The organism is Sporocytophaga myxococcoides (genome assembly GCF_000775915.1).
In the GTDB taxonomy this organism is placed as follows: Bacteria; Bacteroidota; Bacteroidia; order Cytophagales; family Cytophagaceae; genus Sporocytophaga; species Sporocytophaga myxococcoides_A.
Map to the genome: position 1 here is coordinate 57,672 of NZ_BBLT01000006.1, position 57,671 is coordinate 115,342.

The 57,671-nt window shown below is 35.5% G+C and carries 45 protein-coding genes (2 of these 45 cut by a window edge); 30 read left to right on the forward strand and 15 right to left on the reverse strand.

All coding sequences use genetic code 11. The annotated features are described in order from the left end of the window. Both MYP_RS14715 and MYP_RS14720 read right to left on the reverse strand, forming a co-directional pair. Positions 1–1,013, reverse strand: the 5' portion of a protein-coding gene (locus MYP_RS14715) for an Hsp70 family protein (protein ID WP_045464846.1). The gene continues 229 nt to the left of window position 1, outside the view; 1,013 of the gene's 1,242 nt are visible here — the first part of the coding sequence; it begins with the start codon at positions 1,011–1,013; its stop codon lies beyond the left edge, outside the window. A 394-nt stretch (positions 1,014–1,407) separates the two neighbouring features. Continuing rightward, positions 1,408–1,746, reverse strand: a complete 339-nt coding sequence (locus MYP_RS14720) for a DUF2185 domain-containing protein (protein ID WP_045464848.1) — start codon at positions 1,744–1,746, stop codon at positions 1,408–1,410. A 157-nt stretch (positions 1,747–1,903) separates the two neighbouring features. On the opposite strand from MYP_RS14720, the gene MYP_RS26125 reads away from it, so the two are divergent. The 4 genes from MYP_RS26125 to MYP_RS14745 all read left to right on the forward strand — a co-directional run bounded on the left by MYP_RS26125 (position 1,904) and on the right by MYP_RS14745 (position 5,397). Next, positions 1,904–3,601 carry an NlpC/P60 family protein gene (locus tag MYP_RS26125; RefSeq protein WP_156140650.1) on the forward strand — a complete coding sequence of 566 codons (1,698 nt, stop codon included), beginning with the start codon at positions 1,904–1,906 and terminating at the stop codon, positions 3,599–3,601. Between the two features lie 190 nt (positions 3,602–3,791). Next, positions 3,792–4,070, forward strand: coding sequence for an RNA recognition motif domain-containing protein (locus MYP_RS14735; protein ID WP_045464849.1), 279 nt, complete (start codon positions 3,792–3,794; stop codon positions 4,068–4,070). Positions 4,071–4,257: 187 nt separating this feature from the next. Continuing rightward, positions 4,258–4,452, forward strand: coding sequence for a cold-shock protein (locus tag MYP_RS14740; protein ID WP_028980522.1), 195 nt, complete (start codon positions 4,258–4,260; stop codon positions 4,450–4,452). Between the two features lie 102 nt (positions 4,453–4,554). Beyond that, complete coding sequence (locus tag MYP_RS14745) at positions 4,555–5,397, forward strand: C45 family autoproteolytic acyltransferase/hydolase (RefSeq protein WP_045464852.1); 843 nt, start codon at positions 4,555–4,557, stop codon at positions 5,395–5,397. Between the two features lie 132 nt (positions 5,398–5,529). On the opposite strand, the gene MYP_RS14750 is transcribed toward MYP_RS14745, so the two are convergent. Continuing rightward, a complete protein-coding gene (locus MYP_RS14750; protein WP_045464854.1) occupies positions 5,530–6,108 on the reverse strand; it encodes a hypothetical protein in 579 nt (192 codons plus the stop codon). A 491-nt stretch (positions 6,109–6,599) separates the two neighbouring features. Here MYP_RS14750 and MYP_RS25165 point away from each other — a divergent pair, with 491 nt between their 5' ends. After that, a complete protein-coding gene (locus MYP_RS25165) occupies positions 6,600–8,684 on the forward strand; it encodes a sensor histidine kinase (RefSeq protein WP_052430230.1) in 2,085 nt (694 codons plus the stop codon). Positions 8,685–8,784: 100 nt separating this feature from the next. On the opposite strand, the gene MYP_RS14760 is transcribed toward MYP_RS25165, so the two are convergent. Then, positions 8,785–10,362: a Na+/H+ antiporter gene (locus MYP_RS14760; RefSeq protein WP_045464856.1), complete on the reverse strand. Its 1,578-nt coding sequence runs from the start codon at positions 10,360–10,362 to the stop codon at positions 8,785–8,787. Between the two features lie 284 nt (positions 10,363–10,646). Between MYP_RS14760 and MYP_RS14765 the strand changes: the two genes are divergently transcribed. The 7 genes from MYP_RS14765 to MYP_RS14795 all read left to right on the forward strand — a co-directional run bounded on the left by MYP_RS14765 (position 10,647) and on the right by MYP_RS14795 (position 16,240). Further along, positions 10,647–10,970: an ArsR/SmtB family transcription factor gene (locus tag MYP_RS14765; protein ID WP_045464859.1), complete on the forward strand. Its 324-nt coding sequence runs from the start codon at positions 10,647–10,649 to the stop codon at positions 10,968–10,970. A gap of 9 nt (positions 10,971–10,979) precedes the next feature. Beyond that, on the forward strand, positions 10,980–11,444 hold the full coding sequence (locus MYP_RS14770) for an SRPBCC domain-containing protein (protein ID WP_045464861.1): 465 nt from the start codon (positions 10,980–10,982) through the stop codon (positions 11,442–11,444). A gap of 12 nt (positions 11,445–11,456) precedes the next feature. Continuing rightward, positions 11,457–11,840, forward strand: a complete 384-nt coding sequence (locus tag MYP_RS14775; RefSeq protein ID WP_045464863.1) for a DoxX family protein — start codon at positions 11,457–11,459, stop codon at positions 11,838–11,840. Between the two features lie 7 nt (positions 11,841–11,847). After that, positions 11,848–12,426: a YdeI/OmpD-associated family protein gene (locus tag MYP_RS14780; RefSeq protein ID WP_045464864.1), complete on the forward strand. Its 579-nt coding sequence runs from the start codon at positions 11,848–11,850 to the stop codon at positions 12,424–12,426. Between the two features lie 55 nt (positions 12,427–12,481). Then, on the forward strand, positions 12,482–13,051 hold the full coding sequence (locus tag MYP_RS14785; protein ID WP_045464866.1) for a DUF4256 domain-containing protein: 570 nt from the start codon (positions 12,482–12,484) through the stop codon (positions 13,049–13,051). Between the two features lie 234 nt (positions 13,052–13,285). Continuing rightward, on the forward strand, positions 13,286–15,649 hold the full coding sequence (locus MYP_RS14790) for a glycoside hydrolase family 3 N-terminal domain-containing protein (protein WP_197060089.1): 2,364 nt from the start codon (positions 13,286–13,288) through the stop codon (positions 15,647–15,649). A 177-nt stretch (positions 15,650–15,826) separates the two neighbouring features. Further along, positions 15,827–16,240, forward strand: coding sequence for a hypothetical protein (locus MYP_RS14795; protein WP_045464868.1), 414 nt, complete (start codon positions 15,827–15,829; stop codon positions 16,238–16,240). 468 nt (positions 16,241–16,708) lie between these two features. Here MYP_RS14795 and MYP_RS14800 read toward each other — a convergent pair whose 3' ends face one another. From MYP_RS14800 to MYP_RS14815, 4 genes are all read right to left on the reverse strand, one after another. After that, a complete protein-coding gene (locus tag MYP_RS14800) occupies positions 16,709–17,443 on the reverse strand; it encodes an acyl-CoA desaturase (protein ID WP_045464870.1) in 735 nt (244 codons plus the stop codon). A gap of 242 nt (positions 17,444–17,685) precedes the next feature. Then, positions 17,686–18,696 carry an NADP-dependent oxidoreductase gene (locus MYP_RS14805; RefSeq protein WP_197060090.1) on the reverse strand — a complete coding sequence of 337 codons (1,011 nt, stop codon included), beginning with the start codon at positions 18,694–18,696 and terminating at the stop codon, positions 17,686–17,688. 673 nt (positions 18,697–19,369) lie between these two features. After that, positions 19,370–19,978 (reverse strand): class I SAM-dependent methyltransferase, encoded by a 609-nt coding sequence (locus MYP_RS14810; protein WP_045464872.1) that lies wholly within the window; start codon positions 19,976–19,978, stop codon positions 19,370–19,372. Between the two features lie 140 nt (positions 19,979–20,118). Beyond that, entirely contained in the window at positions 20,119–20,469 is a 351-nt protein-coding gene (locus MYP_RS14815) for a hypothetical protein (RefSeq protein WP_045464874.1), read from the reverse strand. Between the two features lie 110 nt (positions 20,470–20,579). On the opposite strand from MYP_RS14815, the gene MYP_RS14820 reads away from it, so the two are divergent. The 3 genes from MYP_RS14820 (at position 20,580) to MYP_RS14830 (ending at position 23,270) form a co-directional block, all read left to right on the forward strand. After that, a complete protein-coding gene (locus MYP_RS14820; protein ID WP_045464876.1) occupies positions 20,580–21,467 on the forward strand; it encodes an AraC family transcriptional regulator in 888 nt (295 codons plus the stop codon). A 134-nt stretch (positions 21,468–21,601) separates the two neighbouring features. Beyond that, positions 21,602–22,321, forward strand: a complete 720-nt coding sequence (locus tag MYP_RS25170) for a head GIN domain-containing protein (protein WP_052430231.1) — start codon at positions 21,602–21,604, stop codon at positions 22,319–22,321. A 109-nt stretch (positions 22,322–22,430) separates the two neighbouring features. Further along, a complete protein-coding gene (locus MYP_RS14830) occupies positions 22,431–23,270 on the forward strand; it encodes a DUF2911 domain-containing protein (RefSeq protein WP_045464877.1) in 840 nt (279 codons plus the stop codon). Positions 23,271–23,336: 66 nt separating this feature from the next. On the opposite strand, the gene MYP_RS14835 is transcribed toward MYP_RS14830, so the two are convergent. The 3 genes from MYP_RS14835 to MYP_RS14845 all read right to left on the reverse strand — a co-directional run bounded on the left by MYP_RS14835 (position 23,337) and on the right by MYP_RS14845 (position 28,967). Further along, positions 23,337–25,034, reverse strand: coding sequence for a sodium:solute symporter (locus tag MYP_RS14835; protein WP_045464879.1), 1,698 nt, complete (start codon positions 25,032–25,034; stop codon positions 23,337–23,339). A 105-nt stretch (positions 25,035–25,139) separates the two neighbouring features. After that, positions 25,140–27,704, reverse strand: coding sequence for a PIG-L family deacetylase (locus tag MYP_RS14840; protein WP_231570053.1), 2,565 nt, complete (start codon positions 27,702–27,704; stop codon positions 25,140–25,142). A gap of 96 nt (positions 27,705–27,800) precedes the next feature. Further along, the gene (locus MYP_RS14845; RefSeq protein ID WP_045464881.1) at positions 27,801–28,967 is read right to left on the reverse strand and encodes a hypothetical protein; all 1,167 of its coding nucleotides are present in this window, start codon (positions 28,965–28,967) and stop codon (positions 27,801–27,803) included. 252 nt (positions 28,968–29,219) lie between these two features. Here MYP_RS14845 and MYP_RS14850 point away from each other — a divergent pair, with 252 nt between their 5' ends. From MYP_RS14850 to MYP_RS26130, 10 genes are all read left to right on the forward strand, one after another. Beyond that, the gene (locus tag MYP_RS14850) at positions 29,220–29,612 is read left to right on the forward strand and encodes an HYC_CC_PP family protein (protein ID WP_045464883.1); all 393 of its coding nucleotides are present in this window, start codon (positions 29,220–29,222) and stop codon (positions 29,610–29,612) included. Between the two features lie 259 nt (positions 29,613–29,871). Next, positions 29,872–30,228: a heavy-metal-associated domain-containing protein gene (locus MYP_RS14855; RefSeq protein WP_045464885.1), complete on the forward strand. Its 357-nt coding sequence runs from the start codon at positions 29,872–29,874 to the stop codon at positions 30,226–30,228. A gap of 53 nt (positions 30,229–30,281) precedes the next feature. Continuing rightward, a complete protein-coding gene (locus MYP_RS26770) occupies positions 30,282–31,553 on the forward strand; it encodes an efflux RND transporter permease subunit (protein ID WP_045464887.1) in 1,272 nt (423 codons plus the stop codon). Positions 31,554–31,606: 53 nt separating this feature from the next. Further along, a complete protein-coding gene (locus MYP_RS26775; RefSeq protein ID WP_045464889.1) occupies positions 31,607–33,544 on the forward strand; it encodes an efflux RND transporter permease subunit in 1,938 nt (645 codons plus the stop codon). Between the two features lie 25 nt (positions 33,545–33,569). Next, a complete protein-coding gene (locus MYP_RS14870; RefSeq protein ID WP_231570054.1) occupies positions 33,570–34,808 on the forward strand; it encodes a TolC family protein in 1,239 nt (412 codons plus the stop codon). Beyond that, entirely contained in the window at positions 34,783–36,078 is a 1,296-nt protein-coding gene (locus tag MYP_RS25175; protein ID WP_052430232.1) for an HlyD family efflux transporter periplasmic adaptor subunit, read from the forward strand. Before MYP_RS14870 ends, MYP_RS25175 begins: the two co-directional genes overlap by 26 nt. Further along, a complete protein-coding gene (locus MYP_RS14880) occupies positions 36,075–37,274 on the forward strand; it encodes an efflux RND transporter periplasmic adaptor subunit (protein ID WP_045464893.1) in 1,200 nt (399 codons plus the stop codon). Before MYP_RS25175 ends, MYP_RS14880 begins: the two co-directional genes overlap by 4 nt. A gap of 104 nt (positions 37,275–37,378) precedes the next feature. After that, a complete protein-coding gene (locus tag MYP_RS14885; protein ID WP_045464895.1) occupies positions 37,379–37,750 on the forward strand; it encodes a DUF3703 domain-containing protein in 372 nt (123 codons plus the stop codon). Positions 37,751–38,210: 460 nt separating this feature from the next. After that, positions 38,211–38,921, forward strand: a complete 711-nt coding sequence (locus MYP_RS14890) for an OmpA family protein (RefSeq protein WP_052430233.1) — start codon at positions 38,211–38,213, stop codon at positions 38,919–38,921. A 380-nt stretch (positions 38,922–39,301) separates the two neighbouring features. Beyond that, entirely contained in the window at positions 39,302–45,958 is a 6,657-nt protein-coding gene (locus tag MYP_RS26130) for an OmpA family protein (protein ID WP_045464897.1), read from the forward strand. Positions 45,959–46,101: 143 nt separating this feature from the next. Here MYP_RS26130 and MYP_RS14900 read toward each other — a convergent pair whose 3' ends face one another. After that, positions 46,102–47,781, reverse strand: coding sequence for a DUF1501 domain-containing protein (locus MYP_RS14900; RefSeq protein WP_052430234.1), 1,680 nt, complete (start codon positions 47,779–47,781; stop codon positions 46,102–46,104). Between the two features lie 26 nt (positions 47,782–47,807). Further along, on the reverse strand, positions 47,808–49,730 hold the full coding sequence (locus MYP_RS14905) for a DUF1800 family protein (RefSeq protein WP_045464899.1): 1,923 nt from the start codon (positions 49,728–49,730) through the stop codon (positions 47,808–47,810). A 271-nt stretch (positions 49,731–50,001) separates the two neighbouring features. Between MYP_RS14905 and MYP_RS14910 the strand changes: the two genes are divergently transcribed. Continuing rightward, positions 50,002–51,402, forward strand: coding sequence for a hypothetical protein (locus MYP_RS14910; RefSeq protein WP_045464901.1), 1,401 nt, complete (start codon positions 50,002–50,004; stop codon positions 51,400–51,402). Positions 51,403–51,492: 90 nt separating this feature from the next. Here the strand turns inward: MYP_RS14910 and MYP_RS14915 are convergent, their stop codons facing one another. Then, the gene (locus tag MYP_RS14915) at positions 51,493–52,665 is read right to left on the reverse strand and encodes a vWA domain-containing protein (RefSeq protein WP_197060091.1); all 1,173 of its coding nucleotides are present in this window, start codon (positions 52,663–52,665) and stop codon (positions 51,493–51,495) included. Between the two features lie 194 nt (positions 52,666–52,859). On the opposite strand from MYP_RS14915, the gene MYP_RS14920 reads away from it, so the two are divergent. From MYP_RS14920 to msrA, 4 genes are all read left to right on the forward strand, one after another. Next, positions 52,860–54,788 (forward strand): tetratricopeptide repeat-containing sensor histidine kinase, encoded by a 1,929-nt coding sequence (locus MYP_RS14920; protein ID WP_045464903.1) that lies wholly within the window; start codon positions 52,860–52,862, stop codon positions 54,786–54,788. Between the two features lie 11 nt (positions 54,789–54,799). After that, positions 54,800–55,549 (forward strand): LytR/AlgR family response regulator transcription factor, encoded by a 750-nt coding sequence (locus tag MYP_RS14925; protein ID WP_045464904.1) that lies wholly within the window; start codon positions 54,800–54,802, stop codon positions 55,547–55,549. A gap of 117 nt (positions 55,550–55,666) precedes the next feature. After that, complete coding sequence (locus MYP_RS14930) at positions 55,667–56,371, forward strand: TIGR04283 family arsenosugar biosynthesis glycosyltransferase (RefSeq protein ID WP_045464905.1); 705 nt, start codon at positions 55,667–55,669, stop codon at positions 56,369–56,371. A gap of 194 nt (positions 56,372–56,565) precedes the next feature. After that, the gene (msrA, locus tag MYP_RS14935; protein WP_045465488.1) at positions 56,566–57,105 is read left to right on the forward strand and encodes a peptide-methionine (S)-S-oxide reductase MsrA; all 540 of its coding nucleotides are present in this window, start codon (positions 56,566–56,568) and stop codon (positions 57,103–57,105) included. On the opposite strand, the gene MYP_RS14940 is transcribed toward msrA, so the two are convergent. Then, a protein-coding gene (locus MYP_RS14940) for a J domain-containing protein (protein ID WP_231570055.1) crosses the window boundary here: on the reverse strand, positions 57,106–57,671 show its 3' portion. Its footprint extends 235 nt past the window's final position; the window shows 566 of its 801 coding nt (coding positions 236–801); its start codon lies off the right edge, out of view — the gene reads right to left on this strand; the stop codon is at positions 57,106–57,108. It lies immediately after the preceding gene.

The window sequence follows — 57,671 nt, forward strand, 5'->3', positions numbered from 1 at the left end:
AATTCATTAAATTCATTCAGCTCCAGGTGCTCCTGAATTTCTATTCCAGCTTCACTGAATTGAATATCGGCAAAAGATTTTTCAGACAGCTCAATTTTAGCCTTTTCAATCTTACGGAACAGGGAGAAGCCCAGGTTCTGATCGATAAAAGTCATCAGCCTCTGTATTGCCGGATTTCTCTGGGTATAGAGATAGTAGCTGTCCAGAGATTTTCTCAGCTTACCCTCTTTTAAAAATGCCATTTGCTCCCATTCGCAAAGACTTCGGTAGATATGTACCGGCAAATCCAGCATTTTTCCGAATGATTCGTATTTAAGTCCGTATCCAAAGTAAGAGACCATTTTATGCCACATAATTAAGGCATCAAAATCATCGCCTCCTATATGTATACCGCCGGTATTGATGATTTGCGATTTTCTGTCAGCGAGATTAAGATTATTGCGATCAAGTCGCATAAGTGTAAAGTCTGAGGTACCTCCACCAAAGTCCCCAATTAGGACAACTTCAGGTTTCTCAATACTTTGTTCATATAAAAATCCTGCACCTATCGGTTCGTACTGGAACCATATATTTTCAAACCCTGCTTTTTTAGCTGCAGCAAGCAGTCTTTTTTCCGCGAGTTTATCTTTTTCAGGATCTTCTGAAAAAACTACAGGTCTTCCCATGATGACTTCAGTTACCTCTTCGCCCAGGTATTCATCAGCTTCTTTTTTTAGAGATTTCAAAAGGAGGCAAACAAGATCTTCAGCAGTATATTTTTTGCCATAGATATATGTGAATGTAAATGATGCCTGAGGGAGTAGAGTTTTCACAGATTTAAGCAGACGTCCTTTCAGGTTATTCTGGATATAATGTTCAACGGCTTTTTTCCCTATTGAAATCTGAGATGATTCTGTAAAATGTATTACGGACTGCTCGCTTATTACATGTTTTATTTCCTTAGAATCCTTGTTGGCTATTGCTAAAACTGAATTACTGGTACCAAAGTCAATTCCGTAAATATGATTTGCCATGTTTAATCTACTTGTTACTTTTCAATTAAGAATATCAAACAGAATGAAGACCTCATTGATTGATAATTTCATTTTTAATTTTTTGAAAAAGCTTCAAATATACTTGAAATAAACAGGCTGGAGGAAATCTTAAGCAGGTAATTTTCTAAAAGTGGATAAATAAAATGGTCATCGGAGGGGAATAAAAAAGTAGCAACGGTCTGAGTAACAGTAATAAGGTGCTAATATTCTTGCTCTTGCTCATACTCTTGCTGTATTTAAGCAGGTCAAAGGGAATCTTAAGGATGGAATTTTCTAAAAGTGGAAAAAAAAGTACCTTCAAAAAGGTTGCAACAGAGTGAGCAACAGCAACAAGTGTCGCTAATTCTTGCTGTTGCTCGAGCTCTTGCTGTATTTATTCTTCCGGAGGTAACGGCTGAAAATCATCAGTACCTTCAATTCTTTCCAATTCCGTTCCATTTGGGAGATTCAAATGGGGAATAATAGCACGGTCATAGTTTGCAATAGTATTCACATCATATATTCCTGAGTTCTCCGAATCATCTATATAGTCTTCAGTTTCAGTTCCTGACAAGAATCTCCAGCCGCTGTCCCAGCCTTCTTCAGGTTCTTCACGATACATAAATCCAACCGGAAGACCTTCCACAGTAATTTTATCGGAAGCAATACAACCGCCCATTGAGGGGATAAGCTGGACAATATCTACCGAATCGATTTTTAGGCTTTTTTTCATTTTGTAAAATATAGATTTAAATGTAATTAGTTTAAAGTGTGGCGGTTATTTGGTTTTTTATAAAAAAAAGTCCTTCTAACCTTAAAGTGTTTATAAATATAGGAAAGTTGTCTTTATCTTTGAAAACTATCACAATCTATTGAAGAAAAATTACTGAATGAATTTCTCTTTCCTGTCTGATAAACGAACTCCTGCTTTAATAATAATACTTTGCTTATGCTGTTCCTTTTCATTTTCTGATGGCGGTAAAGTTGAGCAGTTAATAAACAGTTTTAATAATCCAGGGATTAGAAACGGGCTTAAAACCTTTTTCAGGGGAGGAGCCGAGAAACAAGTATCATTAGGAGATTATTCAGTTGAAGAATTAATAAAGGAAGCAAACAGTTTTCTGGGAACTCCACATAGAATGGGAGGGACAAGCAAGAAAGGTATAGATTGTTCGGGTTTAGTCCGTGTAACCCATAAAAAGTTTGGAATTTTACTCCCTCATTCTTCACATGAACAGGCAAGATATGGCGATATTGTGCCATCAAAAGATAGTCTTGAAAGTGGAGATCTGGTTTTTTTCTACAATTCTTACAATTCAAGGAATTTTATTACTCATGCCGGGATCTATCTGGGTGAAGAAAAATTCATTCATGCTTCACATTCTCAAGGGGTAATTATTTCATCCATCAATGATGGTTATTGGGGGAAGAGATTTTTATTCGGAACAAGACTAGGAGGTGTAAAAGTTGACGAAGCTTCTTTTTATAAGTCGGTTGCTGCTGATAGTTTTGTAATAAAAGTCAGCGCAGATCATCCCTATATTCAATATTCAGGCAGAATTGATTTATCAGATAAGAAAAAACCTGGTTTTACTTTTCCGGGAGTCACTGTTTCAGCAAAATTCATAGGAAATTCGATTGGTTTCGAACTCAACGATTTTGGTGGAAATGATGATAAAACTGCTAATTATTATACCGTTCTGATTAATGGCCAGATTTCTGAAATAGTGAAATGTATACCAGGTGTACATATTTATCAAATAAAGAAAAATTTAAAGGACACAATTCACGAAATTACCATATTTAAGAGGACAGAAAGTTCTGTAGGTAAATCTGAGTTTATTGGATTTGTACTTGGTAGAAATGGCAAGTTGGTAAGGCCGGCAAACAAGCCTTTAAGGAAAATAGAATTTATAGGTGACTCTTATACTTGTGGTTACGGAAATTCATTAATAATTCCTGCACCTCCTGAAGGAAATCCGAATACAGGCTTCAGCAGTGCAAATGAAGATAATTATTCTGCCTGGGGAAACCTGGTCTCACAAAGACTTAATGCTCAGTACATGTGTACGGCCTATTCAGGAAAGGGAATGTACAGAAACTTTCAAGGTGATACCACTGGAACTTTGCCTAAGATTTATGACAGAGTGTTTCCTGATCAGGAGCTTCCCAAATGGAATTTTGAAAGATATATTCCTGATTTGATAGTTATTCATTTAGGAACCAATGATTTTTATCAGGAAGTTTCCGGTAATTCCAAATTGGATTCTTCCGGATTTGTGAATCAATATACCGCATTTGTGAAAAATGTACGTGAATTATTTCCTGCAGCAAAAATTGTTTGTGTTCCCTCCAATGGTCTTAATGATAGTTGGCCGCCCAATGCATTCCTTTATGCTAAATCGAAGAGGTATGTAGAATCTGTAGTTACTTCTATTAAAGAGGCTGGCGACAAAAATATCTATTCCTTTGTTATGGTACCACAATCAGCCCCTTTTGGTGAAGATTGGCATCCTAGCTTGCATACGCATGAAAGTATGGCACAACAAATTGTACCTTATTTAAAAAAAATTACCGGGTGGGAGTAATCTTTCCGTTTAAAAATCCGTTAAAGGTAAATAACTATACCAGCAGGTGTTTTAAACCTTTACAATTTTTGGGAGTTGAAATTTTATAACCGTCTGGTAAATACTCACCTGAATTCCGCAAACAAACTTTGGTGTTGAACAGATTAACGGTGATTGGATAAGTTTTTATTTAAATCTATTTTACTTATAAATGAATATTTACGTGGGAAACCTCAATATTGAGGTGAACGAAGAACAACTCAGAGATCTTTTTCAAAGATTCGGCCAGGTACAAAAAGTGAGACTAATGAAAGACAAATATTCAGGAGTTTCTATGGGAACGGCATTTATTGAAATGTTAAATGACCGGGATTCAATGAAGGCTATCAATGGATTAAATAATTTCAATCTGCAGGGAAGAAAGATAGTCGTTAATAAAGCACGCCCTAAAGCCCCCTTAAAAAAGAACAGCGGCAATAGTAACTGGTAAGTAAATAAATTTTATGGAATTTAATAATTGAAAATTAGCAATATCTCAATTATCTTTTTATATTTACCAAAATATTAAAGCGAATTAGTATTTTTAGCACTTTATGTATTATTAAATCCACAGTCCTAAAAGTAAAATTCCACTTTAAAAACACAATCAGTTTAATAATTTATTTAACAATTTAATAATGCAAAAAGGCGTAGTAAAATTTTTTAATAACTCGAAAGGATTTGGGTTTATTAAAACAGAAGGAACTGGAGAAGAAATCTTTGTTCACGTAAGTGGCTTAGCTGATCAAGTTCGTGAGAATGATAAAGTAACATTTGAGGTTCGTCAAGGAAAAAAAGGTCCAAACGCGGTTAACGTGAAGATCGAAAAATAGATATTTGTACCTGTTATTTTGAAAAGGCTGTATGAATCATACAGCCTTTTTTTATGTTTTTTCATTTAAAATTCACTTTTTTTGATATTCTATCAGGTTTTTATGAATCGTCTATTTCAAGAACATACTGTTCATCTGGATTTGCTGCCTGATCAGCGGTGGGCTTTCTTGATTGATTATAAAGAAGCTATAAATGATCTGCTTCAATGCTACTTAAACGATTTTGAGGGGGCTGACTTTATTTTTGATAATATTGAGCTATTTAAAAATGCTATTATTTCAGAAGAGTATCTGAAGGAAATTGATTTTATCGCTTCTATTTCAAATTTTTCCCCAAGCGAGGTTCTGATAGCCAACTTATATTATGATATTTTGAAATTTTACTTTGGATGCACTGCTTTTGCAGTAAGTAATGGTCAAACAGTAATGCATGGAAGAAATCTGGATTGGCATACAGAAAATAATCTACTAGGAAAACATTCTCTGATTTTAAACTTTAAACGGGAGGGGAAAACCCTTTTTAAAACCATTGGGTGGCCAGGATTTATCGGGACTTTGTCAGGTATACGTCCTGGTAAGTTTTCTCTTACATTGAATGCCGTTTTAAGTGGAGAATCTCCTGAAATTGCAGTTCCGATTTCTTTCTTATTAAGAGATATTTTAACCTCTTCCAGTACTTTTCAGGAAGCGAAACAAAAACTTGAAAATACTAAAATTGCCAGTGACTGTCTGATTTTGCTTTCAGGTATTTTAGCAGATGAAAAAGTTGTTATTGAACGGACGCCCAATAGGTCTGCAACCAGGGCATCAGACTCTGGCTATATAATTGTCACCAATGACTACAAGAAAATTCAGAATAATACATCCGCAATCAGTGTCCTTCAGGCGACCTCATGTGGACGATATGAAAGAACAGAATTCTTTTTAAAAGACGCAATACCTTAGAATTTGGAAAGATGTATGGACATCTTGATGGATGATGGTGTCAGGATGAATATAACTGTTCAGCAAATGGTTTTCGATAATATTACGGGCGATATATTATGTTATACCAATTGCTAATGGATAAAACTTTTATCACGCAGCTCCGGCACCAGGTCTTTTAACCGATTCTATATTTACAAGTACTTTTCTGTTTTGCTTTTTGGATTTTGACTGATTTTTATTTTGCTGAACTTCTGCAAAATTTGGTTTAGGAAGATTTTCTATTTTTACATTCTCTGAAGGACTGAAAACTACTTTTTTATTTTCAGTATTTTTTTCAAAGTAACTGTTAATATGATTGTTTAAGGTTTCAAGGCAAATGCTGGAGCTTATAAAGTAATTTACTCCATATCTTCTGACTTTATCCTGTGTGTCTTTATCTATATTGTCCTGCATTACTACAATCAGAACATTGTCTTTGTGAATGTCATGTGAAAATTTATAGCCTTCAAGAAAGTCAAAACCATCTGCAATAGGAGTATTCATGTTTAAGACCACAACTGTTTTTGAGTCTACTGTTCTATGGCTGATTTGATTAAGATAAAGTAGGGCATGACCTCCGTTTAAGGTCACTTTTAATTGATCTACTAAGCCAGAATCAACAATCTTTTTTTCGTTAAGGCAGTTTGTTTTTGCATCACAATCAACAAGAAGTAATCTATTAATTTTCATAAGCCTTTAGATTTTATAGTTTTTTGTACGATTCGGTAACAAACATTGTTGCATAATTCAGGAATTTGCGGGATTTCCCTGAGTTATATCTCCCGAATTTCTCTGCGACCGGCTTAATATGAAATTTATATTTCGGGAGAAATTATAAAGTGTTGAATTATAGGTAAACAAATAAAATATTCTTCAAATAAGCAAATTTTTTATTAAATGTTTACTATTATTCAAAATTGGTGACTTGTTAGTATTAATTTAAAATACCTCACAACGTTTTAGAGTGTTGTAGTTTTTTAACAGAATGGTAATAAAAACTTAATATAACTTTTTGGTTGGCCATTCTCCTTCTTTCGTACTTGCCTCGAAATATTTGGAGTAACATGTTTAGTAGAATTAAGCTCAGGCTTTTCATTGTGTATAGCATTTTTGTCGGGATAATAATATCGATGGGTTGTTGTTTTATATACTTTCTGAACCAGCGTGAGCTGAGTTTTAGGATGATTCACAGAATACATAATGTTTCATACAAAGTGTTTTCTCTGAATGCTGTAGAGCAGGATTTCGTCCATTATGATTCAAAAAAGCCGACCTACCATTTTACTCATACTAGTGCATATATAAGAAAGCATAGGCAACTTATTGAAGAAATACACTTCACAATAGAAAGTCTATTAAACGAATTTCTTCTTAAAGAAAATGAATCAATGAAACTTCAGTTAAAAGAAGTAGTGCGTGAGATCGAAGATTATCAAAGAACATTTGGAGTTCTGGTAAAAATGATTGAAAAAAGAGGGACCCACATCTACGGGCTGGAAGGAGAGTTGAGGAAAAGAAAGGAAACTTTGCAAAAATACAGATCTTTCATTGGTGCAGAAATATTTGAAAGCCTCATGCAAAATGAAAAAGATTATTTTATTTCTAAAGATTCATTATATGTATTTAATAATGAATACCTGATCAGTGAATCGAAAAAGGGTGTAATGAAGATTAAAGAAATTCCCCTGGGCATTGAGGAAAATGTCAGTCTTGCATTGGATGATTACTTGAAGACATTTAAAGATGTAGTGTTAGTCGAACGTTCAATAGGTTATAGCAATGAAGCGGGGTTGTTGGGTAGGCTTATAGTGCATAATCAAAAAATAAGAGAGCTCATGACTGGCATAGAGAATGAGACTGTTGTGTTCAACGAAAGTCTGAAAGATGATTTAAAGAAAATGTTGTTTGGGATACTATTCATCTGCATCCTGATTTCACTGGGCTTAAGTTTTTTCTTTTCTTCAATGCTCACTAGGCCAATCAGAACTTTAACAACAGAGCTTGAGCGTGTGGTTAAAAGCAATTTTACTGATGGTTTCAGGGATATTAAATTTTCAGATAAAGATGAAGTAGGAATTTTAAGCAGGAGATTTATTTCTATGGTTACAACTATACAGGATGGTATGAAGGAGATTAAGGAATATTCCAAGAAAATAGAAAGACAAAATGTCGCCTTACTGAAAAGTGAACTTGATTTCAGATCTACTTTTGAACAAGCTGCTGTGGGTATTGCGCATATAGATTTTAACGGGACAATATTAAGAGTAAACAAAAAGCTTTGCGAAATATTAGATTTTAGTTCAGAGGAACTACTCCATCTTAATGCTTCCAGAAAATTCATAAGAGATACTATAGAGATGAATGGAGAGCAGTATGGCAAGCTGTTGCTCAATGCTGCGGAGTACATAACGCTTGAGCAACAGATTAAGCATCGTTCTGGTAAGATGATCTGGGTATATTTAACTTGTTCTATGAAGTTTGATAAATATGGAATACCTGAATATCAGATCTGGGTAGTTCAGGATATCTCTGAGAGAAAGAAGGCAGAGTCAGAGTTATTGTATAAAAATCAGGAATTAGATACGTTCTGTTATAAGGTATCACACGATCTCAAAGGTCCTGTTGCTTCACTTAAAGGCTTATGTTCTACAGCCAGATTGGAGATTAAAGATCCGCTTGCAGTTGAATATTTCTCTCAGATAGATTCAACGCTTATCAGGCTTAATGAAATTATATATAATCTTATTGAACTTACTAAAATAAAAGAAGGACAGGTTGATCTTACTCTTATCGAGCCTGAAATTCTTATAAAGAATGCATTGGTAATACTTCAGAAAACTGATTACATGCAGAAGATAGATATTGCCATTGATACTTATGCTGTTAATGAATTATTCAGCGATTACAGATATCTTAATACGATATTTCTAAATCTTCTTGAAAATGCTTTAAAATATTCAAAGAATCAGGAGGATTCATTTATAAGAATCACTATTGCAGATCATAAAAAAGGAATATTAATTACTTTTGAAGATAATGGAATTGGTATAGAACGAGAGTTTCAGGCAAAAGTATTTGACATGTTTTTCAGAGCTACAGACTATTCTAAAGGGAGTGGTCTTGGACTTTACCTTGTAAAAAATGCAGTTGAGAAGGTGAACGGAACCATTGATCTTAAGAGTGAAGCAGGTAAAGGGACAACTTTTTTTGTTTATTTGCCTAACCTTATAAAAAATGAATTAAAGGCTACTGCAAAATTGAATTAAGGATTTTTCCGGTAATCAGGTATGATGAATGATATGAATTTAACTGGGCATAATCAGATTTTCAAAAAAGTCATACATGGTAGATATATAATCATAAAACTTATTCAAGCTTTAGTCTTTCTTCTTCCAGATCTATCTGATGCAGAAATTTTCTAATGATATCTTCATCGATATGCTTTTCCTTTTTATTCAAGTGTAAAAGTAACCGGCGCTGTTTTTCAAGAATATTACCATATATAGTTTTATTTCTTAAAGACATTTCAGAATTTTCATCCGAGTTTAATTGATTTTCCCATTTGCTGAATAGCTTTTGCAGGTGTAAACTATGTTCTAATTCTGCCTTATAATTTTCTGTAAGGTATTTCAAAGATTCTTTTGCCAATGCTTCCCGAATTATCCTTTGGGTTTCTTCTTCGGGAAGATGATCCTTGAAGACAGGTAATTTTATTTTTTTAATGAGAATAGGAAGTGTTAATCCTTGTAACATCAAGGTTACAAGAATCACGATAAACGTGATGTACAATATCAGATTACGATGAGGGAAAGGCACTCCATTTGCAAGGGTTACCGGAATAGAAAGAGCAGCTGCCAGAGAAACCACTCCACGCATTCCTGTCCAACCCAGTAAAAGAGGAGCTTTTAAGCCTGGATTACTTTCAGCAACTTTAATAAAATGACTTGCAATCAAAGTCACAACTAAAGCTCCATATGCAGCAAGTATTCTTCCAATGATGAGTGCCAAAGTAATGAACAATCCATATGAAGTTGCACTATAAAAGCTAAAACCCTCTTTTTGTAATCCTGAAATAATTTCAGGAAGGTCCAGACCAATCAACAAAAAGACCAATCCATTCAATAAGAATATAAGACTTTGCCATACATTCTCCCCACTCAGTCGAGATGATCCTGTCAGAAATTGATGTCTGAAATTAGATAAATACAATCCTCCGCTGACTACTGCCAGTACCCCGGATGCATGGACACCTTCAGCTAAGATGTACATTGCATAAGGTGTTACGAGCGTAAGAATGATATCCATGTTAACGTCAGTAGGAAGCCATTTGTGGGCTTTCAAAAATAGTATACCAACGATTAAACCGATAACGATTCCTCCAATGACCATCCAGAAAAAATTCAGTGCAGCTTGATACCAGACAAATTGCCCGGTTGCAACTACTACCATTGCGAAACGAAATATAATAAGTGAGGATGCATCATTTAACAAACTTTCACCTTCCAGGATAGTAGACATTCTTTTAGGTGCTTTTACAAATTTTAAAATTGCACTTGCGCTTACAGCATCCGGAGGAGACACGATGCCGCCCAACAAAAAACCTAATGCAAGTGAAAATCCGGGAATGATAGCATTTGCAAAGAAAGCTATAGCAATGGCAGTGAGGAAGACAACAATAAAAGCAAAACTTCCTATAATTCTTCTCCAATGCCAAAGTTCCTTCCAGGAATTTGTCCAAGCTGCTTCATATATTAGTGGAGGTAAGAAAATTATGAAAATCAATTCAGGGTCTATTTTCATAGCGGGAATAAATGGAATAAAACTAATCGTCAATCCACCTAGAACTAATAATACAGGGTATGCAACTTTAATTTTATTGCTCAGCATTATCAACAGGACTATAAAAACGATAAGGGCTAAATAAAACGGAAAAAGGTTCAGCATATCTACTTTATTTGGGGAATAGTTTCGTTTTTTTAGATGGTTTGTAGTTTAAATTTCACTGGTATGAAAATAAGTCTTATCCTATACTTGTTAAGTTTTTGGATCATGTTGTCTTAGTGTCCTCATATAAGTAAATTATTATTCATTAAGATTAAAAGGAATATATATACAACTTGGTAATTATTAAATAGATAGAAAGACCAGGAGATTTTATATAAAAATTTTAAAGAAATATTTGCGTAGTCAAGTAGCTACATATATATTTGTAGTCAAATAGCTACATAATGAATTTAAGACGAGATGTGTTTCAGGCTATAGCCGACCCAACAAGACGAGCAATACTTCTGTTGGTTGCTTCCCAATCCATGACCGCAGGAGCAATAGCAGCCAACTTTGACACTGCCAGACCAACTGTTTCGAAACATCTGCAAATACTTACTGAATGCGAATTGCTTAAGCAGGAGCAAAATGGCCGTGAGATGCACTATCATTTAAACCCTACCAAAATGAAAGAGATTGCAGACTTCATTGAACCATTCCGTAAGATGTGGGATGACAGGTTTAATAAATTGGAAGCTATTATGAAAAAATACAAGTCAAAAGAATAATAAAGCCGTATGGAGTTAAAAACAAAGATCAATGCCATGGATGGCAAACAAGAGATTGAGATTACAAGGGAGTTTGAATTGCCATTGGAATTACTTTTCAGAGCATACGTTGAACCTGAAATAGTAGAGCAATGGATGGGAACGAAGGTATTAAAACTGGAGAATAAAAAGCACGGAAGTTGGCAATTTGAAACGCTCGATCCCAAAGGGAATAAATACGGATTTAATGGAGTCATTCATGAATTTATTCCGAATGAGAAAATTACAAGAACATTCGAAATGGAGAGTGCACCTTTTGGCCCGCAGCTTGAGTTCTTAGAATTTGAGAAGCTTGGTGACGATAGGAGCAAACTTACCATGCACGTAATATACAGGTCCGTAACCATAAGAGATCAGATACTTCAGTTACCATTTGCTCAAGGAATCAATATGGCACATAACAGATTACAAGAAATTGGAAATAAATTAAAGTAACATAAACATCTTATGACAAAGAGAAATAAAATTATTTATTGGGTTGCTACCCTTTGGATGTCCCTTGGAATGCTTTCTGGCGGAATTGCACAATTATTTCAGGTGAAAGACGCAGTAGACGGTGTCGTGCGTTTAGGTTATCCATCCTATTTCCCAGCTATTATTGGTTTTTGGAAAATTTTAGGCGTGATTGCAGTGCTGATTCCAAGGTTTCCATTGCTAAAAGAATGGGCATATGCAGGCTTTTTCTTTTGCATGTCTGGAGCGTTATATACACACATCGCTGTTGGAGACCCTGCAAAGGAAAGTATCGGACCTGTGTTACTAATTATTTTGATTGTAGTATCTTGGTATTTCAGACCTGCTGAAAGAAGATTAATTTCATCAATTCAATAATAATTATATGAATCCCAAGGTTGACTTTTATTTTGATAAAGCCCAAAAATGGCAGGAAGAAATCGGGCAATTGAGGAAGATTGTTCTTGGCTGCGGGCTTTCTGAAGAATTGAAGTGGGGTTCTCCTTGTTATGTTTCTGAGAAAAGAAACATTGTTTTAATACATGTATTTAAAGACTATTGTGCACTTTTGTTTTTTAAAGGCGCACTCTTAAAGGATAACAAAGGCATTCTGATCCAACAAACAGCAAATGTTCAGGCTGCAAGGCAGGTTCGGTTTTCTAATATTAAAGAAATATTGAAGTTGGAAAAGGCATTGAAGTCTTATATTTACGAAGCTGCTGAAATTGAAAAAGCTGGTTTGAAAGTAGCATTGAAAAAGACCTCTGATTATTCTATACCTGAAGAGTTCCAAAAGAAACTGGATAAAATGAAGCCTTTAAAAACTGCATTTGAAGCATTGACTCCTGGGCGACAAAGGGCATATTTGTTTTATTTTTCTCAACCCAAGCAAGCCAAGACACGTGAATCAAGAGTTGAAAAATGTATTCAACAAATACTCGATGGAAAGGGGTTAACTGATTAGTATAATTAAATTGTGACTGTTTTTAATTTTTGTAGGTAAATAAGAGGATAGAATTATGGCTAATAAAAAGAAATTGTCAGCAAAAGAAAGTGAAGAGTTGCTCAGTACATTAAAAGTGCGTTTTGAAAAAAACATGAATCGCCATAAAGGCATAGATTGGGCTACTGTACATAATAAACTTATTGCTGCAGCTGGCGCAGAAAAACTATGGTCCCTCAATGAAATGGAAAAAACAGGAGGTGAACCTGATGTGGTTGGATTCGATAAAAAGACTGGTGAATTTATTTTTATTGATTGTTCAGCAGAAAGCCCTAAAGGCAGAAGAAGTATATGTTATGATCACGAAGCACTGGAAGCAAGGAAAGAACATAAACCGAATGACAGTGCAATTCAGATGGCATTTGACATGGGTATTGAGATTCTGACAGAAGAGGAATACAGGCACCTTCAGAAACTTGGTAACTTTGATACTAAAACTTCCAGCTGGGTGAAAACTCCTTCAGATATAAGAAAATTAGGTGGTGCAATCTTTTGTGATAGACGCTATAATACTGTTTTTATGTATCATAATGGCGCGGAGTCTTACTATGCAGCCAGAGGATTCAGAGGTTCTCTGAGAGTTTAGTTAAAATTGAAATTGATAGAAAAAATAAGGATCAGAGTTAATCTTAGCTAAGACTCCAACCAGATAATATCTCAGTTATCTAATCATTCAAAACAAAAGCCAGTTAGTTTAATATAACTGGCTTTTCGTATTCATTTTTACTCCTTGTTTAAAAATTCTCTTTTTGGCTTAAAAGATTGTATTTTATATCTTTAATCACCAATGTCACTTTTATCAATTCTTATAAATCAGAAAATGTTAAGTATTAAAAGTAAAGTCTTTTTTAAGATGATTCTATGCTTTTTGTGTATTTTTCTTTGTTCAGCATGGGTTTATAAATCAGAAGAAAAACCCCTTTACAAAAATTCCTTATTACCAGCAGAGGAGAGAGCAGCCGATCTGCTTTCCCGAATGACCATTGAAGAAAAAACAGTCCAGCTTATTGGCTTTTGGGATATTGATGGAACAAAAGTACTTACGGGAGACAGTACATTCAATGAAAAAATATTTCAGGAGATTTTCAGATATGGGATTGGTGAAATTGGTCCGATGAATTTGCCAATTGAAAAAGATGTGAAGTGGAAAAATGCTGCTCAGAAATTTCTTCTGACTAAAACACGTCTAGGGATTCCTGCAATTTTCCACGACGAAGGTTGTCATGGCCTGATGAAGCCAGAAGCTACTGTGTTTCCCATGACAATAGGACTTGCGTCTTCCTGGGATGAAAAATTATTTGAAGATGTATATGATGTCACTGCTCGTGAAATGCGCGCACGAGGTGGGCATCAGGCACTCACACCTATATTGGATGTTGGGAGAGATCCTAGGTTCGGAAGAATAGAAGAGTTTTACGGTGAGGATCCATTTCTGAATAGTCGTCTTGGAGCAGCTCAGGTAAGAGGTTTGCAAGGGGGGAGCACAGGAGTAATTGATCAATATCATGTCTTGGCTACACTTAAGCATTTTACAGCGCATGGTAGTCCTGAAGGAGGTTTAAACAGAAATTCTGGAAACATCAGCATGAGGGATCTCCGGGAAATTCATATTTACCCGTTTCAATATGTAATAGAACAGGCAAAACCAGCAGCAGTGATGGCATCATACAATGAAATTGACGGAGTCCCATCACACTCCAATGCCTGGTTATTACAGGAAGTGTTAAGAAAGGAGTTAGTTTTTAAAGGATTAATCGTTTCTGATTATGAAGGGATACGCCAGTTACATGCTGATCATAAAGTTGCTGAAGGGTCTAAAGAAGCAGCGTTACTTGCATTAAAAGCGGGAGTGCAGATCGAGCTTCCTCTTCCGGATTCATATCATACAATACCAGAATTGATTAAAGAGAATAAATTAGACATTTCTTTGATAGACTCCTATGTCAAACAAATCCTTATTCTGAAGTTTAACCTTGGACTTTTTGAAAATCCTTATGTTAAAGTATCCGATGCAATTGCGGAGGCTAAGAAAGCCACGTCTCAAAAGCTTGCATTGAAGGCTGCCCAGAAATCAATTATATTATTGAAGAATAAAGATAACGTGTTGCCGCTTTCTACCAATAAATATAAGAAGATAGCAGTAATAGGTCCGAATGCAGATTTTGCGTATCTCGGCGGGTATAGCGGGACTCCTTATTATAATGTTTCTATTCTGGATGGAATTAAAAAAAGAGCTGGAAATAGTGCTGAAGTGATTTATGCTAAAGGCTGTGAGATTACTCAAAATCATAAAAAGAATTCTTTTTATAACTGGAAGTATGCGTTGGATATTAAGCTTGCAACACCAGAGCAGAATAAACCTCTTATTGAAGAAGCACGAAAGGTAGCTTTGGGTTCTGACGTCGTCATCCTTGTTGTGGGTGATAATGAGACTACTTGCCGGGAAGCATGGATGAAAGGGCACGAAGGGGATAGAAGTTCTTTAGATCTTTTAGGTTCTCAAAATGAACTTATCAATACTATTGTAGCAACAGGGAAGCCGGTAATCATATATCTCATGGGAGGACGACCATTGGCAATCGGTCATCTTAAAGAAAATGAAGGAGTAAAAGCTATTCTTGAAGGATGGTATATGGGACAGGAGACAGGTAATGCTGCTGCTTCAATATTATTCGGTGATATTGCTCCTTCGGGTAAACTCACTGTTTCCCTTCCTAGGTCTGCTGGACATATACCTGTATATTATAGTAGAAAGTCCATGTCCCGAGCATTTGATTACGCCTTTTCAGATAATGAACCTGTATATGCTTTTGGTCATGGATTAAGTTATGTATCCTTTGAGTATAGCAGTCCTAAATTAAGTAAGCCAATCATAAATAGTTCTGGTTCAGTGACTCTAACTGTGGATGTTACCAATAAAGGGCATATGCAGGCAGAAGAAGTTGTACAATTGTATATCAGAGATCAGGTTGCTTCTGTAACAAGACCCGTTAAGGAACTTAAAGGTTTTAAACGAGTGACACTGAATCCAGGAGAAACCAAGACAGTTTCATTTATAATAGATCCACCTTTATTATCATTCTATGATATCAGAATGAATTATGGTATAGAGCCGGGGAAGTTTACACTTATGACAGGTGGAAATTCTACAGACTTAAAAAGTGTTGAACTCGAGGTAAGGTAACTTCCTGAATGCTTTAAAATCTGTATCTGCTTTTTGAGATTATTTTTATGATTATTCCTGATTGTTGAACCGATTATTTGAATCTTAGAACCAGGTCTCTGTTATACACATTCTGCAACAATACCAGTTTGTGACCGTAAATGTTAGAGTTTTAATAAATGTTAAAAACTGAGAATAATGAAAAAAATAATTTTACTAATGTTTTTTTGTCTGTTAGGAACTTTAGGGTTCTCTCAGGCAATTCCGGAAAAGGCAAATACAATTGTAATTACACTCCCGGATTCCAATGGAGTGCTAGACAAAGTGAAGGAAGTCTTTCTTGAAAAAGATTATACCCTAAAGGCTGGTAAAGGAACTTCAAAAGTGGTCACCAATCCTAAAACGCTTAAAGGTGGGAAGACCAGAGTAAACCTTATCGCGGAAATAAAGGGTGCTGAAGTATGGCTTTCAGGAAATATATCTATTGCTGCACAAGATGGGATGAAAATTGAATATAAAGGAAATAAAGGTACTCCAATCATGGATGCATGGGAAGAATTGGAAAAAGTAGCAAAAGCGTTTGGGAAAAAAATGAAATATGAAGTGAAATAATCAAATGGGTATTTTATGCAGCAAGGGTGTTTTTGAGAAATCCTTGCTGTTGCTTTTTTTGTACCTTTTTAACCATGCTGCATAAGTTAGATCGTTCTAACAAACCTGCTGATGTTCATTATAAAACCTAAGTGAAGCGCTTCATGATAATTATTAAATGCAAAGGCATTAGTTAATGATCCAAGATGAAAACCTGTGCATCTTAAAAGTAATAAATATACCATCATAAAAATCATTTTTTTAATTTATCAACTTCTTTAAGGTTTGGTTGCTCATTGACGTAATACCTGATTTAAAATATACCATCATAAAAATCATTTTTTTAATTTATCAACTTCTTTAAGGTTTGGTTGCTCATTGACGTAATACCTGATTTATGCAGATTAATTAATTCATCAGAAATATGCCAAGGCAATTCTGATGTCTTTTAATTTCCATGTTTTATAACCTTCTTTTAATTTTTCAAATCTAATTCAAAGTTTTTTCCAGTTTTATTATTCTGAAGAATGAAAATATCTTGATAAATGGAAATACAGGGTCAAATTCAAATTTCTTTACACCAAAATTGGCCCGGTTTGCATATTTGTGATGGTTATTCTGGAATAATTCACCAAGCATTAGTAAGTCTACAGGCAGGGTGTTTTTAGATTGATCACCGTTTTTAAAATTGCAGTAACCAACTTTATGGCCAAACCAGTTCACAATAGCTCCGTGTACGGGTGACATAAGAAAATGTACAGGTAGTAACAAAAACATCCACCATTGTGTAGCAAATATGGAATAAAAGCCTACATAAATAATACCCCATGCTATTCTTGATATTCCCATTTCTCCAATCTTATCAATAAGCTTCCATTCAGGAAGATTTTTTTTGAATCCGGGATCTGAGTTCAGATTATTGTCTACAATATCATTATAAATCTTCCTTGTCTTCCACATCATTAAAAAAGCATTTTTATTGTGGTGTGGAGAATGTGGATCCCTTTCTGTATCACTATAAGCATGATGCATTCTATGAAGAATTCCATATGCTCTTGGTGTTAAATAGGAAGATCCCTGGCTGAAATATAGAATAAGATAAAAGAACCTTTCCCATGCTTTATTCATAGTGAACATTCTATGGGCGCTGTATCTGTGCAAAAAGAATGTTTGGGAGAATAATGAAATGTACCAGTGTGAAATAAAAAAGATAATGATAAACATAATTTTGGTGCTCTTAAGAAGAATTGAATGTTATTTTATATTGTTCAGACTTTCTGATTTTTATAAAATTGAATATCCTTTAGTAATCAATAAACAGCAGAATTGTTTATATTACTGTTAAAGAAATGCAAAGTTGGCTAAGTAAAAATATGACTGTCTGAAGGATATCAGCGGTGCATAATGGTAACTTAGATAAAAAAATAATGAAATGAAAAGAGCATTTAAGGCTCTTTTCATTTGTATTAGCCGTTGGTCTTTTGGTCTATTGTCAGTATGATCTTTCCCTTTGCATGATGAGTTTCGCTTAACTGATGAGCCTCTCTTACATTTTCTAATGGGAATGTACGATCTATAATTATTTTAATTAATCCTTTTTCAATTAAACCTCCGATCTCTGCTAATTTGGCTCCATTACCTATTGAATAATAACCTATTGTTTTTACATCTGGACGTGGAGATTTTTCTGCTGCATTAATGCCAACTGTTGATACTAATATTCCACCGGCTTTAAGGACCTTTAATGATTTTACCTGTGTATCACCGCCAATAGTATCTAATACCACATCTATATTTTTGAGTTTAGTGCTGAAATCTTCATTTTTATAATCTATCACCTGGTCAGCACCAATACTTTTTACCATATCTATATTTGTTTTAGAGCAAGTTCCGATTACATAAGCGCCTGCAATTTTAGCAAGTTGAACTGCAAATGTTCCAACACCTCCGGAAGCTCCGTGTATCAATACTTTCTGGTCTGCTTTTAAGTTAGCTTTATCAAATAATCCTGTCCATGCAGTCTGTGCCGCGAGTGGAACACCAGCGGCTTCTGTCACGGATATACTTTTTGGAACCAGAGCAGCTTCATAGGAACGGATTGCAATGTATTCAGCGTAAGCTCCATTTCTGGCAGCGCTTGGATTTGCATATATTTTGTCTCCAGGTTTAAATCTTGTTACCAGATCACCAACTTCGATTACTGTCCCTGCTACATCCCAACCCAGGATTCCGGGATTGTTATTTTGAAGAAAATCTTCTCTGTAACCTTGCCTTACTTTCCAGTCAATTGGATTAATGCCCGCAGCTTGTACTTTAACTAATATATCATCTTGTTCAATTTTAGGAATAGTGACTTCTTCTTGCTGAAGGACATTGCCATCTCCAAAATTATGTATTACAATGGCTTTCATTTTATCTCCCAAAGCTTTTTTTGATTTTGTTTCTGTTCCTTCTGTTTGTTGTGGAGTAGTTTTCATTTCTTTCATTTATAAATGGTGTATAATAATGATCACATTTATTCGCTAACCTTTTTACAATTGTTATTCCCCAGCGGATTATGTAATGGAAATCAATGAAATTGAAATTTGTTTGAATGAATTTTTTCGAAAAACCTGAATTCAAGGTTAAAGGAATGGACTTGCATATTCTGAAGTGTACAGGAGATACCATTGGTCGAGTAATAACCGGTAAATGTGTTCCCATTTCTTACAAGTTTTACTTAGACAGCAGAGCGGGCTGACCATTCATTGCTGTTTTCGGAAGAACCTCCTGTTGATGTTCAGTATTGAAATGCTGCCCCTGAAATGGTGATATTGTCATAAATCATGTTTGGAATTGTCTGTCAGAGATTCTTTAATCATGACACCTACTTAGGCTTATTCTGAAGTAACATCCTGCTCGGTAATACGTGCTATAATTTCGCCATTACCATTCATCGGTTGTGATTCAAAAATGAAATTATCTGTAGGAGAATTTTGTTCTGGAGGGGGCAGTAGTAAAGAGAGATTAGATATTGTATTAATACTTGCTAATATGTTGGAGGGATTCGTGCAAGATTTTTAACTTGCATTAAAATGTCACTACTTTAAGAAGTATATTAACAACTTTAAAACAGGGTTTCTGTTACTTTACATGTGATTAAGAAAAGACTTACCTCTTTTGTAAACACCAAGTAGTCATACAGCGTAGGTTCTGCACATTGGTTGTTTTAATAGGCTCGAAAAGAATTCCATTTAGTCTTGAAGTATATTCCAACAGAGCTTTTTCATTGACAAGATATCTTATAGACCCATCCGGTAGGAGCCAGAGTCCTTTCCCGGTTTCTTTTACCAAATGTTCTATACCAATAGAAGAAGCAAGTCTAGCAAAGAAGTAACCTCCGGGTTTAAGTACGTTCCACATGGAGTTTAACATTTGTTCAAAGTGATCCTGATCTTTCGCAAAATGTAGTACTGCGCTACAGATAATGAGATCGAAATAATCCTCAGCATAAGGAAGCTCTTCAGCAACACCGATGTTAAAATGATCTGAAGGGAAACTGGGATTCACATCAGATGAAAGTTTCTGCACCCTGCTAATGGCCGAAGGATCCGGGTCTATGCCATAAACATCAAATCCGTTTTTTAAAAAATATATAAGATTTCTGCCACTTCCACATCCTACGTCCAGAACAGTATTGCAGTGATCGAAGCGGCCTTTCAACAATTGATCAAAAAGATAGATATCTATATCACCGAAATATTCTTTTACAGCGTTCATAAAGCAAGGTTGATTCAAAGTCTTAACCTAAAATTAAGCATTTGTCATTGATTTACATCATTTTTGTTAAATGCTTAATCTCTGTTGTTAAAGATCCCTGTATCAACCTTAATTTAGGCAGCAATTAGATCAAATTATTGTCAGTCAATTCCGGAAAAAAGGTATAGCCATATAACTCTTGAAAACCTGAAATTAAATGGTGATAATAAAATTATTACAAGTATAATAGCCCATAGATTGATCATATCAAACATGCCCGTGCCAAATAATCTGCAAATAAAATAAGTGATAAAGGCTTCAGCAGTTCCTAATCCATAACTTACATACATGGAGCCCCAGAAGTATCCTGGTTCTCTCATAAACCTCGCTTTGCAATTAGGACAATCATTGTTCATTTCTCCTGATCTATAGCTGAAAAGGTTTGGATTTTTGAAGATCAGCCCTTCATGACAATAAGGACAACGATCTTTTAATATATGAATAAGTGCCATAGTAGTTTTGTTCTAATCTCTAATGCAAATTTAGGGACATAAGTTCTTAAAATTGAGGTAAAAAGTATCCTTTAATAGGATTATCCGGACATTTTAGCTATTTTTTCAGAATGAAAAAAATACCGGTATATGGCATCAGGGAGTTCTCAAAGGGAAGCAATGAAGTTTATTTTTATTCTAATGACTTGCCTAATCACCTGAGAAGCCATCAGTTTATCAATAATCCGCACAGTCACAGTACCTATATCACCATTTTGTTTACTAAAGGAAAGGGAGAACATCAGATTGACTTTTCAAGCTATCCTGTTAAACCAGGAAGTGTATTTTTACTCAACCCGGGACAAGTGCATTGTTGGAAGCTTTCCGAGCAGGCGGATGGTTTTGTATTTTTTCATACAAGAGAATTCTATGACAGTATTTTTACAAATAGAAAAATTACAGATTTTCCATTTTTTTATTTGCAGCAAAATTATCCTGTAATATATCTGGATAAAACGGAAGTAGTTTCAGTGATGTCGAGATTTGAAGAGATTAATCAGGAGTTTAAAGCCAATAATTCATTTAAAACAGAGAAGCTTGGTTCTCTGATTGATTTGCTATATATAGAGCTTTCAAGGGTATATATTAAAGATTCTCATGATGAGAATAAAGAAACATCAATTAACTACTATAAGGTGAAAAATCTCCAGCGACTTATCGATGAACAATTTAGAACTCAAAAATTGCCTCAGCAATATGCAGACCTGATGAATATGAGTACAAGACACCTTAACAGACTAACGAGGGAAGTCTTAAATAAAACTACTGGTGATCTTATAGCAGAAAGGATAATTCTGGAGGCAAAGCGTCTGCTGATTCATAATGACATACCTATTGCGAATGTTGGAGATCAGTTAGGTTACGACGATGTTTCCTATTTCATCAGAGTATTCAAAAAGCATACAGGACTCTCACCAAAAGAGTTTCAGAAGAGTACAATTAAGCCATTTTCATTATAACCATAATTTTTTTAAAAATATTTTTATCTGGGGATAGGGGGAGTTTCAATATTGAATGTCTTACTATCAGAATGACCGGAAAGAGGTACCACTTCTGATAGTTCTTTATTAAAAACATACAATATTTAAACAAAATGAAACTGATTAAATTGATTTTTCAACTATTTATAATTTTAATATTTATACAATTTAGCGCTGCCTGCAGCAGATGCAAAAAGGGTTCAGGAGATATTGCCAGCATTGAGAGAGGCGTGCCTCAGTTTAATGGTGTTGAACTCAACGGAAGCTTTGATGTGCACATTAAAAAGGATACAGTGCAAAAAGTTGTTATTACTGCAGACGACAATATTCTTCCTATCATTGAAACAGAGGTTGAACACGGCATACTTGAAATAGAAATTGATGATGATGAGTGTTTGAGGAAATCTAATAAAATAGACGTTTATATATCTATGCCAACATTGAGAAAAGTGAGACTCAACGGTTCTGGTAAAGTAACTGGGGATGGGCAATTCACGGGTAATGAATTGGATGTCTCTATTAATGGGTCAGGAAATATATCCCTGAATTTTAATGTTGCAAATCTGAAGAGTAAAATTGATGGATCGGGAAATATTACACTGTCAGGAATTTCAAATATTTCATCTCATGAAATAAATGGTTCCGGAAGAATTAGTGCAAAAAATACAGAAAGCCAGACTGTATATGCTAAAATTAACGGGTCTGGAAATATATCTGTGAATGCAATCCAGACCCTGAAAGTTAATATTTCAGGCAGCGGTAAAGTAGGTTACTCAGGAAACCCAGTTACCGATGTTACCATATCTGGTTCCGGAAAAGTGTTTAAGGAATAAGTATTTATAATTTAATCCTGAATGATGACATAAAATGATTGGTTTTTTATTGACAAGCTGTATATTCGTGGCAACAAATTTTGTCCACCAAACAAATTATAACACATTCATGAAAAAACTTTCATTATCAGCATTATTCTTCTTTGCTGTTTCGGCCATGACTATTTGTTATGCACAGATCAATGCCCCGAAACCAAGTCCACTTTCAACTGTAACTCAAAAAGTTGGTTTGGCTGATGTTTCTGTTACTTATTCAAGACCAAGTGCAAAAGGTCGTAAAGTATTCGGTGACCTTGTAGCATTTGATAAAATATGGAGAACAGGAGCAAACGATCCTACTAAAGTAAGTTTCTCTGATACTGTATCAGTAGAGGGAACAAAGCTTGCTCCGGGTGAATATGCACTTTATACTATCCCTGGGACTTCTGAATGGACAGTGTTATTCGGAAAGAATACAAAAGTACAGGCAGGCGATTTTAAAGAAAGTGATGCAGCTGCAAAATTTAAAGTTAAATCTGAAAAGGCATGTGCTCTTGTTGAATCTTTCACAATTGAATTCACTGATTTAACGCCTACTACAGCGAATATTAAGATAAGCTGGGAAACAACAAGTGTCAAATTTAAAATTGAAAATGATGTTGATGCTAAAGTAATGGCTGATATCAAAATGAAGACTGACAATGTATTTACTTACTTTCAGGCCGCAGGTTATTACTATGAAACCAACAGAGATATGAAACAAGCTCTGGAGTGGATTAATAAAGCAGTAGAAAAAAATCCTGCATTCTATATCCTTCATTTGAAAGCAAAAATACAAGTGAAACTTAATGACTGCAAAGGTGCAGTAGAAACTGCAACCAAATCTCTTGATGCTGCTAAGGCTGCTAAAAATGATGATTATGTGAAGCTGAATGAGAAGTTAATCTCTGAGTGCAAAGGCAAAAAATAATATTCGTAAATAGTGTTTAATTAATTTTGAGAGTCGGTGTTAATACATCGACTCTCTTTTTTATTTCTATATTTTAGTCTGCTCTCTTCCTGTCAAAATCAATTGAACTATATATCCTGCAACTATCACTATTATTGGGCCAATAAGATTGTACCATAAAAAAGCAATATCTGAATAAAAATACAACAGGAATATAGAGATCTGAGCTATTAAAGCAGCAATAAATACTGCATTGGATTTTATATATTTAAAGTAAAAAGCACATAAAAAAATCCCAAGAATAGTTCCATAAAATAAGCTGCCCAGAATATTAACGGCCTGGATTAAGTTGTCTACCAGTGATGCAAACAAAGCGAACAGGATAGTAAGTAATCCCCACACAACAGTTAGTACCCTTGAAGCCTTCAGGTAGTGGCGTTCTGATGCATGAGGATTTATTGAGCGTTTATAAATATCCACACATGTAGTAGAGGCTAGTGCATTTAATGCAGAAGCTGTAGAAGACATGGCAGCGCATAATATTACTGCAATAAGTAATCCTACCAGGCCATGAGGCATCTGCGTCATAATGAAAGTAATAAAAACAAAATCTACGTCTTTTGTCTCAGCTTCAGGAGAAGCCTTTAAAATGACTTTTTTTACATTATTGCGGATTTCTTGTTCTTCTTTTTTTATTACAAGTAATTTGTCCTGACTGTTATCAATGGCTTGCTGGTCTTTAGCTTTAAGGGCTGTAACAAGAGTGTTTACTTCTTCTTTTTTTCTGATAAAATTCTGATCATATTTTTCTTCAAGTGTTTTTATTTCACCTGCATAAACAGATTGCTGAGCTCTTGCAAGTTCAGTTTTGTTGAAGAAAACAGGGGCCTGATGGAACTGGTAAAATACAAATACAAGTAAGCCGATGAAAAGTATGATGAACTGCATTGGTATTTTCAATAGTCCATTAAATAACAATCCCATACGACTCTCAGTGATGGATTTTCCTGAGAGATAACGTCCTACCTGAGATTGATCTGTCCCAAAATAGGAGAGGGCTAAAAACATTCCTCCAGTGATACCAGACCAGAAATTATATCTGTCATTGGGCTGAAAGTTGAAGTCTACTAGGTTCATCTTCCCCAGTTTGCCTGCAACTTGCATAGATTCGAATAAAGAAATATTTGAGGGAAGCTTGTAAATGATTACAATACCTGCAAGTATGATTCCTCCCATCATGATTGTCATCTGCTGTTGCTGTGTAACACTAACTGCTTTGGTACCTCCCGAAACGGTGTATAAAATCACAAGACTTCCTATGATAACATTGGTAGAGTTTAAATCCCACCCGAGGATAGTAGATAAAATAATAGATGGAGCATAAATTGTGATTCCTGTGCTTACTCCTCTTTGTATAAGAAACAGGAGTGCGGCCAGTGTCCTGGTTTTAAAGTCAAATCTTCCTTCCAGGTATTCATAAGCGGTATATACATTCATCTTTGCATACAATGGAACTGCTGTAATGGCTATAATGACCATTGCTATTGGCAATCCATAGTAAAACTGTATAAAACGCATGCCATCATCATACGCTTGTCCTGGTGTTGACAGAAATGTTATGGCACTGGCCTGAGTAGCCATGATAGAAAGGCAGATGGTATACCAGGGCATAGTCCTGGAAAGAAGAAAGTCTTCTATATTCTTACTTCCCTTGGTTTTCCAAATGCCATAAGCAATAATAAATGTGAGCGTTCCACAAAGTACGATCCAGTCTGTTATACTCATTTAAAGTAGATTGTTAAAAGGTAGAACAGCAGGATTGTAAAAGCAAGATTGAGCAATACGAACCAGTACATTGCCCTCCAGCTTTTAAAAAAAGGAGGCCGATCATCATTTACCATTTTTTTTCTTTTTTCCGTCGTTTCCAGAAGACAACAGGTTTACAAATATTCTATAAGCTCCCGGAACTCCGGCAGGAAGCTGTCTGAACCAGGAATAGCTGGTATAGATATAGGTTCCTTTGCCGTATCTGGCATAAAGAAGTCCCCCATCTTTAGGTGTTTCACCAATATCTTGACAGGATAGGAGAGCCTGGTACTCCTTGCTCCAGTCATTAGGGAAATACAATCCTCTTTCCTGAACCCAGTTTTCAAAATCTTTTTCAGTGATTTTGTTAGGAGTATTCAATAAAGGATGTCCAGGTATTAAGAATTTAACTGGTGCATCTTCCATAGTTACCCTGTCATTAGAAAGCTTGAAAGGATATGGCCCTATAGAATCAGTCACCATTCTTCCATCTCCGAATCTTGATGGCATAGTGTTGTATTGTACTACAAGAGTTCCTCCGTTTTTCACATAGTTCAGTAAAAGCGGGTTAATATATTTTAATTTTTCTCTTGTATTGTAAGCTCTGATACCTATGACTACTGCATCAAAAGACGACAGGAGTGAAGGTGTAATAGCATCTTCTTTAAGTACGGAGACTTTGTATCCGATTTGGCTCAATGACCCAGGGATGTCATCACCTGCACCTTGCAAGTAACCTATATTTTTCCCGGTAGTCTTTAATTCAAGCTTTACTATTTTTGCATTGGATTCAGGTAGCAGCAATTGAGGCTTTATGTGGTCGTACCTAATGTTAATATTACCATTCTGAAGAGTATCTTTTCCTGAAACGGCAAATACTTTTAAAGTACCTGTCATAGCTTCTGTGGAAGGAAATACCTTAAATTTAAATCCTTCTTCATTTCCTTTACCTTTGATAGAAAAATCTTGTACGGCAGGTTCTGCTTTCCAACTCTTAGGTATTTCAATCATTAGTTTTCCGGAGATATTATCAACTCCGGATTTTAATCTGATGTCCAGTTCTTTTGGACTATTGTCACCAAAGACCAGCAAACGTTCAGAAAGGTTTACAAATAAAGGAGGGATTATTTCCAGCGGTCTGTATTGCTCACCTTTTGCAGGATCTGCTTTCTTATATACTACAGGTGTGGTATAACGAATACTTTGTCCATTAATTACAAAATCGAATGTAGTCTCAATGGCTGGATCATTTTCTGGTTTGCCAATAAGTTGCTGATCATTTACATCAAACATTCCCTTACTACCTCTGTGAACCAGCCAGTAAGGCTGTGAGTAAGGCATCTCTGAAGGGATTTTTATCTTTGTGGAAAATGCTAAAGGAACATTATCCTTTAAGGTACTTGCTAAGCTACTATCTTTATTAACCGAAAAAGTAATTTTTTTTATTTCAACAGGAATTGAAGAACGATTTACTAATTCAACATTTACTTTCATCTCTTGGCCTGGAACAGCACTGTAATCTGAAGCGATTACTTCAGTCCAAAGTCCAAGGCAGGTTTTAATGACGTCTTCTGTTTCCTGCAGTTTTATCTCCTTCCAATAACTATCCGGCAATGCTTTGATCAGTGATCTTACTTCAAGCAAAGGAGCTACTGAAGCAGAAGGGTTGGTTGAATTAAATCCTGAGTAAATCTTGTTCAGCAATTCGCCTATTTTTGCTCCACCCTGAATTCTATTCCATGAAACGTCAATATCTTCAAAAATATCGCTGTTTGGTTTTGAACCTTTTGTATGTTGAAGATATTCAATGGCAGTCCCCCTTGTACCGCTGGTTCCGAAGCCCTGGCTTTTATGCATACTTCTGCTGGCAGCTGCAATTTCAGTATATGATTGGCCTAAGGTAGGATTAAAAGTACCTACATCAATCTTTAGTAATCCCTGTGTATTAAAGTCTTTTTCACTTCCATAAAACCACCAGTTGGTATTCCATAATAATCGTTTAGGTTGCCATACCTGAACATATTTTAATTGTTCGGGGAATTTTGTCGGATCTCCTGCTGCTTCAAAGGCTTCTTCGGCAAGAATTGCAGAGGCTGTATGGTGGCCATGAGTTTTGCCTGGCTCTGTATTAAAACGGGTTATAAGTACATCTGGTCTGAATTTTCTGATTACCCAAACCATATCAGCAAAGACTTTTTCCCGATCCCAGATCATAAATGTTTCATCAGGATTTTTAGAGAAACCAAAGTCTTTGGCTCGGGAGAAAAATTGCTTTCCTCCATCAATTCTCCTAGCTTCCTGAAGTTCCTGGGTTCTTATCACTCCTAACTGTTCATTCAATTCTGAACCGATAAGGTTCTGTCCTCCGTCACCACGTGTAAGGGAAAGGTAACCAGTGTTATATAGCTTGTCCTTGGTAAAGTAGGTAATAAGCCTGGTGTTCTCGTCATCAGGATGGGCAGCAATATATAGCACACTGCCCAATACATTAAGCTTCTTTATGGCTTGTTGAATTTCTGCAGCATTGTACCTTTCATCGGGTTGGGCAATGCTTGAAAATGAGTGAACTAATAATAAGAATAAAATGATAATGCCAGGTTTCTGATTCATCGTATTATAGCCGGATCCGTTTTTTATGTCAGCGAACATGCCGGATCGAAGGGCCAAATTAATGTGAGAAGGGTAAATAACAAAATAAAGTTTTCAACTCTGGCACTAATTTAGAATTTATAGACCTTTAAGTTTTTAGTGATACTTGTTGAACTTCAGTTGTTTAAGTTCTGATGATGTTTGTAAGGTTATTATATATAAGCCAGAAGGTACATCATTGCTGAGCAAACAGGAGTTTTCACACTTTCCGCTTAGAATAATATTTCCCATTGTATCGTGTATTTTATAGGAGAAAAACCCAGGAGTTTCAATAATGTGTCCGTTTATACTATAGTCAAAATAAAATTTAATCTCATTTCGAGTAGTTGTGTTAATGGAGGTGACACAACCGTCAAAAGATTTTTCTCCTGGTATAATTTCTCGAATGCTGACCAACTTGTATTCTGCCTGGTCACCATCTGTTCTCAAAAAGAAGGTACCATGTCCTTCCAGAATAATGGTTTTAGGATCACTATATTCGCATCCGGTTATCATGGAAGAGGCGGCAGGCCAGTTACCTTCATCTGCAACCTCTCCGACTTTTTCCCAATATCCTCCATTGACTGGATTTCCATCTGATAAAGTATCTATATACAACTCCAATTTTACTTTTGAATTGTTCTCGATATTATAAACAATGTATTTCATTCCTATCCATTTATTTTCAGGCATTGCCAAGCCTTGCCACAAGGGATCCTGTTTGTGAAAACCTGAGCCTGACCAATAATCGCTTGTGGGATGTTTTAGCTCTTTCTCAAAATCCCACTTGCCATCATGCCTGAAACGCGCATAGTATGTCGTAGCATCGCAGTCATTTCCACCCTGAGAGGCATGCCCTAAAGGACCGCTTCTTGCACCTATGACCATACCTCCATAAGCAGGACCTGTCTTGCCTATTCTTCTGTAATAAGCTGTAAACTCAGTGTTTAAGAACTGCTGAGCCGATACTTTTTTATTTATCAAAGAATTTATATGAAAACGAGGACTTCCTCCTGACATATTCATTGTTCCGTTTCCGTCTATTTTAAATCCATTGGTACTTCCGCTATGGTCTTCTGTCCAACCAGTCGGATCGTAAGGATCTACAGCATATTTTATCGTCCTTGGAATTCCGTTGTTCCAATGGGAAGAAGTCCATTCAATAGTTCCGGGCTTGGTAGGATATATTTGTATGATTCCAAATGCATCGGTCGTGCATTGAGCAACTGTTCTTAACGAATGAGTTGTAAGTTCCAGTAGTAAAATGAAGGCTGCTTTTTTCATATATGATCACTTATATAGTTTTTTATCAATGAAAAAGTATAATAAGGAAGTATACGGATGCATACTGATATAAGCAGTAAAAAGTAGCAACAAGTTGTTAAATTTTAAATGTTTACCCTGTTGATTTAATCTGATTTGAATGAAAAAAGATTAGATTAGCATTTCTGTAATTTGTAAAATGAGCAAAATTATGTAACTAATTTTCTTAAAAATGTAAAAACATAATTAAAGATAAAGCTCATATTTGCATCAATGAAAAGAATTGCCATCATATCTGTTTTAATGTTATACACAGTCTTCACCACTGGACTTTCTGTGTATACTCATTATTGTGCTGGTAAATTAGCTTCGATATCATTTTTTGGACCCGATAAAAAAGGATGTGGCAAATGCGCTGTTAAAATAACAAAAGATTGTTGTAAGGATAAACAGTATAACTTTTCATTAGATGATTCTCAAATACATCACAAAAGCAATTTTGTAATTACGGATTACTCCAATATCATAGCGATATTGCCTTCATACGATTATGGAGTGCAGCCACAATTTTCGCTTATAAATTCATATTCTGTAAAATTATATTCCTATAAAAATGGGCCACCTAAAACGCCTATTTATATACAGAACCGTTCCATTATTATTTAGTACTTTTTAATTCCCCCTATTGGAGTATTCTTGTTGCACATAAGAATACCTCCTTTGCTATCTTTCATTATAGCATTCCAAGTTTTATCAATCTTGATTTAAATGCTAGCACTTTGCAGCATTTGATGATCTCTTGTATTATGGATCGAATACGAGATGATATCTTATTTCATACAGTTTTCTGTTGATTTCTATTCATCTTTCGAATCACTAATCGCTTGGAAATTATTTATTCAACAATTAAAATCATTTATAAACTATGAAATCTCAAATCAGAATATTCGCTTTGTTATTTACCATTATGGTAACAGTATTTATTACCAATTCAACTGCACATCCATTACATTATGAAACAATATCATTCAAAGTATCTGGTAACTGTGAGATGTGTAAAAAAAGAATTGAATCTGCATTAAAAGGAAACGCTGCTATTAAAAGTGTTGACTGGAATGTAAAAACTAAAGTTGTTAAAGTGGAATATAACCTTCATTTAATTTCTTTAGATAAAATCCACCAACTAATAGCAGATGCCGGCCATGATACAGATAAAATTAAAGCCAATCTATCTATCTATAATAAGTTACCTGATTGTTGCCAATATGATAGAAAAAAGTAATCCAAATTAAGTGAAATAATAAAGCCTGTCACTTCGGTGACAGGCCTGTAATTATGGTAGAAAAAATAATAGATATATCGCTTAAGAACAGATGGGCTGTTCTCTTTATTGCAGTGGTGTTATTTGTATGGGGAATATTCTCGATACAAAAGAATCCGATAGATGCCATACCGGATTTGTCCGAAAACCAGGTAATTGTTTTTACAGAATGGATGGGACGAAGCCCTCAGGTAATCGAGGATCAGATCACTTATCCTCTTGTTTCCAATCTGCAGGGAATACCTAATGTTAAGAATATCCGAGGGTCCTCCATGTTCGGGATGAGTTTCGTGTACGTGATATTCGAAGATAATACTGATATCTATTGGGCCAGAACAAGAGTGCTGGAGCGCCTGAACTATGCTCAGAAGTTATTACCTGATGATGTTTCTCCTTCTTTAGGACCAGATGGAACAGGAGTGGGACATATTTTCTGGTATCATCTTGATGCCCCTGATATGGATTTAGGAGAGCAAAGAGCATTGCAGGATTGGTATATAAAGTTTGCCTTACAAAATGTTCAGGGAGTAGCAGAAGTCGCCTCTTTCGGAGGGTTTCAAAAACAATATCAGATTGTAATTGATCCTCATAAACTTACTTATTACAATCTTCAACTCATGGATGTGCTAAAAACTGTCAGGGCTAATAATAATGATGTCGGAGGAGGTAAGTTCGAAATGACTGATATGTCCTATATTATCAGAGGTCTTGGCTATATTCGGAATATAAAGGATATAGAGAATATGCCTGTAAGTACGAGGAATTCCATACCAATCAGAATAAAGGATATTGGAAGTGTACAAATGGGAGGTGATTTGCGCCTTGGTATATTTGATATGGATGGTACTGGAGAAGTAGTCGGAGGAATTGTAGTGATGAGATACGGTGAAAATGCGGATCAGGTAATTAAGAATATAAAAGCTAAAATAAAGGAAGTTGAAAAAGGATTGCCAAACGGAGTCAGATTAAAGGTTTCGTACGACAGAAGCGATCTGATTGAAGAAGCCATTGATTCAGTAAGAGGAACACTATATGAAGAGATGATCACAGTATCAATCATAGTGATCTTATTCCTGTTTAACTGGAGAAGCGCTTTAATCATTATCATACAACTACCGATATCGGTAGCAGTTGGATTTATATTACTTGAAGCATTCGGTATTTCATCCAATATTATGTCTTTGACAGGTATTGCCCTGGCCATTGGAGTAGTGGTCGATGATGGAATAGTGATGGTTGAAAATGCATACAGGCATATCTCTTTAGAACATGAAAAAAGAGGCTAGTGAAAAATGATGGCTATATGATGTTTCATGTATGAAATAAAAGAATATATTAAATGAAAAATTTATTTGCAAAATTATTTAGAAGAGATTCAGATCCACTTGCGGGAGAGGAGAGAATGGAGATTATCAGTTATTCATCAAAGCAAGTTGGACCTGGAGTATTCTTTTCTACGATTGTGGTAATTGCCTCTTTTTTACCTGTATTTCTTCTTACAGGTATGGAGGGAAAGTTGTTTCATCCATTGGCCTGGACAAAGACATTTATATTATTGGTTGATGCCTTTCTTGCTATTTCCTTAACACCGGTACTTATATCGTTTTTTCTAAAAGGTCGATTAAAACCGGAAGATCAAAATCCTATAACCAGGACCTTGGAAAAAATTTATACACCTATTTTAACATGGTGCTTACACTGGAGAAAAACAGTTATTGTAATTAATGTAGCACTGTTATTAGCTGGAGGTTTTATGCTTTCTCGTCTTGGCTCAGAGTTCATGCCCCCCCTAGATGAAGGTTCTCTCTTATTCATGCCGGTGACATTACCAGACGTCTCTAATTCAGAAGCAAAAAGGTTATTACAAATTCAGGATAAATTAATTAAATCGGTTCCGGAAGTTGTACATGTTTTAGGAAAAGCAGGTAGGGCTTCGACAGCTACAGATAATTCACCAATAAGTATGATAGAAACTATTATACTTCTGAAGCCAAAAGCAGAGTGGCGAAAAGGAATTACCAAGAATGATATTATTAATGAATTAAATGCAAAATTACAGATTCCAGGTGTGACTAATGGCTGGACACAGCCTATAATTAACAGAATCAATATGCTGTCTACAGGGATCAGAACAGACGTTGGTATAAAGGTTTATGGACAAAATATAGATTCCATTTATTACTTATCTAATAGAATAAAAGAATCATTGAAGGATGTGGAGGGTGTTAAAGATTTGTATGTTGAACCTATTGTCGGAGGAAAATATATTGATATTAATGTGAAGAAAGAAGCCATCGGAAGATATGGTCTCACTGTCGATGACGTTAATATGGTTGTTGAAAGTGCATTGGGAGGAATGAGTCTTACCACTACTGTTGAAGGTCGACAAAGATTTTCTGTAAATGCAAGAGTTGCTCAGGCTTATCGTGAAAGTCTTGAAGATTTGAAGCGCCTTCCGGTACAAACAATGCAGTTTGGAACTATCCTTCTTTCGGATGTTGCTGATATCAGATTGTCTGAAGGGCCTCCTATGATCAACTCAGAAAATGCAATGTTACGGGGAACTGTTCTATTTAATGTTCGTGATCGTGATTTGGGGAGTACTGTAGAAGAAACCCAGGAAAGATTAAACAGGATGATATCTCAAATGCCTAAGGGATACTTTATTGAATGGAGCGGACAATGGGAAAATCAAATTCATGCTAACAGAACATTAAAGCTAATTATGCCTATTGTAATCTTTATCATTTTTATGGTCTTGTATTATACTTATAAATCGGCAAAAGAAGCTGTAGCAACTATGATTACTGTACCCTTTGCACTTGTGGGTGGTGTATTTATGGTCTTCTTCTATGGAATAAATCTCTCAGTAGCTGTTGCAGTGGGCTTTATAGCATTGTTCGGAATGGCCATTGAGACAGCAATGCTTATGGTTATATACCTGAATGAGGCGATGCAATATCTGGTTCTAGAAAAAGGTAATTCCAGGAAAAGTATTACCAATAAAGATTTGCGTGAATATGTGATCAGAGGTGCAGCCAAAAGATTAAGACCAAAACTGATGACTGTTTCTGTTTCACTTTTTGGACTTGTTCCTATTCTTTGGGCTACAGGGGTAGGAAGTGACATTATGCTTCCCATTACGGTACCTCTTATAGGAGGGACAATCTCATCTGTAATATATGTTCTTCTGGTAACTCCAATTGTATTTGAGATGATGAAAGAATATGAATTGAACAAAAAAGGAAAAATTGAAATACTCGATGTTAAAGAATAAATATTTATTATCCATAATTTTTGCTATGCTTTGCTTTAAGACCTTGGCGCAAGTAATTACGTTTGATTCTGTTAAGGTTGTGATTTTGTCTGAGAATCCGGAGTTGGAAATGTACAGACAGCAGGCAAAGTCTATGGAAGCAATGGCAGAAGGCGCAAGAGCTTGGGAAGCACCACAAATAGGTGCAGGCTTTTTTATGACACCATATAAGACTTATTATTGGCGTCCTCAGATTGAGTCTTTTAAAGGTATGAACGAAAAGATGCCTGGAATGGGTAGTTTCATGATTCAGGGAAAACAGATGATTGCCAATCCTTCAAGATTAAAGGCTAATCAGGAGTATTTAAAGAAGGTATCCTCTATTGAGACAGAATCAGGTAATGCAAACGCCAATAAACTGCTTTATGATGCTAAAAAGTTATTTAGTGAAATTCAGATTATCGATCGAAAAATCCTCATTCTCAATGAAGCTGAAAAAACTCTGGAGACTATGATAACTTTTGGTGAAAGCAAAATAGCTTATAATCAGGAAATGCTTTCAAATATATATAAAGGAAAGTCTCAAAAAGCTCAGCTGCAGAACGAAAGTATTATGTTAGAGAATGAAAGAAAACAAAAATTGTATTATCTCAGCTCTCTGATGAATAGAAAGGAAGAAAATTTATTTGAGGTGGATTCTCAGATTGTGATAAAAGATTATGAACTATCTTTAGTTGATACAGTCCAGATAAGATCTAACCGAAGTGATATACTGGTGTTAGATAATAATATAAACGCTACTCATTTAAAGCAAAAGGTGGAACGTTATAAATCCCGTCCGGATTTCGGTATTGAATTTGGCCATATGTTTGCTTTTGGTGAAAACCCTAATCAGTTTACATTGATGGGTATGATGAGCATTCCTATTGCTCCGTGGTCATCAAAGATGTATCGTTCCAATGTATTAGCTTATAATCACCAGATAAAAGCTTATTATAGTCAGAAGCAGGCCATTCTGAATGAATCCGTCGGAATGATTTATGGATTAAAAAATGAAATTTCCTCTGCCAAATATCAGATGGAATTATATAAGACAATGATCTTACCATCTTTAAAAAAAACATATGATCTCGCAATGATGGCTTACGCACAAAATACTGATGGACTATTTGTTGCGCTTGATGCTCAAATGAATTTTCAGATGGCAAAAATTCAATATGAAGACATAATCTTAAAACTACTGCTTTTGCAGGCTGAATATGAAAAGCAACTACAATTATTTTAGTATAGCAATCATTATGTCATTGTTTCTTCTTTCTGCTTCATGTAAACCAAAATCAGATAGGAATGAAGAGCATGAAGTAAAACATGATACAATAACTAGCAGTGATAAGTATCACTGTCCTATGCATCCAGAAATATTATCAAATAAGCCAGGTATCTGTCCTAAATGCGAAATGGACCTGGAGCTAGTGCCTCAGGGAAGAGATACATTAAGTTATCTTTCGGAACCAACCAATCAAATGGTGATTTCATCTCTGAAACCTATTGTTCCAATGGTCAATATGGCTGCAAATCACTTTAAGGCAGAGGGGTATTTAACCTATAATCCTAATCTGACTAATAGTATTTCTGCTCGTGTTTCCGGAAGAATAGAAAAGCTTTATGCAAAGTATGAATTTGAAAGAGTTCAAAAGGGGCAGTTACTTATGGAGGTCTATAGTCCAGAGCTTCAAACTGCACAGAATGAATATTTGCTTATTTATAAATCAGTCACCGATGATGAAAGAAGTATTCTGTATGCTTTATATCAAAAGTTAATTAATCTGGGAATGACTGCTTCCTCCATTAAGGAAATGGAAAAAACAGGTAAAGTAAATGCTTTTATTCCTATTTATTCACCTTATACAGGACACCTACATTTTTTAGAACAGGGAAGTGACATTGCAGCTCAGGGTTTAGTATGGCCCTCTTCTTCCAATGAAGATGCCATGCAAAGTGGATCTGGTGAAATGAAAACCATCAGACCTATTATTAAAGAAGGCAGTTATGTTACAAAAGGCGACTTAATTTTTACAATAGTAAATGAAAGAAGTATATGGGCTTTGTTTAAGGTTCTACCTAGAGATATACCTATGGTCAAAAAAGGAGAGGAAGTAGAATTGAAAATTAATAAAGAAACTTATAATGGTAAAATTGACTTTATTGAAAAGTCATTTGATGCCAGGAATGATTTTTATACTGTGAGGATTTACCTGAATTACAAAGATCAAAAAGGTTTAATCATCGGAACTTTAGTTGAAGGAAATATTACTGTTAATAGAATGAAAGAAAAAAAAATATTGATTCCTGAATTATCAGTTCTACACTTGGGGAAATCTGTTTCAGCTGTATTCGTAAAGGAAAAAGTAGGGTACGTCGCAAAAGAAGTAAGGACAGGCGTTGCAGAAGGTGGTTGGACTGAAGTAATTTATGGTTTGGCAGAAAATGACAGTATTGCTCCTGTAGCCTCTTACCTAGTAGATAGTGAAGCATTTATAAAAGTAAAACAATGATGAAACTTTATATATTAATACTATTCGGCTTAATGGTTTTATTTTCCTGTGAAAATAGAACCAATCATTCTGATCATACTCATGATGATTCTATCTATTATACTTGTTCAATGGACCCTCAAGTGATGGAGAAAAAACCTGGTAAATGTCCTATCTGTAAAATGGATTTAACACCAGTGAAAATGGATAATTCTAAAGGTTTGAAATTAAGTGCGCAGCAAGAAAAGCTAGCCAACATCAAAACATTAACAGTAGGGTATGACTATGTCGATAACAAAATTTTTGCCACTGGAATTGTTAAAGAGGATGAGAACAAAACCATTTTTATTAATGCCAGATTGAATGGGCGTGTAGATCAGTTAAACTTCAAAACTAAGGGAGACTACATAAAAAAAGGAGATATAATATATAAAATTTACTCTGAAACGTTAGCTTCTACTCAAAGTGAATTGATCAGTGCTATTAAAAGGATTAAAGAAGATCCCAGGGATATAACTTCTCAAACTATTATAAATGCAGCTAAAAATAAGCTTGAATTATGGGGGGTATCAGAAAGACAAATTGAGGAAGTTAAAAATCAGAATAAACCTGTTATCCCATTTCCGATTGAAAGTCCCTATTCTGGCTATATCAATAAAATTAATATTACAGAAGGAGCTATTGTGATGGAAGGAAATCCGTTGATTGAACTTAGAACTTATAAAACTCTTTGGGTTGAAGGAAAGTTTTACTCTTCTGAAGTTTCAAAAATCAAAAAGGGAAATACTGTTGATGTAATGATTGATGGTACAGAAAATTATTTTATTGAAGGGAAAGTAATTGAAGTATTGCCTCAGGTAACCTCAGGTTCGGCTGTTACTATTGTTCGGATTCTTATTGTACCTGATTTACCTGTTATACGACCAGGAATGCATGCCAATATATATTGGCATGAAACAAATGTCAAGTCATTGGTAGTTCCATCCAATGCGGTTATTAGAGACAGTAAAGGAGGCATGGTATGGATAAAAAAAGCGGGTGTTTATGAATCCAGAATGGTACATATAGGAGAGGTTTCAGGAGATAGAGTTTCTATTCTTCATGGATTAAATGAAGGTGACACAGTAGTAATATCAGGTTCTTATCTTTTACAGAGTGAGTATATTTTAAAGAAAGGTGGAGGAGCTATGGAAGGGCATAATATGTCCGATATGTAACTTCGATTTTAAGCATATCAATGATCAGATATTATGACAGTCTTTGATTCAAAATATTTATATCGATCTAATGAATTAATTGAATTATTTAAAATAAATTTATCATGAAACTTCACTTTAAAATTCCTGAGAAATTAAAGATCTATTTCGATTATGAAATAAATTTATACCACGAAGCTATTAAATCAGGTGAGATTCAAGCAGCTTGGAGGCATTTGGAGAGAGCCCATATACTTGGACAGGCTTATCCTTTAGAACATTCATACGCTCATTGGCTCATGTTGAAGTTCGGAATCAGGATAAAAAGTTACAATGAAGTAATCGGACAAATTCCACGTCTGCTTGTTGGTGGTGTAAAATCGTTCGTAGGTAAAATACCAGTTGGCAATACTGGTGGGGCCAATGTTCCGCCTCTTAAACCTATGGAAATTCCTAAAGACCTTAAAGAGATATTATCACTATATGGTGATAACTAATTTGGAAGCATTGATTTTTTACCTCTTTTCAATTACTCTTTTATTAAGTTAATAGTTGTAAAAGTATAAGGGATATTTTATTGTCCCTTATTTTTGATCTTTATCTTAACTGGTTGAATATTTTTAGTGTTAATTATTATCCATTTTTTGTTTATATACTTTATGCCTCCCTATTTTCTATTTTGTTCAATACGAAAAATTATATAAAAGGATACATACATGGAAATTATTAAAGATATATTAGTAAATAATTTTGTCTGTGTATAAATATTTTTATGTCTGTATAAATTATTGTTTGCTAATATTTGAAGGGGGGAGAGTTGAATTACCTTGTATAAAATAAAGTACTGCCTTTATAATTTTTAGAATTTGCTTAAAACATCGGTATAAAATCGTCGTATATGGTCGAGGTGTTGATGTATATATAATTTTATATATATACTAAACCTATATGTCGATTATGAGAAACGCATTTTATATCATTTTATCATTATGTATTACAGCATCAGGTTTGAAATCACAGAACCTTGTGAATAATCTTAATGCCAAAGAGACAGAAGCGGTTTTAATAGGAATAGTTACTGACAAAAATAAAATACCTGAAAAGAATATTGTCTATATAATTAAAAGTGAAGATAAAACTTACAATAAAAAAGGCCTTACAGATGAGGATGGAAAATTTACACTCATTGTACCAAAGGGAAAGAAATATAATGTTAAAGTGACAAAGATGGGATTTGAATATGATTTTACATCTCAAGTTCCCAATGTTAAAGGTCCTCTGGAAATTGTCCAGAATTATATGATGACTTTTACTATGGATTTCAGAAGGACCTATAAACTTGAAAATATTTATTTTGATCCGAATAAATGGGATATAAAGATTGAATCTCAGCCTACATTGGATTCTTTAGCCAACACATTTGTTACAAATCCTATGTTTGTTGCTGAAATTGCTGGATATACAGATAATATAGGAGATGATTTGGATAATCTGAGGTTGTCTCAGAGAAGGGCAAATGCTATTAGGGATTATTTATTAAGCAAAGGAGTAGATCCCATTCGTGTATATGCTAAAGGTTATGGAGAAAACTATCCAATAGCATCCAATGAAACTCAGGAAGGAAGAAGTAAGAACAGGCGAACAGAGGTAAAGGTGATGTTCGAGTAAGTATACTGTTTATTTTGATTTAGGTCATTTTATTAATTATTAAACAATGTTTTATCGAAGAAAATTTACAAACAGAAATATGAATGCAGGTTCACTTAAAATTATTCCAGTTAATAGCGCTTGATTTTTTGTACTTAATGAATTTAGATATTGGAATAATCAAGCTTCTAGTTCGGTCAATTATCAGCTAACTTATTACAGGAGTATAGATTCCTGTTTCGCAGATTTACTTTAAATCAATACACCTAAGAAAAATTCTTGTGATTCTTTTCTTTTTAGAGGGAAAGGTAGCCATATATTGAATGTTAATAATTAGGAAAGTATCGTGGTTTATTGGTATCAAATTTTTCTACAGCATTATTAATCGATAACCTAATTATATGCATTTAAAACGACAGATTAAGCATATATTATTTTCACTCTTGCTTTTATTCATATTTTCTCATGGATATGGGCAGACTGATGAAAATAATTCAGGAGTAAGAATTACTCAATCAACTCTGACTAATGTTAAGCTAGTCTATTTAAAGAACAATTTATGTAATGGAGACAATAAAGGTGCCATTGATATAAATGTGACCGGTGGTATTCCTCCATATACATACAAATGGAGTAACGGGGCTACAACACAGGATATAACTGGTCTTAAAGCCGGTACATATAAACTATATGTATCAGATTCTTATAAATGTAAGGATTCAATAATAGTAGAAGTTTCTGAACCACCTAAGTTAAGTGTTCAAACAGATTCTGTCGCTCATATATTGTGCTTTGGATTTAAGAAAGGATTGGTTGAAATATCAGTTAAGGGTGGTGTAGAGCCTTATAAATACAGCTGGAGTAACGGTAGTACCACTCAGGATATTCATGATGTACCAGCAGGTACTTATTCAGTTTTGGTTTCCGATGCTAACAATTGCCAGGAAATTCTATCAGTTAATGTTGAGCAGAAACCTTTAATTGTTAGGTCCATTGATGATGTTTCAAACATAAAGTGTTATGGGGATAGTACTGGTAAAGTTGATATTTCAGTTTCTGGTGGTGTTCCTCCATATCGTTATTTGTGGAACAATGGATCTACCAAAGAAGATCTTTCGAATGTGCCTGCTGGTAAATACTATGTAGTCGTTACTGATGCCAATAACTGTCAGGAAGCATCTACTACAAATGTAAAAGAGCCGGAGAAGCTGACTTTAAAAATAGATGAGTTGAAACATATTAAATGCCATGGCGATAAAGGTGGTGCTATAAATGTTTCAGTTCACGGAGGGGTAGGGCCTTTTAAATATAAATGGAGTAATGGAGCAACAACTCAAGATATTACAGGGATCACGGCAGGTACTTATTCTTTAAATGTAATCGATTTCAATGGTTGTAAAACGTCGATATCTGCAACAATCAATCAGCCTCCATTATTAAGTGCTGCTTTAGGTGAACTTAAAAATGTTTCCTTTTTCGGTGGAAAAGATGGTTCGATAAACATTAAAGTGGATGGTGGCGTTCCCCCTTATTCTTATAAATGGACTAATGGTGCAACTACTAAAGATGTTTCAGGTCTTCAGGCTGGAAGTTATTCAGTAATTGTATCCGATGCTACAGGGTGTAGCAAAACTGTGATAGTAAATATCATTCAGCCTCAATTACTTTCTTTAAAGCTTGATAATCTGAAAGACGTAAAATGTAATGGAAACAAAGAAGGAGAAATTCAAATTGTAGTAACTGGTGGCGTGGCTCCATATAAATTTAAGTGGAATAATGGCGCTATTACGCAGAACCTTTCCGGAGTTGGAGCAGGTAATTACTCAGTTGAAGTAATGGATGCTAATGGTATTACTAAAAGCTTGAGTTTTGTTATTAATCAACCGGAACCTTTTACATCCAAAGTAGAGGCTGTAGAAAATATTTTATGTAATGGAGATTATAAAGGAGCTGTAAATGTTTCAATTGGTGGTGGTGTTAAGCCTTATACATTTAGGTGGAGTAATGGAACAATTACTGAAGATCTTGTGAATATTCCAGCTGGAAATTATTCAGCGGAGATTAAAGATGCTAATGGTTGTTTAACTTCTGTTAGTGCAACAATTACAGAATCTCCTGCAATTTCTTTACAAGTTAGTGAAGTAAAAAATATCTTATGTTTTGGAAATAAATCCGGTGCCATTAATATATCGGTTAGTGGTGGTATAGCTCCATATTCGTATTCTTGGAGTAATGGTGCTGCAACAAAAGACCTTATTAATATTGGTTCAGGAGATTATTCTCTTAAGGTTACGGATTCTAAAGGTTGTTTTAAGACCGTAAAAGCGAATGTTACTCAACCAGCCCTTCTTACTGTTGATAAACAATCTCTGAAAGATGTTAGCTGTAATGGTGGTAATAATGGTGCTATAAATATTTCAGTAGCTGGTGGTGTTCTTCCATATACATATAAGTGGAGTAATGGGGCAACTTCAAAAGACCTTGGTAATGCGATAGCTGGAAGTTATACTGTAAATGTTTCTGATGCTAACGGATGTTCTAATTCTTTAAGTGCAACAATTACTCAACCTACTAAAGTAGTATCTACTTTGGAGTCTGTTACTAACATTAATTGTAACGGAGACAGCAAAGGTGCAGTTAATATCTCAGTTTCAGGTGGTGTTCTTCCATATTCTTATAAATGGAATAATGGAGCTACTTCTCAGGATTTAGTTGGTGTTAAGGCTGGTTCCTATTCAGTAAGTATCGCAGATGCTCATGGATGTAAAGATACTTTGTCTGCTAAGATCAATCAAAATTCCCTGATGGAGGTTTCCGTAGAATCGTCTAAAGATATTAAGTGTTTTGGAGAAAGTAAAGGTGCTGTAAATATTTCTGTTAAAGGTGGGGTTACACCATATACATATATTTGGAATAACGGAGCAGTGACACAAAATATATTGGATGTTCCTGCTGGTTTATATTCAGTAACTGTAACAGATGCTGTAGGATGTAAAAAAATAGCAAGTTCTAAAATTTCAGAACCTATTTTATTTCAGGTAAAACTTGATGGTGTGACAGATGTTAAATGTAATGGTGATAGTACAGGATCAATTCAAGTGTCTGCTAAAGGTGGAGTTACTCCATATTCTTATAGGTGGTCAAACGGATCTACATCTGAAGATATTTCAAGATTAAAAGCGGGGTCTTATTCTTTAAAAGTATCTGATGCTAATGGATGTACTGAAAATATATCAGCCACTATCTCTCAGCCAACTGTATTGGTCACTTCCATTGAATCTATAACAAATGTTGAATGTAATGGGGAAAATACCGGTATCATTAATATTTCTGTTAAAGGAGGTACAAGCCCTTACTCTTACAGCTGGAGCAACAGTGCTAAAACAGAAGATTTAACAAATGTTGCTGCTGGTAATTATTCCGTAAAAGTTTCCGATGCTAACGGTTGTCAGAAAAATTTATCTGCAAATATCACAGCACCTCCTGTGCTGGTTGTAACTCTTGATGCTGTAAAACACATCAATTGCTATGGAGAGAAAAAAGGAGCTATAAGTGTTTCTGTGAAAGGTGGAGTAGGTCCTTATTCTTATACTTGGAGTAATGGTGCTACTACTGAGGATATTATGGATGTTCCTGCCGGAAATTATACAGTTAGGGTTTCAGATGCGAAAGGATGCATTACAACTTTAAATCAGGAGATTAACCAGCCTGCAATGTTAACAGCTACTGTAGATGCGGTTAAAAATATTCCATGTTTCGGAGATACAACCGGCTCTATTAATATATCTGTAAAAGGCGGATCTCTTCCATATAATTTTAAGTGGAGCAATGGGGCAACTACAGAAGATCTTAAAGGATTATCGGCTGGAAATTATACCGTAACAATTACTGATGCTAAGGGGTGCGTAGAAACATTGTCCTCTAAGGTTTCTAGCCCTGCAGTTTTGACTCAATCACTAGAGTCAGTAAAACATGTTCAGTGTAATGGCGATAAAAGTGGAATTGTAAATATCACTGTTGTAGGTGGAACGGGACCTTATGTTTATAAATGGAGTAACGGAGCATCTACACAAGATTTAACTGAAGTGGGTGCTGGTTCATATTCTGTCACTCTCTCTGATGCAAATGGTTGTATGGGTAAAACTATTTCAGCGACGGTCAACCAGCCGTCAAGCTTAGTTGCAAAAGTTGAATCAGTAAAAAACATTATCCGATACGGAGAAAACACTGGTGCAATTTCAGTTTCAGTTTCTGGTGGAGTTGCTCCATACAAGTTTAGCTGGAGCAATGGTACCTTTGCGCAGAATTTAACTGCAGCTCCTGCTGGGAATTATACTTGTCTTATTACAGATGCCAACGGATGCTTAAAATCTGTCAGTGCTATTATTGAGGAGCCTTCTTCATTAGTCGCTACCATAGAATCAGTATCTAATATCCGCTGTGCAGGCGAAGTTTCCGGTGCTATCAATATAGCAGTAACAGGTGGTAATCCTCCTTATTCTTTTACCTGGAGTAACGGATCATCTTCTGAAGATCTTACCAATATTCCTGTCGGATCTTACTCTGTGTTAATTAAAGATGCAAATGGAAGTACACAGACTTTAAAAGCAAATATCACTCAGCCTTCGGCATTAAAACTAAAAGTTGCTGATGTTAAAAATCTTTCTTGTTTTGAGAATAATTCTGGCTCTATAACCACAACAATTACCGGTGGTGTACCTCCTTATAGTTTTGTTTGGGACAATGGTGCCAGAACTCAGGATTTGAGTGGTATAGCTGCGGGAACATATTCAATAAGCGTTACCGATAAGAATGGATGCTTAAGTTCAGAGAAAGTTACTGTAAAACAGCCATCAGTACTTACAGCTAAAATCATTGATGTTAAAAATTTATCTTGCTTTGGTGATAATAAAGGAGCTCTTGATCTTTCTGTTGAAGGTGGTGTTGCACCTTATAGCTATAGCTGGAGCAATGGGGCTAAAGTGCAAGATATAACAGGTTTGAGCAAAGGCAACTACTCAGTGAAAATTATTGATGCTAACGGATGTACAGAAACTGTTGCTGAATCAATCACGGAGCCGGAAAAACTAACAGCAAGCGTTATTTCAGTAAAGAGTAATTTATGTGCAGGAGAAAAGTCAGGTTCAATAAACCTTTCAGTATCTGGAGGAACTGCTCCATATAATTTTAAATGGAATAGTGGTGATTCACTGCAAAATTTGCAGAATTTGAAATCTGGTAAATACAGTGTAGTGATTGCTGATGCGAAAGGATGTACATCAAAGGCGGAAGCTACTATTGAGGAGCCTAAACTACTTTCTGCTGTATTGGATAACTTAAAAGATATCAAGTGTTTTGGCGAAAGCTCTGGTGAAATTAATGTTACAGTTTCAGGTGGCGTTGAACCTTATTCTTACAACTGGAATAATGGAGCTACAACCCAGGATATTACCGGAATTGAGGCAGGTGATTATAACCTCACTGTTACTGATAAAAATGGTTGTACAAATAATAGTATCAATGTGAAAGTGAACCAGCCTTCTTTACTTTCAGTAAAGTTGGATTCTGTAAGTAATATTTCATGTCAGGGTAGTCGTCAGGGGGCCATCAATATTTCAGTAACGGGTGGTACTCAGCCATATTTATATAACTGGAGCAATGGAGCTGTTGTGAGAAATATTTCAGGCTTAAATGCTGGAAGCTATACTGTTAAGATCAAAGATCATAATGGTTGTATGGAGACTTTGACTGCTGATATTTCAGAACCATCAGAACTGGTAACCTCTATTGAAAGTGTTCAGCATATGAAATGTAATGGGCTAAGTGAAGGTGAAGTAATCATATCTGTAAAAGGTGGTGTTGCTCCATATAATTTCAAATGGAGTAATGGTGAAACTTCGCAGAATATCCAGAACGTTCCTAGTGGAGATTATTCTGTAACCATCACTGATGCTTTAGGGTGCAGCAAGATTCTTAAAACTACTATTGAGCAGCCGGCAATGCTTGTGAAGTCGTTAGATGCTATTATGAATTTAAAATGTTACTCTGATACTTCCGGCGAAATCCATGTTAGTGTCAGCGGAGGTGTTCCTCCTTATAGCTACCAGTGGAATAATGGGGCAACTACTCAGGATTTGATAAGAGTGCCTGCTGGAGAATATTCTTTGACAATTACAGAAGGAAATGGTTGTGTTAGTAATATTACTGCTACAATTACAGAACCTACTTTGTTCACTGCGAAAATTGCCAAAGTTACTGACATTCTTTGTTATGGAGAGAAAAAAGGATCAATTGAACTTGATGTAGAGGGAGGAGTTCCTCCATACAAATATCAATGGAGTAATGCAACCAACGTTAAAGATCTTTTCGATCTACCTGCAGAAAGCTATTCTGCTTTGATTAGTGATGCTAATGGTTGTCTTAACTCCGTTTCTGTAGATATCACACAACCAAATCCTCTTTCGCTTAAGATTGACTCTCTATGGACAGTTAAATGTTGTGGGGACAGCAGCGGTGCGATCTTTATTTCTGTCACTGGTGGGGTGGGTCCTTATTCTTATCAGTGGAGCAATGGAAAGACAACCGAAGATATAATCGGTCTTAAAATGGGCCAATACTCAGTAACTGTAACAGATGTTAATGGTTGCTCTGTAAGTACACCTAAAGAAGGTATGACCCTTTATGATCAGATTATGAGCCAAGGTAAATTCGTAACCAGAAATATCCTTTTTGATGTAGGTAAGGCAACTATTAAAATGGAGTCATTCCCTGAAATCATGAAGATTGCAACTGTGATGAAAGAACACCCTGAGTTGATGTTCAGTATTGAAGGTCACACTGATAGTGATGGAGATCCGACAAAGAATAAAATCCTCTCTGATGACAGATCAAAAGCTATCAAAGAAGCATTGATAAAAATGGGTATAGACAGCCAAAGACTTGAATCCAGAGGTTTTGGACAATCTAAGCCTATCGATACCAATTCTACTAAAGAAGGTAAGTCGAATAACAGAAGAGTTGAGTTCGTTCTTATTACTCCATCACTTTCTGCTAAGTGATAGAATAAAGTTTAAGTAATAGTTTAAAAAAGTCCGTACTTAATGTGCGGACTTTTTTCATTAATTTTGCCTTCCACATTCCGTTTTAAAAACCGGGGCAATATTTGTGAATCAATTCACCAGACAAATGGTAATTACACCAATTAATATATCACCAGTTTTTTAGTTGTCTGATAATTTTCTTTGCGCATTCTTACCAAGTATACTCCAGGCTTCAGATCCTGCTTTTCAAAAGCCATTTCATGATAGCCCTGGTTTATTTCTTTCTCCATCAATGATCGTACTTTATTCCCTTTGGTATCAATAATTTCTATAAATATTGAGCCACCAGTAGTATTGAATGAAATGACGCCCGATTGCTCAATTGGGTTTGGATATACATCATGTAGTTTATCAATCCGATCGGTATTGGATGCGTTAGTATTGGAAGTCACTGTTCCAGAACGGAATAAGTCATGGTATTGCTTTGCAAATTTTGCAACCTTGGCGGGGCCACCAAAAACAGACTCCAGTTGTGAATCTGTTAGGCAAAACCAGTCTTTCAGTACAGAATAGTATACACTTCGGTAATCAAATTGCATAGGTACTTGCGTTTCAACCTTGTTAGTATCTGGATTTAACAATTCAGGATTAGTACCATAGCGTCCACCTTTCAGCGATGAGCCAAATAACCAGATAGGAGTGGAGCGTCCATGGTCTGTTCCTTTACCACCATTAGACCTCACGGTTCTTCCAAATTCAGTAAAAACTATCCCTATTACTTTATCTGCTACTCCCATTTTTTCAATATCCTGCTGAAAACCTGATATTGCTCTGGACACACTATTCAGTAAACTTGTATGAGTTCCATCATACGTATTGCTTCCAACCTGACTTGTATGCGTATCAAAACCTCCCTGATTAACTGTATACACGCGTGTTTGAAGTCCTCCTTTGATCAATCTTGCCACATTTCTAAGATCTGTAGATAAACGGTCATTTCCGTATAATAGAGATTTTGGGAATGAACTGTCCGGAACTTTACTTGCTGCACTTACAATTCGCGCATTATATTTGTCTGTATCTACCGAAACCTTTCTTAAATAGGTTAGCTCGTCTCCTGCGCATGTTTGTGGGGCAAGATCTCCATATCCACCTAGCAGTGGATAGTCGTTTGTGATAGAGGTAACGGAAACTCCTGCAGCTACACCGGTTAGGTCATTCAGTGCAAGAGGAGATACTGATCCCATATTGATGCATAACGGATCTTCATATCCATGTTTTAATAGTTCTGTTGGATCTGGGAATCCATATCCACCATAGATACTTTCCAGTTCTCTTCCTATCCATCCTGAAGAAAGAAATTCATTGGAGTCCGAACCCATCATCCATATATCTGTAGCTCTGAAGTGTGAAAAGTCCGGATTATCATAGCTGCATCCCATGACAACAGACATTTTTCCTTCTTCAAATAAATTATATAGACCTTCCATTGCAGGATGAAAAGCCAGATCGGCATATTTGCTGGTAGTGGTTTTACGGCTTCCAAGGGTAGCCATACCATTATTGACAGCCGTTGCAAATCTCAGATTGTTTTCATTGATCATTACATTGGATCTTACTCCTTGTAATGTTGAATATTGGTCAAGAGGAATGAATGTATTCAATCCGTCATTTCCACCGAACAGTTGCACTACAACCAGTATGTTGTCACTGCAGGACCCTGAAATGGCATTAAGAAAAGAGCTTTGTGCATATAGGCTCTGGCTTCTCATGATCTGTTCTACAAACACTGTAGCAGCACAAGCCTTTATTCCGTTATTTATAAATTTTCTGCGATTCATAGTTGATAGATTTTGTATGTTATGTTTTAGGTTAATTGAAATTCTTCCAGTCTTACAAGCACATCAAATAACGATTTCAGTCTGCTGGTGATTACATTCTTTTGCTGGGTAGTGGCACCTGAAGCAGACCCTGCATTCCAGGCCTGTGTCCAGTAGTTATCAGTAGTCTGTCCGGTGAGCAAGGTTTGCATCTTTATAGTGCTTTTCTGATTGGAAGTAAGTGGTATTCCTAAAAACAATTCATTCAACTCGTTTATGAGACCGTTTGGATCGGATGGGTCAGTTAAGGTTTTACAAAATTCTATGTGATTCAGAGTGGGCTGAAAGGAGTCGAAAGACCAGGTTCCTGCGCCTCCATTACCACAATAACGCTTGGCAAAGTCCTGACGCTTTGGTAGCGTATCAGAGTTGATCCATAATTCATGATACTGAGGCATCTGGTAATAGGGAGACCATCCTGCAACATTGGGTGATTCTATTGCTCCCATTGCCATCCCTAATGATTGCTGGTGCAATGCATTATAATGAAAATAACGTTGTTTTACATCTGATACATTGGCAAGCGCTTCTCCATTGGTAGTTCTCAATAAACCAATAACTACATCATAAGGTGTTTTTATCATCGCTCCTCTATGACGCATATCAAAGAAATGTTCACTTGCAAAGAGGATCTTCAGTACTGGCAGTATCTTAAAATTATTTTGCTTATATATATTGGCCAGCGGCTTAATTACATTAGCCTTTATGTTGTCGTCTATATAAGAGAATACAAACCATCTGTATAATTTCTTGACAATAAAATCTGATACTATATCAGCTCTGGACCAGCCTTCAAATTCGGTACCTGCAAGTGTTGAAATGTTTTTATCAGTATCATCAAACATGATATCAACTAGTTGATTGAGTTCGCTGTCACCTGCAGTTGATGCATAAAGATTACTGTCAGTAATAACTTTGTTACTGTAAAACGCAGATAGTTTTTTGGGGGCTCTTACTGGATTATGCTTGGTACCATAGTCATGATCCGTCACCTGGAATCCGTAGTCAGCTCCCAAAAAGTTATAGGGAGTACCTTGTCTGAAAATAATTCCTTTATGACCTGTAAGACAACGTGCAAACATCTTTACATCATCTTCTGTATATCTTTTGTCGAACGGAACTTCCTTGCCAATACAAAATAGCTCCTGAATTTCACGGGCAAAGTTTTCATCTGGATAATTAGCAGTATTGTCCTGGCCATTCAGATACATCAGATATGCAGGATCTTTGGTTATTTCTTTTACAAGTTCCCTTAAATCTGTATTGACATTTTCTCTGATAAGTTTTGTATAAAGAAAGGATCGTTGGGAGTAATTAAGTGTAATAGAGTTCATAGCAAAGTGGTTAAGCCAGAAGAGGACTAGTTTTTCAAATACATTTCGTCCTTGATTCAATGCAATCCCGATGTTCCATTTCTGAAGGGATCTGTCTCTCCAGAAATTATCTGCAGTAGGGTCTGATATTCCCAGTTGGCCGCCACTTCCTGAGAGTATATTTTCAGGGCGGCCCCATTCTTGACCTAAAGCGACACCACCCCAATCAACAGTCCCATTCCCATTTTTACCAACTGTGGAATCGTATTCCCTCAAAGGGTAATGGGGAATAGCTGAGGGAAGGGCGCTGGTCAGCTCGTTTACCACTTCTGCCAAAGGCTTTCCTGTAAAGTAATCCAGATCAGATTTTTTTACCCCAAACATAGTGCGTTTAAGCAAATGTATAAGTTCTGCTCTGCCAAATGTACCTGTATAGGGACTAACACCCGAAGTGGCAGTAGTACAATTGTCACCCTGTGAACGGGCATTTACATTGCCATCATTGCTTTTTCTTGCATGGGGACTAATATTCTTTAATAAGGGATCCTGATCTTTGTCAATGGTTAAAAATGACCTTCTCGACAATGTGTTTTTCATGTTAAAATGGGTTTAATATAACATCTTGCTTCGGGTGGGATTAAGCAAAAAGAACCATCGTGTTATGCACGATCATACAAAGGTGATGGCCTTTACAGGTTCTTTAAAACATCAATTAGGGAAGGGAAATTTTTTACTATTTTACTAGTAATGAGAATGCTAATATAGCGGTGGGTAAATTAGTAAGCAAGGAAAATCCAAAATAATATTTTATAATTACAATTATGATCCTGTAGTTTCGAATTCTTTTTTAAATGTTAATATTGTCATCATGGTATTTATTGTCTACAAATTAATAGCAAATATTACATACATTCTTATCAGAAACAGCTGCAAAATCAAGACTGTTTCAGTTATGCTGATCTTTTCATTCCTGCCTGTTCCGGTTTATTGTCAGATATCTAATTTGCCATTTTATTATGAAAAAAATCTTCCTTTAGTTGGAAATCCTCCAAAGGTGGAAGAGTATTATTTTGAATATCACACTCAAACAAGAGCACATTACTACAATCATTTTATTGAGTATGATTTTATGGGAAGAGTTAAGAAACATATTAAAACTAATGAAGGATTACTGGACGATGTACCTTTGATATTTCAAACAATCATTGACGATAGACCTGTTACCATTACTTGTACCTTTGATTATGATGGAAGTAACAGGCTTGTTTATTTTGTCCGTAATCAGTATCAGGAAGAGGTTGGGGAGTGGAGGCAGGATGAAGAATGGATATATGACAAATACGGAGCCCTTAAGGAGCATAATTTTTGGGATGTTTCAGAGGGACAAAGGATCATTAAAAATCCTTCTGTACGATGGAATTATTTGAGAAATAATGGGGGACAAGTTATAAGAGTAGAAAAACAAACGTATTCATTTAATGTTGGAAATCTCACTGTGAGTGAAATAACTCATTATGGTTATAAGCAGAATGTATTGGATACTGTATCTGTTTATCGTGTCCTCAATGGAAATAATAGTCTAAGGGAAAAGCGTTTCCAGCTTAATTTCCATCGATATCATGATTTAACTCCTGACTCTGTTCTTCTATCGTCTTACATTCGTGTTTCATCATCAGGTGATACTACACTTCAGACAATCACTTATGACGGACATGACAGGAAGCTCACATCTTTCAGTCTTGGAACTTCAGGTGATACTATAGCCCGGACAATTTGGGAGTATGATGAGTTTTCAGTGAAGCAAACTTCCAATAATATTGACAGACTTGAAGTGTATTATGATGAAACAGGTTATGAGAGATACAGGGAAGAATTTCAGAACGACTTTTCCTTAGCCGTTCCTGCTGACCTCAATACTCGTGGATTGGAGAATGGTAAAATGACTAGTGCACTCAGGGAGATATGGGATCCTGTAACTTATTTTTATCGCAAGGATACTGAATATCTATATTTCTATGATATTACATCAATACCTCAAAAAAATGCAGTTATAGATAAAATAGCCGTATATCCTAATCCAGGTTCTGGCACATTTTATCTTGACAGACCAAATGATATCTCTCAGCTTTTCTTATATGCAATGGATGGTAAGGGCTGGACATTTGTACCAGATGCGTGCATCATATCAGAATGTTCTGCAGGAATTTATCTACTTGTTATAAAATTGAATGATGGTAGCGTTGAAAAGACAAGATTAATTATTGAGTAGTTGGAAGAGAAATTATCTTCACTTTAATAGATTTGATCGATAAAAAAAGAGAAAGGCTAATAACCTTTCTCTTCCAGGTAAAAATTAAAATTAAAAAGTAAGATTCTTCTCTGCAGCCTGTTTTTTTATGGCTTCTATCATTGCCTTGTCAAGTGACTTTCCAGAAGCTTCAGATTTTTTCTGTTCTGCAATATATTTTTCCCTTTGCATGTTCAGCTGATATATTTCTGTCTTGATTTTTTCTCTGTCTGCTTTCTTGGTTTCAATATACTTCTGCTTCTGAACAGTAGTCATGCTCTGCATTTCCTGAGGCAGGTCAGAGGTAGGTACTTGTTCTAATTTAAAATCTTTTTCATCTGAAGCATCAACCAAGTCCCAGCTTTTATTCTTATACACATGAGAGCTCTTGCTTACAGCTCTGATTACTTTATTTTCTTTTCCATATTTTTCAGCATTCACATCCTGTTCTGCCTGTTTTATTTTCTTTTCTTTACCTAAGCTTCCATACTCAATATATGTGGTATTTAATTGGGTGTTCAGATCGGAAATTTTATCATCATAAGGAGATGGGATATAAACCGTTTTTCTATCCTGTTCAATACTCATATAATTTCCTTTGGTAATGTCTGCTCCGCTTTTCCAAAGACCGGCAATCCCTTCCTCGTATGGCCCGCAATAAATAGTATTGACTACTATATTTTTAGAGGTTGCCAGTGCGCAGGCCTTTTGATAAGGAACACCTCCCTGATTAAATGGCTCATTTCCTGCTATAAAAATTACCTGCAAATCGTTTCCGTCAGAAGACCAGTCCAATTGTTTGCATGCTGTTTGAATAACATGGCCACAAAATTCGCTACCTCCATTAGTTGTCAGTTTAAAGAGGTCTTCAGAAATTTTATCAAGATCATCAGTAAGCGGAGTGACCATTTTAATATAACCTTCCATAGCATTCAATCTGTCATTGCCATATTCATACAATGCTATTTGAATAGTAGGTTTGATTCCATCGCATTTAGCCAGAGCAAGTTCGTTGACAATAGTCCAGAGTTGAGATTTTGCCTGTTCAATCAGTCCATCCATACTGTTACTTGTATCCAGCAGAAGAGCAACCTTAATTTTTTTTTGCTGAGGTGGTGGATCAGGAAGGTTTAATGCTTTTTCTGTAATATTCTTTTTAAACAGCAAAAGAAAATTATTTCCATAAAGAGAACAGGCAAAAGCAAAGCAAAATGTGGTGAATAGAAAAATAGTCTTTTTTTTCATTAGCATATCCATAAGATTTTTTAATTTTTCAGAAAGGTATATGGAATAACGAAGTGGGTAAAGTGAAATTGAGGCAACAGGTAATATCACTTAGTGAAATTGATTCAAGACTTAGTGAAAATATTTAAGCTGCTGTAAAAAACTGTTAGTCAATTATTTTGTAGTTTTGTTGCTGAGGTTTTAAATGTATTGAGATGCGGAAATTAGCATTGATAGTTCTTGTTCTGTTTGCTGGAGTGCAACTTAATGCACAGAATAAGAAAGTAATAATTAGTAAAACGGCTCCTGATCCAGCTTATTCTCTAATTGATAAAGCTGAAAAAATTGCTGTTACTGATCCAGCCAGGGCTATTGATTACATCCAGGAAGCCTTGACTTTGAACCTTAAAGATGGAGATAAAAGGCTAGAAGGTTTATGTTACAAGTTGCTTGGAGAAATTAATACCAACCAAGGTATTTTTTCTAAAGGTCAGGAAAACTTTCTGAAAGCACTTGAGATCTTTAAAAATTTGAAAGAATCTTCCCTTGTAAATGAGACCCTTACAAGTCTATCATTTTCATATGAAAAAAGTAACAATACTAAAGAAGCTATTGAGATTAATAATCAGTTAATTAAAGATGCAATATCTACATCTAACAAAAGAGAGCAAGTCAGATGGAGAAATAAAAATGGTGATCTCTATCTATTGCTTGGAAATTATCAACAGGCTTTAGCTGAGTACACAGCAGTGCTTGCTATAGAAGAAAGAGATAAAAACAAGGATGGTATAATTGAAGCGAACAACAGAATAGGAAAGGTTTACCTTGAACAGGAAAAAACAAATAAGGCTATTAAACATTATGAAAAGCTTGAGGAAATAGCAAAGGAAAGCAAGGATGAAAAAACCAAAGCTGATATCTATAATAATATAAGTCGTGCCTACAGCAAACAAAACAGAATTGATGATGCATTGAAAGCCAAACAGAAATCATTAGAGGTAAATATAAAGTTAGACGACAAAGATGCACTTGCAAAAGAATATGTCGATGTCGGTAATTTATATCTGGAACAAAAGAGCTCTGCAAATGCTATGTCCTTCATAGAAAAAGGTATACAGTTATCGGAAGAATCCGGAGACCTGATGAAAAAAGCAGATGGATTAAAGGCCTTGTCCAAAGCCTATATAGAATCGGGAAATTTTAAGAAGGCAATGGCTTTGTATGAAGAATATATAACTCTTAAAGATTCCATTTTATCAAAGAGAGAGCATGAGATAAATAACCTGTTATATGGTAAGGATGACCTTATTTCCAGACAGAAAAAGTTGGAGATGCTTGAAAAGGACATGGCCCTGAACCAAAAGACCATTGACCTACTGAGAAAGGATAAGAAAATCAGAGAGGCTGGTTTAAAGCGTCAGCAATTGATCATTTATGGGTTAATGTCCGGATTGTTGCTGGTATTTGGAAGTACCTGGTTGATATTTGCGAGTTCCCGTAAAAGAAGGATTTCCAATCAAAAGCTTGCCTTAAAATCCTTAAGCAGCCAGATGAACCCGCACTTTATTTTTAATGCACTGAATTCAGTAAATAGTTTCATTGCCAAAAATGATGAGAAATCAGCTAATAAATATCTATCTGATTTTTCAAAATTAATGAGAGCTGTAATGGAAAACAGTCAGTATGATTTTGTTCCGATTGCTACTGAAATAAGAATACTCGAGCTATACTTGCAGTTGGAGCATTCACGTTTTCCGGAAAAGTTTGATTATAAATTTGAGATAGATGAATCCATTAACAGAGAACTTGAAATGCCTCCTATGTTAATTCAGCCTTATATAGAAAATGCAGTATGGCATGGTTTAAGATACAAAGAGAAAAAGGGTTTTTTGAAAGTCAGTATCTCTCAGGTGCAGAGCGGGATAGAGGTTGTGATTGAAGACAATGGCATAGGGAGAAAAAAATCAATAGAATTTAAAACCCAAAACCAGAAGGAAAGCAGCTCTCTTGGTATGAAGAATATAGAAAGCAGACTTGGGATAATTAATGAATTATACAAAACGAGGATGAAAGTTGTGATTGAAGATCTGGATGAATTCAATCAGTCCGGAACTAAGGTTATCATTACAATCGGGACAAAATAAAATCAAGCAATATGGCAATGAAAGCAGTTATCGTGGATGATGAGGTTTCAGGGAGAGAGACTTTGTTGCATTATATTCAAAAGTACTGTATGGACGTAGAAGTAGTGGGTCTTGCAGATTCAGTAAAGTCGGGTTTGGAAGTTATTGAAAAGTGGCGGCCGGATATACTTTTTCTCGATGTTGAAATGCCATATGGCAATGCTTTTGATTTATTGGAACAGGTGAAAGAAATAACATTTGAAACAGTATTTGTAACTGCATTTAGCAATTATGCCATGAAAGCTCTTAATTGCAGTGCTGCATATTATATCCTCAAACCGATAGATATTGACGAACTTGTTTCTGCAGTTGATAAAATTAAAGGACAGAGAGAAAAATCAAAAGAATTCATTCATACTAAGATATTGATAGAAAATATCAACATCGTAAATAAGCAGTTACAGAAGATTGTATTGCCTACAATGGAAGGCTTTGAGGTGATTCATGTGAAAGATATCATCAGATGCCAGGCAAATGATAATTTTACAGATATTATTTTAGCTGAAGGTAAAAAGATGCTCATTTGCCGCACTCTGAAGCACTTTGAAGGATTGCTAGAAGACTATGATTTTATGCGGATCCACAAATCACATCTAATCAATATTCAATATATTAAGAAGTACAGAAAGGGAAAAGGAGGGCAGGTAGTAATGTCTGATGGCTCTGAAATCGATGTTTCTCCCGCAAAGAAACAAGATTTTCTGGATCGATTCGGGTCATAGCTTATACCATCGGAGTTTATTTTTGTTTTATTTTTTTAATTAATCTCTTGCCCCTATGCCTTAATGCTTTGGAAACATTGAGATTAGTTCAATGTTATTTTTGATATTTTAAACCTTATGAAAATCAGTGTAATAATTCCCACATTTCAGGAAGGGGAGGATATTGGACGATTAATCAAATATCTTAAAAGACAATCAAATCCCTCTTTACTGCATGAGATTATAGTGGCTGACGGAAATAGTAATGATGAAACTGTACCAATTGCCCGTCATCAGGGGGCAAGGATTTTGAATTGTCCCGTAAGGGGAAGGGCAGCCCAGATGAATTTTGCGGCAGCGCGGGCATCCGGCGATATTCTTTATTTTATCCATGCCAATACTTTTCCTCCCAAAGGTTTCTGTGATGATATCATTTTTGCAGTGAAAGATGGTTATTCTGCAGGTTGTTTCAGACTTCAGGTAGATTATAATCATTGGTTTTTAAAGCTGAATTGTTGGTTTACCCGATTTAATTCGGATTATGTAAAATTTGGTGATCAGAGTTTATTTGTAACTAAAGAAGAGTTTACAAACTGTATAGGATTTGACGAGAAGCTTTATTTTCTTGAAGATCTTGAGTTAATAAAGAGAATTAAAAGTAATGCAAAGTTCAAAATTGTCAGCAAGTATGTTCTTGTTTCAGGGAAGAAGTATCTTGAGAATGGTATTTATAAACTTCAGATAACATTTTTTCTGTTGTTTATTATGTACAAATTGAAGTATTCTCAGGATAAAATGCTAATGGCATATAAACGAATGATTCATTCCAGGAAAAACGATTGATAGAAACCAAAAAATGTCCGAATATTGTTATTCTGTTATCTGTACTTTTTTAAGTATAATAAAAGATTACTATGTCAGACAAATTAAAATTCTTATCTCTTGCTTACCTGTTCCTTGGTTTTTGCTTCTTTTCTTGTACGAAATCAAAGGTGCCGGCAAACAATTCTGATGTTAAAGAAGAAAACTTAAACCACATGGCAAATTTAGATACCGCCACATTCGGAGCAGGATGCTTCTGGTGTGTAGAGGCAATTTTTCAGGATATGAAAGGTGTACACAAAGTCGTGTCTGGCTATACAGGTGGACAAGTTGACAATCCTACTTATAAAGAAGTATGTACAGGAAACACCGGTCATGCTGAAGTCATTCAGATTTATTATGACCCGGTATTAGTTTCTTTTAAGGACTTGTTGGAAGTATTCTGGCAAACGCATGATCCTACTACCCTGAACAGGCAAGGCAATGATGTTGGCACTCAATACCGTTCGTCTGTTTTTTATCATAATTCAGAACAAAAAGAACTGGCAGAAAAATATAAAAAGGAGCTTGATAAGTCAGGTGCATTCAGTAGTCCTATTGTAACTGAAATTGTGCCTATCAGCAAATTCTTCCCGGCGGAAGATTATCATCAGAATTACTTCAATCTGAATCAGGGGCAACCATATTGTACCTATGTAATAAAACCTAAAGTTGAAAAATTTAAAAAGGTTTTTGGTGATAAATTGAAAAAATAATCAGCTTTTAGCCAGCAGAAATTGAACTATTATAAATAAAATCATAGCCAATACTGAAAGAGAAAATCCTGTTTCACTGGATTTAACAAACAGGGCTGCAAAGCTTGCTCCCATAGCCAGAAGAATCAAAAAAGTAAAAGGATAGTAAATTGAAAATCCATCTGCATAATTTAACTTTCCATTGGAAGCAGGATGGCAGGATTTTACAATACCAAAGATGGGAGTGATATCTACACTGATTGTATCATAAGGTGTAAGGGTATTAGCAGATCCCGAATTAAAATTAAAATCAATTTTTGAACTTCGGATTTCATGGTTGTAATGATCCGTATAATTTGCAGTTTGGGCTTCAAAGCTTGAAATATCTTCTACGATTGTATTGTCATACCTTTGAGAAATTAAATAATCCAGGCAAAGGATTAGACAGAAAAAGAATATAAAAGAGGAGAAAAATTTTCCTTTTAGTGCAAAATGCTTATATGGGTCTTTGTTTTTAAACTTTTGTTTTCCAGAAGATTTATGAAAGGGACGATGGTTTTCTGTATTTGATTTTTCTCCTGTATGGG

Coding starts and splice junctions, on each gene's coding strand:
- MYP_RS14720 (WP_045464848.1), bottom strand. CDS start 1,746: ATGAAAAAAAGCCTAAAAATCGATTCGGTAGATATTGTCCAGCTTATC.
- MYP_RS26125 (WP_156140650.1), top strand. CDS start 1,904: ATGAATTTCTCTTTCCTGTCTGATAAACGAACTCCTGCTTTAATAATA.
- MYP_RS14735 (WP_045464849.1), top strand. CDS start 3,792: ATGAATATTTACGTGGGAAACCTCAATATTGAGGTGAACGAAGAACAA.
- MYP_RS14740 (WP_028980522.1), top strand. CDS start 4,258: ATGCAAAAAGGCGTAGTAAAATTTTTTAATAACTCGAAAGGATTTGGG.
- MYP_RS14745 (WP_045464852.1), top strand. CDS start 4,555: ATGAATCGTCTATTTCAAGAACATACTGTTCATCTGGATTTGCTGCCT.
- MYP_RS14750 (WP_045464854.1), bottom strand. CDS start 6,108: ATGAAAATTAATAGATTACTTCTTGTTGATTGTGATGCAAAAACAAAC.
- MYP_RS25165 (WP_052430230.1), top strand. CDS start 6,600: ATGATTCACAGAATACATAATGTTTCATACAAAGTGTTTTCTCTGAAT.
- MYP_RS14760 (WP_045464856.1), bottom strand. CDS start 10,362: ATGCTGAACCTTTTTCCGTTTTATTTAGCCCTTATCGTTTTTATAGTC.
- MYP_RS14765 (WP_045464859.1), top strand. CDS start 10,647: ATGAATTTAAGACGAGATGTGTTTCAGGCTATAGCCGACCCAACAAGA.
- MYP_RS14770 (WP_045464861.1), top strand. CDS start 10,980: ATGGAGTTAAAAACAAAGATCAATGCCATGGATGGCAAACAAGAGATT.
- MYP_RS14775 (WP_045464863.1), top strand. CDS start 11,457: ATGACAAAGAGAAATAAAATTATTTATTGGGTTGCTACCCTTTGGATG.
- MYP_RS14780 (WP_045464864.1), top strand. CDS start 11,848: ATGAATCCCAAGGTTGACTTTTATTTTGATAAAGCCCAAAAATGGCAG.
- MYP_RS14785 (WP_045464866.1), top strand. CDS start 12,482: ATGGCTAATAAAAAGAAATTGTCAGCAAAAGAAAGTGAAGAGTTGCTC.
- MYP_RS14790 (WP_197060089.1), top strand. CDS start 13,286: ATGTTAAGTATTAAAAGTAAAGTCTTTTTTAAGATGATTCTATGCTTT.
- MYP_RS14795 (WP_045464868.1), top strand. CDS start 15,827: ATGAAAAAAATAATTTTACTAATGTTTTTTTGTCTGTTAGGAACTTTA.
- MYP_RS14800 (WP_045464870.1), bottom strand. CDS start 17,443: ATGTTTATCATTATCTTTTTTATTTCACACTGGTACATTTCATTATTC.
- MYP_RS14805 (WP_197060090.1), bottom strand. CDS start 18,696: ATGAAAACTACTCCACAACAAACAGAAGGAACAGAAACAAAATCAAAA.
- MYP_RS14810 (WP_045464872.1), bottom strand. CDS start 19,978: ATGAACGCTGTAAAAGAATATTTCGGTGATATAGATATCTATCTTTTT.
- MYP_RS14815 (WP_045464874.1), bottom strand. CDS start 20,469: ATGGCACTTATTCATATATTAAAAGATCGTTGTCCTTATTGTCATGAA.
- MYP_RS14820 (WP_045464876.1), top strand. CDS start 20,580: ATGAAAAAAATACCGGTATATGGCATCAGGGAGTTCTCAAAGGGAAGC.
- MYP_RS25170 (WP_052430231.1), top strand. CDS start 21,602: ATGAAACTGATTAAATTGATTTTTCAACTATTTATAATTTTAATATTT.
- MYP_RS14830 (WP_045464877.1), top strand. CDS start 22,431: ATGAAAAAACTTTCATTATCAGCATTATTCTTCTTTGCTGTTTCGGCC.
- MYP_RS14835 (WP_045464879.1), bottom strand. CDS start 25,034: ATGAGTATAACAGACTGGATCGTACTTTGTGGAACGCTCACATTTATT.
- MYP_RS14840 (WP_231570053.1), bottom strand. CDS start 27,704: ATGTTCGCTGACATAAAAAACGGATCCGGCTATAATACGATGAATCAG.
- MYP_RS14845 (WP_045464881.1), bottom strand. CDS start 28,967: ATGAAAAAAGCAGCCTTCATTTTACTACTGGAACTTACAACTCATTCG.
- MYP_RS14850 (WP_045464883.1), top strand. CDS start 29,220: ATGAAAAGAATTGCCATCATATCTGTTTTAATGTTATACACAGTCTTC.
- MYP_RS14855 (WP_045464885.1), top strand. CDS start 29,872: ATGAAATCTCAAATCAGAATATTCGCTTTGTTATTTACCATTATGGTA.
- MYP_RS26770 (WP_045464887.1), top strand. CDS start 30,282: ATGGTAGAAAAAATAATAGATATATCGCTTAAGAACAGATGGGCTGTT.
- MYP_RS26775 (WP_045464889.1), top strand. CDS start 31,607: ATGAAAAATTTATTTGCAAAATTATTTAGAAGAGATTCAGATCCACTT.
- MYP_RS14870 (WP_231570054.1), top strand. CDS start 33,570: ATGCTTTGCTTTAAGACCTTGGCGCAAGTAATTACGTTTGATTCTGTT.
- MYP_RS25175 (WP_052430232.1), top strand. CDS start 34,783: ATGAAAAGCAACTACAATTATTTTAGTATAGCAATCATTATGTCATTG.
- MYP_RS14880 (WP_045464893.1), top strand. CDS start 36,075: ATGATGAAACTTTATATATTAATACTATTCGGCTTAATGGTTTTATTT.
- MYP_RS14885 (WP_045464895.1), top strand. CDS start 37,379: ATGAAACTTCACTTTAAAATTCCTGAGAAATTAAAGATCTATTTCGAT.
- MYP_RS14890 (WP_052430233.1), top strand. CDS start 38,211: ATGAGAAACGCATTTTATATCATTTTATCATTATGTATTACAGCATCA.
- MYP_RS26130 (WP_045464897.1), top strand. CDS start 39,302: ATGCATTTAAAACGACAGATTAAGCATATATTATTTTCACTCTTGCTT.
- MYP_RS14900 (WP_052430234.1), bottom strand. CDS start 47,781: ATGAATCGCAGAAAATTTATAAATAACGGAATAAAGGCTTGTGCTGCT.
- MYP_RS14905 (WP_045464899.1), bottom strand. CDS start 49,730: ATGAAAAACACATTGTCGAGAAGGTCATTTTTAACCATTGACAAAGAT.
- MYP_RS14910 (WP_045464901.1), top strand. CDS start 50,002: ATGGTATTTATTGTCTACAAATTAATAGCAAATATTACATACATTCTT.
- MYP_RS14915 (WP_197060091.1), bottom strand. CDS start 52,665: ATGAAAAAAAAGACTATTTTTCTATTCACCACATTTTGCTTTGCTTTT.
- MYP_RS14920 (WP_045464903.1), top strand. CDS start 52,860: ATGCGGAAATTAGCATTGATAGTTCTTGTTCTGTTTGCTGGAGTGCAA.
- MYP_RS14925 (WP_045464904.1), top strand. CDS start 54,800: ATGGCAATGAAAGCAGTTATCGTGGATGATGAGGTTTCAGGGAGAGAG.
- MYP_RS14930 (WP_045464905.1), top strand. CDS start 55,667: ATGAAAATCAGTGTAATAATTCCCACATTTCAGGAAGGGGAGGATATT.
- msrA (WP_045465488.1), top strand. CDS start 56,566: ATGGCAAATTTAGATACCGCCACATTCGGAGCAGGATGCTTCTGGTGT.